This is a genomic window from Chengkuizengella marina (genome assembly GCF_009910845.1).
Taxonomy (GTDB): Bacteria; Bacillota; Bacilli; order Paenibacillales; family KCTC-33759; genus Chengkuizengella; species Chengkuizengella marina.
Window position 1 is genome coordinate 1 of the sequence record NZ_SIJB01000056.1, and the last position, 57,671, is coordinate 57,671.

51 protein-coding genes and 1 other RNA gene (1 of these 52 running past the window's edge) are annotated in these 57,671 nt (G+C 35.2%); 44 read left to right on the plus strand and 8 right to left on the minus strand.

Annotated elements, in window-relative coordinates; genetic code table 11:
• The first annotated feature begins 174 nt into the window (after nt 1–174).
• Entirely contained in the window at nt 175–987 is an 813-nt protein-coding gene (locus ERL59_RS19185; protein WP_160647862.1) for a lipoate--protein ligase family protein, read from the plus strand.
• Between the two features lie 203 nt (nt 988–1,190).
• Here ERL59_RS19185 and ERL59_RS19190 read toward each other — a convergent pair whose 3' ends face one another.
• The gene (locus ERL59_RS19190) at nt 1,191–1,922 is read right to left on the minus strand and encodes an alpha/beta hydrolase (protein ID WP_160647863.1); all 732 of its coding nucleotides are present in this window, start codon (nt 1,920–1,922) and stop codon (nt 1,191–1,193) included.
• A 347-nt stretch (nt 1,923–2,269) separates the two neighbouring features.
• On the opposite strand from ERL59_RS19190, the gene pdhA reads away from it, so the two are divergent.
• The 10 genes from pdhA to ERL59_RS19240 all read left to right on the plus strand — a co-directional run bounded on the left by pdhA (nt 2,270) and on the right by ERL59_RS19240 (nt 12,200).
• Entirely contained in the window at nt 2,270–3,370 is a 1,101-nt protein-coding gene (gene pdhA, locus ERL59_RS19195) for a pyruvate dehydrogenase (acetyl-transferring) E1 component subunit alpha (protein ID WP_160647864.1), read from the plus strand.
• A gap of 3 nt (nt 3,371–3,373) precedes the next feature.
• On the plus strand, nt 3,374–4,351 hold the full coding sequence (locus ERL59_RS19200; protein WP_160647865.1) for an alpha-ketoacid dehydrogenase subunit beta: 978 nt from the start codon (nt 3,374–3,376) through the stop codon (nt 4,349–4,351).
• A gap of 16 nt (nt 4,352–4,367) precedes the next feature.
• The gene (locus tag ERL59_RS19205) at nt 4,368–5,684 is read left to right on the plus strand and encodes a dihydrolipoamide acetyltransferase family protein (protein ID WP_160647866.1); all 1,317 of its coding nucleotides are present in this window, start codon (nt 4,368–4,370) and stop codon (nt 5,682–5,684) included.
• A 3-nt stretch (nt 5,685–5,687) separates the two neighbouring features.
• A complete protein-coding gene (gene lpdA / locus ERL59_RS19210; protein ID WP_160647867.1) occupies nt 5,688–7,100 on the plus strand; it encodes a dihydrolipoyl dehydrogenase in 1,413 nt (470 codons plus the stop codon).
• A 307-nt stretch (nt 7,101–7,407) separates the two neighbouring features.
• The gene (pdaA, locus tag ERL59_RS19215) at nt 7,408–8,151 is read left to right on the plus strand and encodes a delta-lactam-biosynthetic de-N-acetylase (protein WP_160647908.1); all 744 of its coding nucleotides are present in this window, start codon (nt 7,408–7,410) and stop codon (nt 8,149–8,151) included.
• A 102-nt stretch (nt 8,152–8,253) separates the two neighbouring features.
• Nucleotides 8,254–9,270 carry an FtsH protease activity modulator HflK gene (hflK, locus tag ERL59_RS19220; protein WP_160647868.1) on the plus strand — a complete coding sequence of 339 codons (1,017 nt, stop codon included), beginning with the start codon at nt 8,254–8,256 and terminating at the stop codon, nt 9,268–9,270.
• On the plus strand, nt 9,267–10,142 hold the full coding sequence (hflC, locus tag ERL59_RS19225; protein ID WP_160647869.1) for a protease modulator HflC: 876 nt from the start codon (nt 9,267–9,269) through the stop codon (nt 10,140–10,142). The genes hflK and hflC overlap by 4 nt, the downstream gene beginning before the upstream one ends.
• Before the next feature lie 197 nt (nt 10,143–10,339).
• Entirely contained in the window at nt 10,340–11,155 is an 816-nt protein-coding gene (gene motA, locus ERL59_RS19230; RefSeq protein ID WP_160647870.1) for a flagellar motor stator protein MotA, read from the plus strand.
• A complete protein-coding gene (locus ERL59_RS19235; RefSeq protein WP_160647871.1) occupies nt 11,130–11,882 on the plus strand; it encodes a flagellar motor protein MotB in 753 nt (250 codons plus the stop codon). The genes motA and ERL59_RS19235 overlap by 26 nt, the downstream gene beginning before the upstream one ends.
• A gap of 27 nt (nt 11,883–11,909) precedes the next feature.
• Nucleotides 11,910–12,200 carry a hypothetical protein gene (locus ERL59_RS19240; protein ID WP_160647872.1) on the plus strand — a complete coding sequence of 97 codons (291 nt, stop codon included), beginning with the start codon at nt 11,910–11,912 and terminating at the stop codon, nt 12,198–12,200.
• Nucleotides 12,201–12,286: 86 nt separating this feature from the next.
• On the opposite strand, the gene ERL59_RS19245 is transcribed toward ERL59_RS19240, so the two are convergent.
• Nucleotides 12,287–12,496, minus strand: a complete 210-nt coding sequence (locus tag ERL59_RS19245; protein ID WP_160647873.1) for a hypothetical protein — start codon at nt 12,494–12,496, stop codon at nt 12,287–12,289.
• Nucleotides 12,497–12,620: 124 nt separating this feature from the next.
• Nucleotides 12,621–12,983 (minus strand): hypothetical protein, encoded by a 363-nt coding sequence (locus ERL59_RS19250; protein WP_160647874.1) that lies wholly within the window; start codon nt 12,981–12,983, stop codon nt 12,621–12,623.
• Between the two features lie 245 nt (nt 12,984–13,228).
• Between ERL59_RS19250 and ERL59_RS19255 the strand changes: the two genes are divergently transcribed.
• Together ERL59_RS19255 and ERL59_RS19260 are read left to right on the plus strand one after the other, a co-directional pair.
• The gene (locus ERL59_RS19255; protein ID WP_160647875.1) at nt 13,229–14,011 is read left to right on the plus strand and encodes a LysM peptidoglycan-binding domain-containing protein; all 783 of its coding nucleotides are present in this window, start codon (nt 13,229–13,231) and stop codon (nt 14,009–14,011) included.
• Between the two features lie 173 nt (nt 14,012–14,184).
• The gene (locus tag ERL59_RS19260) at nt 14,185–15,186 is read left to right on the plus strand and encodes a muramidase family protein (protein WP_160647876.1); all 1,002 of its coding nucleotides are present in this window, start codon (nt 14,185–14,187) and stop codon (nt 15,184–15,186) included.
• 46 nt (nt 15,187–15,232) lie between these two features.
• Here ERL59_RS19260 and ERL59_RS19265 read toward each other — a convergent pair whose 3' ends face one another.
• A complete protein-coding gene (locus ERL59_RS19265; protein ID WP_160647877.1) occupies nt 15,233–16,057 on the minus strand; it encodes a hypothetical protein in 825 nt (274 codons plus the stop codon).
• Between the two features lie 9 nt (nt 16,058–16,066).
• Nucleotides 16,067–18,142 carry a M1 family metallopeptidase gene (locus ERL59_RS19270; RefSeq protein WP_160647878.1) on the minus strand — a complete coding sequence of 692 codons (2,076 nt, stop codon included), beginning with the start codon at nt 18,140–18,142 and terminating at the stop codon, nt 16,067–16,069.
• Between the two features lie 278 nt (nt 18,143–18,420).
• Here ERL59_RS19270 and ERL59_RS19275 point away from each other — a divergent pair, with 278 nt between their 5' ends.
• The 4 genes from ERL59_RS19275 to ERL59_RS19290 all read left to right on the plus strand — a co-directional run bounded on the left by ERL59_RS19275 (nt 18,421) and on the right by ERL59_RS19290 (nt 21,289).
• Nucleotides 18,421–18,921 (plus strand): YwhD family protein, encoded by a 501-nt coding sequence (locus ERL59_RS19275; RefSeq protein WP_160647879.1) that lies wholly within the window; start codon nt 18,421–18,423, stop codon nt 18,919–18,921.
• Nucleotides 18,922–18,938: 17 nt separating this feature from the next.
• Nucleotides 18,939–19,628, plus strand: coding sequence for a hypothetical protein (locus ERL59_RS19280; protein ID WP_160647880.1), 690 nt, complete (start codon nt 18,939–18,941; stop codon nt 19,626–19,628).
• A 135-nt stretch (nt 19,629–19,763) separates the two neighbouring features.
• Complete coding sequence (nagB, locus tag ERL59_RS19285; protein WP_160647881.1) at nt 19,764–20,513, plus strand: glucosamine-6-phosphate deaminase; 750 nt, start codon at nt 19,764–19,766, stop codon at nt 20,511–20,513.
• A gap of 41 nt (nt 20,514–20,554) precedes the next feature.
• Nucleotides 20,555–21,289, plus strand: coding sequence for a GntR family transcriptional regulator (locus tag ERL59_RS19290; RefSeq protein ID WP_160647882.1), 735 nt, complete (start codon nt 20,555–20,557; stop codon nt 21,287–21,289).
• Between the two features lie 239 nt (nt 21,290–21,528).
• Here the strand turns inward: ERL59_RS19290 and ERL59_RS19295 are convergent, their stop codons facing one another.
• Nucleotides 21,529–23,547: a transglycosylase domain-containing protein gene (locus ERL59_RS19295; protein WP_160647883.1), complete on the minus strand. Its 2,019-nt coding sequence runs from the start codon at nt 23,545–23,547 to the stop codon at nt 21,529–21,531.
• A gap of 221 nt (nt 23,548–23,768) precedes the next feature.
• On the opposite strand from ERL59_RS19295, the gene speE reads away from it, so the two are divergent.
• The 4 genes from speE to argS all read left to right on the plus strand — a co-directional run bounded on the left by speE (nt 23,769) and on the right by argS (nt 27,707).
• Nucleotides 23,769–24,602: a polyamine aminopropyltransferase gene (gene speE / locus ERL59_RS19300; protein ID WP_160647884.1), complete on the plus strand. Its 834-nt coding sequence runs from the start codon at nt 23,769–23,771 to the stop codon at nt 24,600–24,602.
• 53 nt (nt 24,603–24,655) lie between these two features.
• Nucleotides 24,656–25,525 (plus strand): agmatinase, encoded by an 870-nt coding sequence (gene speB / locus ERL59_RS19305; protein ID WP_160647885.1) that lies wholly within the window; start codon nt 24,656–24,658, stop codon nt 25,523–25,525.
• A gap of 89 nt (nt 25,526–25,614) precedes the next feature.
• Nucleotides 25,615–26,034: a DUF1934 domain-containing protein gene (locus ERL59_RS19310; RefSeq protein ID WP_160647886.1), complete on the plus strand. Its 420-nt coding sequence runs from the start codon at nt 25,615–25,617 to the stop codon at nt 26,032–26,034.
• Nucleotides 26,031–27,707 carry an arginine--tRNA ligase gene (argS, locus tag ERL59_RS19315; RefSeq protein ID WP_160647887.1) on the plus strand — a complete coding sequence of 559 codons (1,677 nt, stop codon included), beginning with the start codon at nt 26,031–26,033 and terminating at the stop codon, nt 27,705–27,707. Before ERL59_RS19310 ends, argS begins: the two co-directional genes overlap by 4 nt.
• Nucleotides 27,708–28,012: 305 nt before the next feature.
• Here argS and ERL59_RS19320 read toward each other — a convergent pair whose 3' ends face one another.
• Nucleotides 28,013–29,167, minus strand: a complete 1,155-nt coding sequence (locus ERL59_RS19320; protein ID WP_235929967.1) for a S8 family peptidase — start codon at nt 29,165–29,167, stop codon at nt 28,013–28,015.
• A 409-nt stretch (nt 29,168–29,576) separates the two neighbouring features.
• Here ERL59_RS19320 and rpoE point away from each other — a divergent pair, with 409 nt between their 5' ends.
• From rpoE to ERL59_RS19370, 10 genes are all read left to right on the plus strand, one after another.
• Nucleotides 29,577–30,101, plus strand: coding sequence for a DNA-directed RNA polymerase subunit delta (gene rpoE / locus ERL59_RS19325; protein ID WP_160647888.1), 525 nt, complete (start codon nt 29,577–29,579; stop codon nt 30,099–30,101).
• 249 nt (nt 30,102–30,350) lie between these two features.
• Nucleotides 30,351–31,949, plus strand: coding sequence for a CTP synthase (locus ERL59_RS19330; protein ID WP_160647889.1), 1,599 nt, complete (start codon nt 30,351–30,353; stop codon nt 31,947–31,949).
• A gap of 106 nt (nt 31,950–32,055) precedes the next feature.
• Complete coding sequence (locus ERL59_RS19335; RefSeq protein ID WP_160647890.1) at nt 32,056–32,442, plus strand: response regulator; 387 nt, start codon at nt 32,056–32,058, stop codon at nt 32,440–32,442.
• 162 nt (nt 32,443–32,604) lie between these two features.
• Entirely contained in the window at nt 32,605–33,462 is an 858-nt protein-coding gene (gene fba / locus ERL59_RS19340) for a class II fructose-1,6-bisphosphate aldolase (protein ID WP_160647891.1), read from the plus strand.
• A 173-nt stretch (nt 33,463–33,635) separates the two neighbouring features.
• On the plus strand, nt 33,636–34,886 hold the full coding sequence (locus ERL59_RS19345; RefSeq protein WP_160647892.1) for a UDP-N-acetylglucosamine 1-carboxyvinyltransferase: 1,251 nt from the start codon (nt 33,636–33,638) through the stop codon (nt 34,884–34,886).
• A gap of 109 nt (nt 34,887–34,995) precedes the next feature.
• The gene (gene rho, locus ERL59_RS19350) at nt 34,996–36,276 is read left to right on the plus strand and encodes a transcription termination factor Rho (protein WP_160647893.1); all 1,281 of its coding nucleotides are present in this window, start codon (nt 34,996–34,998) and stop codon (nt 36,274–36,276) included.
• A gap of 116 nt (nt 36,277–36,392) precedes the next feature.
• Nucleotides 36,393–36,590, plus strand: a complete 198-nt coding sequence (rpmE, locus tag ERL59_RS19355) for a 50S ribosomal protein L31 (RefSeq protein WP_160647894.1) — start codon at nt 36,393–36,395, stop codon at nt 36,588–36,590.
• A gap of 89 nt (nt 36,591–36,679) precedes the next feature.
• Nucleotides 36,680–37,072, plus strand: coding sequence for a hypothetical protein (locus ERL59_RS19360; RefSeq protein ID WP_160647895.1), 393 nt, complete (start codon nt 36,680–36,682; stop codon nt 37,070–37,072).
• Nucleotides 37,073–37,130: 58 nt separating this feature from the next.
• Nucleotides 37,131–37,397: signal recognition particle sRNA large type (gene ffs, locus ERL59_RS19365), an RNA gene on the plus strand.
• A gap of 553 nt (nt 37,398–37,950) precedes the next feature.
• Nucleotides 37,951–39,369: an ATP-binding protein gene (locus tag ERL59_RS19370; protein WP_328699984.1), complete on the plus strand. Its 1,419-nt coding sequence runs from the start codon at nt 37,951–37,953 to the stop codon at nt 39,367–39,369.
• 48 nt (nt 39,370–39,417) lie between these two features.
• Here ERL59_RS19370 and ERL59_RS19375 read toward each other — a convergent pair whose 3' ends face one another.
• Nucleotides 39,418–39,603 carry a hypothetical protein gene (locus tag ERL59_RS19375; protein ID WP_160647896.1) on the minus strand — a complete coding sequence of 62 codons (186 nt, stop codon included), beginning with the start codon at nt 39,601–39,603 and terminating at the stop codon, nt 39,418–39,420.
• Between the two features lie 200 nt (nt 39,604–39,803).
• Here ERL59_RS19375 and dnaX point away from each other — a divergent pair, with 200 nt between their 5' ends.
• From dnaX to ERL59_RS19440, 13 genes are all read left to right on the plus strand, one after another.
• Nucleotides 39,804–41,597 (plus strand): DNA polymerase III subunit gamma/tau, encoded by a 1,794-nt coding sequence (gene dnaX, locus ERL59_RS19380; RefSeq protein ID WP_160647897.1) that lies wholly within the window; start codon nt 39,804–39,806, stop codon nt 41,595–41,597.
• A 101-nt stretch (nt 41,598–41,698) separates the two neighbouring features.
• Entirely contained in the window at nt 41,699–42,010 is a 312-nt protein-coding gene (locus ERL59_RS19385; RefSeq protein ID WP_160647898.1) for a YbaB/EbfC family nucleoid-associated protein, read from the plus strand.
• Between the two features lie 67 nt (nt 42,011–42,077).
• On the plus strand, nt 42,078–42,677 hold the full coding sequence (recR, locus tag ERL59_RS19390; RefSeq protein WP_160647899.1) for a recombination mediator RecR: 600 nt from the start codon (nt 42,078–42,080) through the stop codon (nt 42,675–42,677).
• 455 nt (nt 42,678–43,132) lie between these two features.
• Entirely contained in the window at nt 43,133–44,104 is a 972-nt protein-coding gene (locus tag ERL59_RS19395; RefSeq protein ID WP_235929968.1) for an ABC transporter ATP-binding protein, read from the plus strand.
• A complete protein-coding gene (locus tag ERL59_RS19400; protein ID WP_160647900.1) occupies nt 44,097–44,900 on the plus strand; it encodes an ABC transporter permease in 804 nt (267 codons plus the stop codon). The genes ERL59_RS19395 and ERL59_RS19400 overlap by 8 nt, the downstream gene beginning before the upstream one ends.
• 7 nt (nt 44,901–44,907) lie before the next feature.
• Entirely contained in the window at nt 44,908–45,702 is a 795-nt protein-coding gene (locus ERL59_RS19405) for an ABC transporter permease (RefSeq protein ID WP_160647901.1), read from the plus strand.
• A gap of 69 nt (nt 45,703–45,771) precedes the next feature.
• Entirely contained in the window at nt 45,772–46,011 is a 240-nt protein-coding gene (locus ERL59_RS19410; RefSeq protein WP_160647902.1) for an acyl carrier protein, read from the plus strand.
• Between the two features lie 41 nt (nt 46,012–46,052).
• Entirely contained in the window at nt 46,053–47,102 is a 1,050-nt protein-coding gene (locus ERL59_RS19415; protein WP_201763644.1) for an HAD-IIIC family phosphatase, read from the plus strand.
• A 29-nt stretch (nt 47,103–47,131) separates the two neighbouring features.
• Nucleotides 47,132–48,070: an ACP S-malonyltransferase gene (locus ERL59_RS19420; protein ID WP_160647903.1), complete on the plus strand. Its 939-nt coding sequence runs from the start codon at nt 47,132–47,134 to the stop codon at nt 48,068–48,070.
• Nucleotides 48,071–48,106: 36 nt separating this feature from the next.
• Complete coding sequence (locus ERL59_RS19425) at nt 48,107–51,742, plus strand: type I polyketide synthase (RefSeq protein WP_160647904.1); 3,636 nt, start codon at nt 48,107–48,109, stop codon at nt 51,740–51,742.
• Nucleotides 51,743–51,791: 49 nt separating this feature from the next.
• Entirely contained in the window at nt 51,792–54,329 is a 2,538-nt protein-coding gene (locus ERL59_RS19430) for a non-ribosomal peptide synthetase (protein WP_160647905.1), read from the plus strand.
• Between the two features lie 76 nt (nt 54,330–54,405).
• Entirely contained in the window at nt 54,406–55,101 is a 696-nt protein-coding gene (locus tag ERL59_RS21190; RefSeq protein ID WP_160647906.1) for a DUF4037 domain-containing protein, read from the plus strand.
• Between the two features lie 48 nt (nt 55,102–55,149).
• Nucleotides 55,150–57,671, plus strand: partial view of a non-ribosomal peptide synthetase gene (locus tag ERL59_RS19440; protein WP_160647907.1) — the beginning only. The gene runs 4,012 nt beyond the window's last position; the window shows 2,522 of its 6,534 coding nt (coding positions 1–2,522); it begins with the start codon at nt 55,150–55,152; its stop codon lies beyond the right edge, outside the window.

Here is a 57,671-nt window from a genome sequence, read left to right on the forward strand (position 1 = left end):
ACTACAGGTACCATTTTAATGATCTGCCTCTTTTTTTATGAAAAAAATATACCTTCAAAACTCATTTTGTGATACATAACATCTCCATAGTTTTATACTTTTCACTTTTGTTTTTGTGTATAATAAGGTGAATATTTTAATTCATAACAAGTTCACTTTATAAAGGAGATTTTAATGAGTATTTCATTTCGTTATCCCAACAATATGTTTCTCGTTAATAATATGAACAACATTTTACAACAAAACATCTTATATCCCTTTGCCTTTGATGAAGTAGCTTGTAGAAAAGTTGGGTTAGGACAAACCCCTATGATTCATGTGTGGAGACATGAGAAAGCTTTTATATTAGGAATGCGTGATTGGAAGCTTCCTAATGCAAAAGAAGCGGTTGAGTGGTTGCAACAGCAAGGGTATGATGTAATGGTTCGACATTCTGGAGGAGCAGCTGTTCCTTTGGATAAAGGGGTTGTCAATATTTCCATTATATTACCTAAGCCAATCGGTAAAATAAATATTCATCATGATTTTGAAATTATGTATCAATTTATGAAAAATACGTTGAGTGATTTTTCCCGGGAAATAAATAAGGGAGAGGTTCCAGGTTCTTATTGCCCTGGAGAATACGATTTAAGTATCGATGGATTCAAGTTTTGTGGAATTGCACAAAGACGACAAACGAAATCTTTTATCATTCATGCATTTGTTATCGTAGAAGACAGTGGCTCTAATCGTGCTGCTCTTGTGCGTGATTTTTATAAAATAGCAGCTGGACAAACAGATAAATTTATAGAATATCCACATGTGAGACCAACCAGCACAGCTAGTTTATCTGAATTAACGAATCTAAATTCAGTTGAAACATTTGTGAATCATGTGAAGCAGTATGTCTCAACTGAGGCAAACATATTTGAACAGAACAATCTAGATGACAATGATGAGGTCCTAGAGATGATGAAACGGATTAAATCAAGGTATTCTGTATCTTAAATGTAAAATAAAATCATGTGATTATCCTACATATGGAAATTAAATACCTGTTAAGTTGAAGGCTGTCCCTTTATGACAAGTTCTTTGTCTGATTTGTTTCATAGCCAATTCTTCGTCGTGCCCTCGCATAATGAATCCCAAAACATTTCTTTCATATTCAGATTTTTTACATGAACTTACAGATCTTTCGCTTGGACAACTTATCAACTTTTCAAAAAATATTTCAAGATGTCATCAAGCTCATTTTGCCAAAAACCCCACAAATGTTCTCCGTCTTTTTCTACATATTTTAGCTTCGTTTTTCTCTTTAATAAAATTTCTTTCGTTACTCGATTGGCTTGAAGGAAATCAAAAGTATCTCTTTCTGTTTTTACCACATCCTCCCGCAAACCAATAAGCATATAAAGTTCTAACCAAGATAAATCACCTTCTAACTCTATACGTGCTTGGGTACGGTCTAAAAAAGCACCAGATAAAGAAATCACTTTTTGAAATAGATGAGGATGGTCTAAAGCAATATGTAGAGAAACCGTTCCTCCTAAAGAGTCACCTGCAATGATCCGTTCACTTACATGGTTTCTCACAGGATACTTTTCCTCTATGAAAGGAAGAAGCTCCTGAATGAAAAACGCTTTATAAATCTCAAATCGTTCTCCTTCAGGGGCGTATTCAGACGTTCTCTTAGATAATTTCACATCAACTCCAACAATAATAACTGGGTCTAAATCCTCCTCTAAAATAAGTCGAGTTGCATGTGTAGCAATTCTTCCAAAATTAAAAAACTGTTCGCCATCCTGGCAATATATCACAGGATATGAAGATAACTCATTATAACCTGAAGGAAGATAAACTCGTAAACTTCTTACATCATCTAATATTTTGGATTGGATTTTCTCTTTGTTTATTGTTCTTTTGTAATATTGGACATCGCTCATAACCATCAACCTTCCATTTATTCAGAGTAATTTTAGTAAATTCAGCACAAAATGATCATGATAAGGTAACAGCTAAATTATTTGTAACATAAAGATGGATTTTTTCATAACTGTATTATATAATACTATATACTGTTATATACAAAATATAATGATAATATTAATAAATTAGTCATTTTACCCCTTTATTTAATTAAAACAGTTTGTTAATATTAATGTAACAGATAGTCACAATGATTCATCAGCAGAATGTAGGTCATTTTTTAAAAACATCATATTATGTCTGATCTGAATAGCTGATGTTTGGATATATTAAAAAATTACTCAGGTAGAGGTGAAAATTCACTATGGAACACGTTTCAGTATTGGATAAAGCGAGTTATGAAGTTCACACAAACAAAGTAGAACTTTTATCCATCCTTTCATTGGATGGTACAGTAAATGAAGAGTTATTACCAAATCTTAGTGATGAGCAGTTAAGGGAATTAATGAGAAGAATGGTCTTCACTAGAACATGGGATCAAAGAGCAATTAGTTTACAGAGACAGGGGAGATTAGGTTTTTATGCTCCGGTTTCAGGGCAAGAAGCTTCAATGATTGGAAGTGAATTTGCTTTAAATAAAGAGGATTTTATATGTCCAGGTTATAGAGATATGCCTCAAATAGTATGGCATGGATTACCAATGTATCAAGCATTCCTATATTCCAAAGGTCATCAACATGGTGGGGAAGTTCCTGAAGATGTAAATGTACTGATGCCGCAAATCATCATCGGTGCTCAGATTGTTCAGAGTGCAGGTGTAGCAATGGGTCTTAAAAAGCGTGGCAAAAAAAATGTAGTCATTACATATACAGGGGACGGAGGAAGCTCTCAGGGTGATTTCTACGAAGGTATGAATTTTGCTGGAGCTTTTAATTTACCTGTTATATTTGTAGTGCAAAACAATGGTTACGCAATATCAACGCCATCTTCAAAACAGACAGCAGCAGAAACGATTGCCCAAAAAGGGTTAGCTGCGGGGATTAAGTCAGTTCAAGTAGATGGAATGGACGTTCTTGCTATGTATAAAGCAGTTCAAGATGCTGCAGAAAGAGGACGTAATGGAGAAGGTGCGACATTAATCGAAGCCATCACTTATCGTTTTGGACCCCATTCTATGTCTGGTGATGATCCAACGAAATACCGTACCAAGGATGAAGAATCTGAGTGGGCGCTTAAAGACCCAATCGTACGTTTCCGAAAATATTTAGAAACAAAAAATCTATGGACAGAAGAAGATGAAACAAAAACGATCGAAGATGCAAAACAAACCGTAGCTGATCAAATCAAAAAAGCAGAATCAACAGCTAAAATGACAATACCTGACCTAATAGATAGCATGTTTGAAATGACACCACCACATCTTGAAGAACAAAAAAAGGCTTACTTAGAGAAAGAGGGGAATTAAATTATGGCACAGATGACGATGATTGAAGCCATTAAAGATGCAATGAGAGTTGAACTTGAAAGAGATGAAAATGTACTTTTGTTCGGTGAAGATGTAGGTCATGTCGGCGGTGTATTTCGTGCTACTGAAGGCTTGCAGAAACAATTTGGAGAAGATAGAGTTTTTGATACACCCTTAGCAGAATCAGGTATTGGTGGGTTAGCACTTGGCTTAGGTGTGCAAGGTTTTCGTCCAATTGCAGAAATTCAATTTATCGGTTTTATTTTTGAAGCGATGGATTCTATTTGTGCGCAAGCATCTCGTATGCGTTATCGTTCAGGTGGAAAATACAATAGCCCCATTACGTTTAGAACGCCATTTGGAGGCGGGGTTCACGCACCAGAGCTTCATACCGATAGCCTGGAAGGTTTAATGATGCAGACACCTGGAATCAAAGTTGTAGTACCATCTAATCCATACGATGCAAAAGGATTATTAATTTCTGCCATCCGTGATAACGATCCAGTATTTTTTATGGAGCATTTGAAACTATACCGTTCTTTCAGAGGCGAAGTGCCTGAGGGTGAATACACGGTACCGATTGGAAAAGCAAATGTAGTACGTGAAGGCAGTGATGTGACCATTATTACTTATGGTAATATGGTTCATACTTCACAAAAAGCAGCAGAAGAATTAGAGAAGCAAGGGATTCAAGCAGAAGTGATAGATCTGCGTACTTTAATGCCTTTAGATATAGAGACGATTGTGGAGTCAGTGAAAAAAACCAACCGTGCCATTGTAGTGCAAGAAGCACAAAAAACTTCAGGTGCAGCAGCAGAAATTATGGCTCAAATTAATGAAAAAGCCATTTTACACCTAGAAGCTCCAGTCATTAGAGTAACGGCACCAGATACTGTTGTTGCTTTTGGGCAAATCGAAAAAGAATGGCTGCCAAATGAAAAGAAAGTAATCGCAGGTGTAAAAGAAGTAATTAATTTTTAAAAAGGAGGTTCATAAATTGGGACTTTTTCAATATAAAATGCCAGAACTAGGCGAAGGTTTACATGAGGGAGAAATCGTAAAGTGGAACGTGAAACAAGGTGATACCATTAATGAAGACGATATTCTAATGGAGGTTCAAAACGATAAAGCTGTTGTTGAGGTTCCTTCACCAGTGACGGGTAAAATTGCCGAATTAAAAGTAGAAGAAGGTACGGTAGCTGTAGTCGGTGATATTTTGGCAACAATTGAAGTTGAAGGGGAAGTAGAAGCAAGTGCTGATGAACCAGCTGCAGAAGCTCAAGCAGAAACAGAACAGCCTACTAAAGAAGAAGTGGTCGTTGAAGTAAAACAAGAAGATGTATCTGCTCAAGCACCTATACCAGTAGATCATCGAGAAGTTCTTGCAACACCAAGTGTTCGTAAACTTGCAAGAGATAAAGGGATACAAATTACCCAAGTTCAAGGAACTGGAAAAAATGGACGTATAACTAAAGAAGATGTTCTTTCCTTCTCTGGAGGAGCACCAGTACAAGCAGAAGGAGCACCAATTGAAGTTTTAGTTGAAGAGGAACAACCAAAACAAGCTGAAGCACCAACAAAGGGTGTAGCAGCTGTTTCCCCAGATGGAGAACAGTTAGAGGAAAGAGTTCCATTGAAAGGAATTCGTAAAGTCATTGCCAATGCAATGGTTAAATCCGTTTATACTGCACCACATGTTACGATCATGGACGAAGTAGACGTTATAAAACTTGTCGAATATAGAGAGCAAGTAAAACCGTTAATGGAGAAAAAAGGCATCAAAGTAACTTACTTGCCTTATATCGTAAAAGCATTAGTTGCTGCAATACGTGAATATCCAGTTTTAAATGCATCCATTGATGACGACAAACAAGAGATTGTATATAAAAAATACTTTAACATTGGAATTGCTACAGATACAGATAATGGTTTAATGGTTCCTGTAGTTAAAAATGCAAATGCAAAAAACATTTGGACGATTGCTCAAGAAATTAAAGATTTGTCAATGGGTGCTCGTGAAGGTAAATTAGCTCCTAATCAGTTAAAAGGAAGCACCATAAGTATTACAAACATTGGCTCAGCAGGTGGAATGTTCTTTACTCCAGTTATTAATCATCCTGAAGTTGCAATCTTAGGAACAGGACGTATTACGGAAAAACCGGTTGTAAAAGATGGAGAGCTTGTAGTCGGAAAAGTGATGGCATTGTCCTTAAGCTTTGATCACCGCATTATTGATGGAGCGACAGCTCAATACACAATGAATTACATTAAACAGCTGTTAGAAGATCCACAGTTGTTAGTTATGGAGGTGTAAAACATGGTAGTAGGAGATTTCGTTGAAGAGGTTGATGTTTTAGTTGTTGGTGCTGGACCAGGAGGGTATGTAGCAGCCATTCGTGCCGCACAACTTGGTAAAAAAGTTACGATTGTTGATAAAGATGCACTTGGTGGAGTATGTTTAAATCGGGGTTGTATTCCATCTAAAGCTTTAATTTCAGCTGCAGAAAAATTTGAAGCACTAGCACATGGAGCAGACATTGGCATTCAAGCAGATAATGTAAACTTAGATTATGCTAAAGTGCAAGCATGGAAAGACGGTATTGTCCAAAAACAAACTGGTGGTGTTGGGTTCCTATTAAAGGGAAACAATGTTGAAATTTTAAGTGGAGAAGTATTTTTCATTGAAGAAAATGTAGCAAGTGTAAGCAACGATGAAGAAGGTAAACGTTTAAAGTTTAACTCATGTATAATTGCAACAGGTACAAGACCGATTGAATTAAAGACGTTCCCATTCGGTGATCGTATTATCTCTTCAACTGAAGCGTTATCTTTACAAGAAATTCCGAAAAGTATGGTTGTGATTGGTGGAGGTTACATTGGAATCGAATTAGGGCAAACTTATGCTAAGTTTGGAACTAAGGTGACCATCTTAGAAGGAGCGGACACGATCTTACCTGGTTTTGAAAAAGAGATGACACGTTTTGTCAGCAAAACTTTAAAAAAATCAGGCGTTGAAGTGTATAACAATGCGATGGCAAAAAGCTCAGAAGTAACGGACAATGATGTGACTGTGACCTTTGAAGTGAAAGGTGAAGAAAAACAAGTGACAGCCGAATACGTACTTGTTACAGTAGGTCGCCGTCCAAACACAGATCAACTAGGTCTTGAAAATATTGGCGTGAAACTGACAGATCGTGGATTAGTGGAAATTGATCATCAGTGTAAAACAAGTGTACCTAACATTTATGCAATAGGAGATATCGTAGAAGGTTATGCATTAGCACATAAAGCAAGTTATGAAGGAAAAGTTGCAGCAGAAGTCATTGCTGGCAAACCTAGTATTATTGATTATAAAGCGATTCCAGAAGTTGTTTTTTCTGATCCAGAAATGGCGAGTGTTGGATTGAAGGAAAGAGATGCAAAAGAAAAAGGAATTGACATTGTAATGAATAAATTTAATTATGGTGGTAACGGACGTGCCATGTCCAAAAATGCTACAGATGGATTTGTAAAAGTCATTGCGGAAAAAGAAACAGGTATCGTGCTTGGTGGACAAATCGTAGGTCAAGAGGCTTCCAACTTAATTGCTGAACTCGGTTTAGCTGTGGAAATGGGCTCAACCTTAGAGGATATTTCTTTAACCATCCATGCCCATCCTTCATTGGGAGAAATCGTAATGGAAGCAGCAGAAGGTGCGTTAGGCCATGGAGTCCATCAAATAAAAAAATAAATAACTTCATTAGTTTTATTCGAATTGGCGGCGGCGAATCATCTGAGACTTAATTTGTATAAATTGAATTGATCTAAAGTGAACTGCAAACGTGCTAATGGAAAAATTTCATTAGCACGTTTTTTACTAATGTGCGTAGATATGATCTAGTTAACACACAAGGGATAAACGATAGCCATCTTTGGAATATTAACCATGTCAAAGGTTTTCTTTCGATGCAGAATGTAAAATTTAGGAGGAATAGACAGTGAAGAAAACAAAACTACCAAGATTATTGGTTTGTATATGTGTAATATTCGGTTTGGTGATGAGTGCAAACTTTGTTCATAGCGTGCATGGGTATGCCGGGGACGTTTATCATTTTGGATTGAAGAAGAGTCGAAATGGGGAGCCGGCATCAATAGAACAAGAGGGTTTTTTAGATCTTCTAAAAAAACATCGTGCTATTTTTCTTGGAGACACTTCTAAGAAAGTGTTGTATTTAACATTTGATAATGGATATGAAAATGGGAACACGATAAAAATTTTGGATGTATTAAATGAAAAAAGGGTACCCGCTGTTTTTTTTGTCACAGGTCAATATGTAAAAGAACAACCTGATTTATTAAAACGAATGGTAAATGAAGGGCATTTGATTGGGAATCATTCTTGGGGACACCCTGATATGTCTACCATTTCTGATGAAAGTATTGAAGAGGAGTTGGATAAGGTACGGGAAGCAGTTGCAGAGGTGACAGGGCAGTGGCAAATGGAATATATGAGACCTCCAAGAGGGATTTTTAATGATCGAGTGTTGGAAATAAGCAGTAAGTTAGGATATACGAATGTTTTCTGGTCAATAGCATACAAAGATTGGGATACAAAAGAGCAAAAGGGCTGGAAATACGCTTATGACCATGTGATGAGGCAGCTTCACCCTGGGGCTGTAATTCTTTTGCATTCCGTATCAGAGGACAATGCAGAAGCATTGGATATTATTATTGATGATGCGCGCAAACAAGGGTATACTTTTAAACGGATAGATGAGTTAAGTGTGAAAAATTATCAATAAGTTTGCTTTCCTATTTGAAACCAGACTGATACAATAACGTATAGAATGGTTGAAATAATCATACATAATATTGGGAAAGAAATAGAGAGGGGAAAAGAAAATATGGAAGTCATTAATGGGGAAGGAAAGTCGACTAACAACTCCCAGCTGCCTCCGTTGCCTCCAGGAACGGTCAAAAAAGTGGTAGTAGGAATTATAATCCTTTTAGTAGGATTAGCTGGAATAACGATGTTTTACACCGTAGAGGAGCAAGAGCATGCTGCAATCTTAACCTTTGGGAAATATACAGATACTGTGGTGGAATCAGGGTTGCATTTTAAAGCACCTTATCCAATTCAACAAGTTGTTAAATTACCAGCGAAAAGAACACAGCAAATTTATATCGGTTACGATGTAATTAATGGGCAAACCGTAGCAAAAGAGGAAGAAGCCCTAATGATTACAGGGGATGAAAACATTGTTTCCGCAGACGCAGTTGTGGAGTGGAGAATTAGTAATGTTAGAGATTATTTATACAACATTGAGAACCCAGAAGAATTTCTCAAAAATTCAGCTATTGCATCCATTCGTTCTGTAATGGGGTCTACGAATTTAGATTTTGCCATTACAGAAGGTAAAACGCAAATTCAAAGTGATGTGTATGAAAAATTAATTAAATTACAAGAAATTTACGCTACAGGTATACAAGTTATGGATATTAAATTTCAGGATATAGAGCCACCTGAAGGAGAAGTGCAAGCTGCCTTTAAAGCTGTTACAGATGCAAGAGAAGAAAAGAATACAAAAATTAATAATGCTCAGGAATATATGAATGATCGCTTGCCAAAAGCTAGAGGGGAAGCACAAGCATTAATTGAGAACGCAGAAGCAGAGAAGAAATCTCGTGTCTTAAACGCACAAGGTGACGTTGAAAAATTTAATGCTATTTATACTGAATATGCGAAAAGTCCTACGATTACAGAAAATCGCTTAGTGATAGAAACGTTGGAAAAAATTCTTCCAAATGCGAAAGTTGTAGTTACAGATGATTCAGGGGATACCGTAAAATACTTACCTTTAAATGAACTGATGAATCCTAAATCTACAAATAAATCATCACAAGGAGGAGAGGGACAATGAAGAATCAAAAAAAATTAATAACAGCAATCATTGTTGTAGCTTTAGTTATTCTATTGGGATTTACCTCTCTCTTTATTGTGAATGAAGGGGAATACAAAGTCGTATTACAGTTTGGGGAAGCTGTTCAAATTTATCAAGACCCAGGAATTAAATTTAAAATTCCGTTTATACAATCTGTGACTTCACTTCCAAAAAGACAAATGTTATATGATAGCAATCCAACACCGATTTTAACAAAGGACAAAAAACCGATTGAAGTCGATAATTACACAGTCTGGAGAATTGAGAATCCGAAACAATTTTTACAAACCGCACAGACGATAAGTAATGGTGAAAAAAGAATTGACAATGCTGTATATAACACTGTAAGACGTAAATTGTCTGAGATTGATTATGGAGATATAATTAGTGAAACTGGATCTGCACGTGGAGATTTAAACAAACAAATTTCCGATGAAGTAGCAAGTGTATTAGAACGTGATGAATATGGAATTAAAATTGTAGATGTGCGTATTAAAAGAACAGATTTACCGAATGAAAATAAAGAGAGTGTATTTAAGCGCATGATCTCAGATCGCCGTGCCATTGCTGCTAGATACCTTTCTGAGGGTGATGAGGAATATCGTAAAATTACTTCCAATGCTGATCGTTTAGCAAAGGAACTTATAGCAGAGGCTCAAGCAACTTCTAAGAAAATTATTGCTGAAGGAGAACAAGAAGCAGCAAGTATATACAATGCAGCTTATGGAAAAGACGCTGAGTTTTATAACTTGTATCGAACTTTAGAAAGTTATATAACGACCTTCCAAGGTGAACCGATCATTATGTTACCAATTACGTCACCATATGCACAGATTTTATTAGGAAGATAACGAAGTAATACCAGTATAGTAGATTTATAGATCTTATGAACTATATCAAAGCATAGGAGTCCTATTTTTAGGAAAAAACTCCTATGCTTTTATTAATATATTCAGCAGGATTTTTTTCCTATCTGTCGAAGATCAATTGTTAATGTATAAAAAGAACATAAATTGACGATTGTTATCACTTTGAAGGAGATCAGCATATGAACAAAAGTACAATTATTGGTTTAATTATTGGATTACTGTCATTAGGTTTTGGAATGGTATTAAAAGGAGCAAGTCTGTTATCTTTATTTAATTCTGCTGCAATTCTTATCATCATTGGAGGAACGATTGCATCTGTTATGATTGGTTTCCCAATGTATGAACTAAAAAAAATTCCTCAATTATTTAAAATTCTTTTTACGGAGCAAAAATTATTAACACAACAAGAAACCATTTCTGTATTTAAGGACTGGGCGATGATAACAAGAAGAGAAGGGCTGCTTGTTCTTGAAAATAAAATGAATGATATTGATGAACCTTTTCTGAAAAACGGGATGCGAATGATTATTGATGGTAATGATCCTGATTTTGTCAGAGAGGTTTTAATGGAAGATATAGCTGCAACTGAAAACAGACATGAGGCTGGAGCGCAAATCTTTACACAAGCGGGTACTTATGCCCCTACTTTAGGTGTGTTAGGAGCTGTTGTTGGTTTGATCGCAGCTTTAAGTACTTTAAATGATGTAGATATTTTAGGTCGTTCGATTGCCGCTGCATTTATTGCAACTTTATTAGGTATCTTTACGGGGTATGTGTTATGGCACCCATTTGCCAATAAATTAAGACGTTTATCTCAAAGGGAAATTGAGTTAAAATTAATGATGGTTGAAGGGTTGCTTTCTATTCAATCAGGTATTTCAAGTGCTGCGATTCAACATAAGTTATCCGTATTTCTTCCTCAAAATGAACGTGATCAGGATGGGAAAGGTAGTAAGGAGCGTGTAGCCAATGAAACGTACGCGGAAGTTAGATAAATCTACTCATATCGATGAATCTTGGCTCATCCCTTATGCAGATTTACTAGTTTTGCTTCTTGCTCTATTTATTGTCCTATTTAGCTCAAGTGAAATTGATGCTGAGAAGCTGAAAAGGATAGCAAGTTCATTAAATGCTTATTTAGATGGAGGCACAAGTATACTTGAAGGTGATACTAGATTAAAGTCAGCTGACGAGTATGATAACGGAGATTTAACTTCAATAGATGAATCTAATTTTACTCCACATTATAAATATGATCTAGAAAATTTGAAAAATCAGCTGCAAGCCTACATTGATGACAATGAATTAACCTCTCAATTAAAAATAGAAATGGATAAATATTTGCTAAAATTAACGATTAGTGACAATACTTTATTTGAACCGGGAAGTGCAGAAATAAAATTTGGATCTAGAAAACTAGCGATTACAATTTCAGAGTTATTAGAAAATTATCCTGACTATGAAGTATTAGTAGCAGGACATACTGACAACATTCCCCATCATTCAACACAATTTGAATCAAATTGGGAGCTTAGTGCAACAAGAGCATTGAATTATATGCGAATTTTATTGGATAATGAAAAATTAAATCCACGGAATTTTAGTGCCATTGGATATAGTGAGTATCATCCGGTAGCAACAAATGATACGCCAGCAGGACGAGAAGCAAATCGTCGAGTGGAGGTACTGATCACAAAAGTGTTAGAAACCACTCAATATTAGAGATTGTTTAAGAAGGACTGATGTAACATGGGTGTGAAATTTGCAAGAGAATACGATGAAATTGTTTTAGAGTTATCCGAAGCGATCGCAAACATTCCACAATTTTATGATTTTTTAGAGATGGAAGAAACCGATTGGGAAAGTTTAAATGATTCAGGGCAAAAAGAGTGTTTAAAAACGTTAACAGATGATGTGTTTTATGCCCTAGGTACTAGTAGTCAAATCAGCCTAGGACAAGGTACAATTACCTATGAGAAAAGGAAACATAGGATCAAAATCGAAGTCGATAACATGATTAATATAGTTAGTTTGATTTAACATAAATAAAACAGTCGTTACAAATGATTCACATGTGTAACGACTGTTTTTTATGAAATAGAACCAAATTGATCATTCAACTCTTCTCACCATACGCCCCCAATTTTCAAAATGCCAACAATGATGATAAGAAGTATAAAATAAGTAAATGTAGATTCAAAAAAAATGATGTACAGTGCCAAATAAAGAACTTTGAACCCATTTTTTTCATCAGAAAGTTCATCTTTTAATAAATAAATTATATTTAAAACCAAAGCTATTAATCCAGCTATGAGTATTAGTGTTCCAATAATCATTTGAATGTACTTCTCTCTATATAGATTTATATCTGTCTATGATCTTTTTTTGAAACATGATTATTCTCTTTAAGTAGCTATTTTTGCTAATTGTTTAATTGAATTAAATTTTATACTTTATAAATTATATTCTGTAGTGGTATTTATGTTTGTATAATTTTGCTGTAGTAGATGGAGAAAATATGAGTGTGTATTTAGTACCAAGTTCATTCTTTAACATTTTGTATATTTTTTGACCTTCTTCATTGTGTTTATTTTCAAGTTCAATTCCTCTAGTAACTAATGTATCTCTATCATAATCAATCCATTCCCCGTAGCGACTTGCCCATTTTTCTATATTTTCCAAAAGTTCAGGAGATACTGACAAATCCTCAAGATCAAGATTATAACCACATATTGTACACCAGATTGGATCTGTAAAAAATTCAGCTTCTAATTTTAGATCAGTTGTTGGATTTTGACACCCACACTTTAATACATGATTCATCTAATCTCACTCCAAAAATATTGAAAGAAATTTGATTGCAATTTTTTGTAAAACTTCTATTTTCAAACTACTCATATTATAGTTTTTTCATTCAGTAGCTTGTTTAATCATAGTTTTGCAAATGAAACTAATAAAACAAATAACGTAACATAGGCATTTGTCACTCAATTAGGCGAATGCCGGGGGTCAAAATGTCCTGGGTATACATATTTTAACTAAGAGAGATGTTATGGAGGTTAAAGTATATGATTACACATGTTATTAAAGAAGGAGAAAATTTGTGGGGTATATCTCAAAAGTACGGCGTACCAGTCCAAATGATTATGAAACAGAATAATCTTACTAGTAGAATTATTTATATAGGTCAAACATTGATAATACCAACAATGGAACAGATCCATATTGTGAAATCTGGGGACACATTATATGATATATCGCAAACTTATGGAATTTCGGTGAAAGAGCTTATGAAAACAAACAATTTAACTAACACTGTCATCTATGTAGGTCAAAAGTTAATCATCCCCAAAAAAGGTGAATGGTATATTGTCCAAAGCGGGGATACATTATTTGCAATCTCGAGAAGATATGGTGTATCTGTACAAGATATTGTAGATGCCAACAATTTGAGTGATGTCGGTTATATTTATGTAGGTCAAACGTTATATATCCCTCCAAGTTCAGAACCATCACAACCAACAGAGCCACCAGAAGTAAATGTGTATATTGTCAAACCAGGAGATTCCTTAAACTCAATATCAATTCAATATAATGTGCCTATAGATACCTTAATAATAATTAACAATATATCAGATCCAGACAATATTTATATCGGCCAAATGTTAATTGTTCCTATTGTACCAGAAACAGGGGAATATCACATTGTTGTACCAGGTGATACGCTTACTAAAATTGCCGAATATTATACTGTGAATCGAAGTGAATTAATGAGGATAAATGGATTAACCGATCCGAATAAAATTAGAGTAGGTCAAGTATTGATGCTTCCTCCACCTGTATCCGTCTAATGTGTTAAAACTTTCTAAGATAACCTTTTTGCAAATAAGCTCAAAAAATAGTCATTTGTCACAAAAAATAGGCATTTGACCGAGGCAATTTATCACGGTTATTCATACCTTATCAATGAGATAAATTTTAGTTGAGTTAAACATTTATCAACATTAGGAGGTTTTTTTACATTATGATTTATGTAGTACAACCAAATGACACATTGTATGGAATCGCAGCAAAATATGGTGTTACCGTTCAGGCGATCATGGAAGCAAATGGAATCACAAATCAAGATTATATTGTTGTAGGTCAAAAACTTTATATACCTACAATAGGTGTAGCAGATACCTATATTGTTCAACCGGGAGATACACTAAATGATATTGCAGCAGCATATAATGTTTCAATATCTGATCTTATTCGATTAAACAATCTTCAGGATCCCAATATGTTATATGTGGGTCAAATGCTGAAAATACCATTACCTATGCAACCAGACATGGAAACTTATGTAGTACAGCCAGGTGACTCATTATATATGATTTCTCAAAAAACTGGGGTACCTATTATTGATTTGATTGAGGCTAATAATATTACTGAAGAAAGTTATCTTTATGTAGGTCAAATACTGTACATTCCAAAGGCACCACCAGCACCAGAAGAACCTGTAACGGGAACTTATGTTGTAAAGTCTGGTGACACATTAAACGCGATTTCACAACGTTCAGGTGTTTCTGTGGAAGACTTAATGGCAATTAATAATATTTCAGATCCAAATATGATTTATGTGGGTCAAGTATTATTAGTTCCTGTTCTTCCTGAGCCAGGAGTAGCGTATCATATCGTTAAACCTAGAGAGACGATTTGGAGAATCGCACGAATGTATGGTGTTAGAGCAAGAAGATTGATGAGATATAATAATATTACGGCTCCTTGGGATTTATATGTAGGTCAAGTGCTCTTAATTCCAGAAGCTATGGGCGAACCAGAGCCTGAACCAGAACCAGAGCCTGAACCAGAACCAGAGCCGGAAGAAGTTTATCATACAGTGATGGAAGGAGAAACCTTTCGGACTATAGCGAAGCAATATGGTATAACAGGTAGAGAGTTGGCCGATTACAATGGCATGCAGTTAGGAAGAACACCTGAACCAGGCACTGTTCTTAAAATTCCACCTGCTTCAATGTCATAAATTCAATTTTTTCCCATTCTCAATAAATTCAAAAAGCTCCGATCACCTATTGGGGCTCTTTTTTTTGTACCCAAAAATGATACTGTGTGCTTATTTCCCAAATCTTCAAATAAACCCTAATAAAATATTGAATTTGATTTACTATGATGGCTAAAAACCCTACCCACATCATTGAGGTTGAGAAAAATAAAGCTGTAACAACTCCAATGATAATCATAATGATTAGACTTAAACCCATTGTAATGACTATATTTTTTAACATAAATACAATCGGAGACGTGATATTATTATTTGTCGTTTTCCCCCATTGAATATACATAAATAGGATGTGGATAATCCAAGTATATACGATATAAGTTATCAATATAGGGGCAGCATTCCAAAGTAAAGACATTGGGGTAGTATAAGATTCTAGTGTATTTTTTAAAAATGAGAATATCCAAAAAAGAGGGAAACTAGAGAGTAACAGATGGATGCAAGAGATGATGAAAAATGAACTTCCTAATTTTAGCACCCCTTGTAAAAACAAAGGTTTACTAGAATGTGAATCCTTATGATGTATTGCATAAAAAAGACCTGCATTCATTAGGGGGGATACAATCCAGCGTATACCTATGAAAATCAAAAGAGGGGAGAGGTACTTTAACATGAAATCTCCATCTGTGATTAAAAACTGACCTTCTATAATAAATAACTGCCTGGCATCCATTAGGTTAGAGTCTGGAAAACGTTGTGATATGGAAACAATGCCCACTTCAATCCATCGATATAAAAAGATTCCGCATACTAGCTGATACATCGAAAATAATAATATATAAACCATATTTTGATTTGTTGTTTTCCACCCTTGTTTTATTATATGAACTATCATCATATCACCTCACCACATCTTAGCATTTAATACTGCTTCAAGCCATTGGATCAAAACTAAATTCCATCTTGTTTTTGTTTCTGGATTTATAAGAGTGCTCTTAAAGTTGTTAATATGTTTATTTTCTAAAATCATCGTATGCTCAGGATCAATAACAACCCAATTTAATGTCGATGTATGTGTAAATGTAAACCATTTTTGTGCTTCACTTCCTTCCCAAGTTTTTTCTATGGAAGTTCCATCCTCAAAAGTGAATAAAATAGATAGAGGTTCATGGTATGCAGCATCATTTTTTTGTATCAATACTTGATGTTTATATAACGTTTGTTCTTGATTGGTAATTTTGTTGATGTTAATCGATTGTACTGCATAATCAACCATTTTATTGTCATAAATAAATGTGTTGAAATACTGATCCCATTCCTGAGCAGTGACGTCTTCTAATACAGCTTGAAAATCTTCGGTAGAGGGATGGTTAAATTTCCAACGTTGGAAGTATGTTTTTAATACTTTGTTCATTTGAGTTGTTCCTATGATTTGCTCAATATCACGTAATACTAACTTCCCTCTAACGTACACGTTTTGGGCGTATTCATTTTTATATCCGTATTCCCATGCATTTTGCTTAAGAGGTGCGGGTGAGGATACATAACTAGCTTCATAATAAGCTTTTGAACGTATTCCATATTCTTTTTCCATTACTTTATCTTCAGCATAAGATGTGAAAGCTTCATCTAACCAAGCCTCTTCAAATTCATTAGAAGCTACCATGCCATACCAGAATTGATGTCCAATTTCGTGTATAATCACTCTTTCTAACGAACTATCTTTTTGTTTCTCTGAAGCAGACCAAGAAGTTACTAGAGTAGGGTATTCCATACCGCCAGCCCCATTTGCTCCATTTGGAGGTACAACAATGGATAAAGTAGGATAAGGATACTCACCATACCAATCTGTGAAGTTGTTTAAAGCTGACTTAGCTGCATATAAATAACGTTCTGTTAAATCACTATGGAGAGGATCCAAATATAATTTGATGGTAACATCCCTATTATTTTCTGAGCGATAAGTATCCTCAATGACCTTAAATTGTGGAGATGCAGACCATGCAAAGTCATGGACATCTGCGGCTTTGAAGTGATAATTTTTACTATTGTTATCTTCTTGTAAATTTTGCCCTTTTGAATGATCAATAGTTCCTATCATGGATTGATTTTTTGTACGATCCATTGAAGTTTCAGTTTTATCAATCTCTACTCCTGTTGCAGCTACAATATAATTTGATGGGACCGTGATATTTACATCATAAGTACCAAAATTAGCATAAAACTCTGAATTACCATGGTATTGGTGCAAATCCCATCCCTCTGTTTTTCGTCCACGCATTCCAGTCACTTCATAAGCTGCAACTTTCGGAAACCACTGTCCAGCCATTATGAAGTCTCCCGCATAACCCATCCTTGCAAAAACATAAGGCAACTGGACGGTAAACGTCATATGAAGCGTGATTTTTTCACCAGGTAAAACAGATTTAGGCAGTTTCAAACCCATCAATGTATAATCATTTGGATTTTGGTCATCAGGTTGTATAAAGAAAGTTTGTTGTGACAATTCCGTTCCATTATTTAATCTTATCGTGTGTATAGACATACTGCCAAAGCTGTCTTCTTTCATATCATCGTTTCTTAAACTGCCTCCTGATTCAATTATGAAGCTGGTTTTTTTGGATTGAAAGGCATTTGGATATAAGTGAAAATACATTTCATTCACAGGCTGTTCCCCTGGGTTAATCCATGTTAATTTTTGAGAACCAAGCAGCTTTTTATCTTCCTCATCTAGTTCTACATTGATGTTGTAATGGACGATACGCGAGCTTAGTGGTTTTGAATCATCTTGATAATTTAACTGTTTAAAATCAGCTTGTTGTCCAAGGGACGCACTTTCTTCTAAAAGAGTTGGAGAGCTTCTTTCATTTTCATGATTAAAATGAAATGTATTCCAAATCGTGATGAATAAAAAAAAGATGATCATTAAACTAGTTATAAAAATAAATACATTTCCGAAAAATTTTATTTTTTGCAACATGTCATTCCACCTTTGTTCGTTTTTCTTCTTATAAAATAAATCCATAACAATGAATATAATTTAACTAGATAGGGGTTAGGAGTACATGCTTTAATGTATATGCTTGTTCCATCTTTTGTAGTAGAGTGAATCCTAGTTTGGTTTTTAATCATATTGAAATTTATATAGAGCTGTACTTGGGTGAGTGCATAATTTACAGAAAAAGTTTGTTTATCATCGATATTTTTTGTATGCTAAAAGTAGTTACATCTATTGAAGAATAGGACGGTGTTATACAAATGAATTTTGATAAAAAAGGAAAAAAGAATTTATCTTTGAATGTAGTTAGCAATAAAGAGCATAAAGGTTTTGGAGCAGGGATGATAAACCTTAGCCAAATGTCAAGTATGATCATAGATGGGGATAAAGCGTATATAGATATTGGAGCTTTGCATGCAAAAAGTAAGGTGGAAAAAGGAATTAAGTTTCTTACAGATAAAGAGGAAGTACCTAACGGTAGAAAGTGTTGGGTAGCATGGGTGGCCGTTGATCGCAATGAAGAAGGTTCTTATTACGCAGGTGTTACAGTATGTGAAATGCTGATTGATGAAGAAGCAAGAAGAGGGTGGAAGATTCTCGCAGATCATGTAAATAAGATGGATAAAGCGCTAAAGCGTAAATTTATATTAGATGGTTTAGATGACACAGAGAAAACAGCCTTGCGAACAGCTCTAATCGAACATAATCAAGAATGGTGGGAAAACTCTGGTGATGAGCTTAAGGAAGGTTTAAGTGCTTAGAGTTTGAGGATAAATGAATGAATATTAATCTTGTACCCCTACTTTTAATTATAACTTTATTTGGACTGATTGCTTATGCACTTCTTTATGTGTATATATCCAATAGAGCAGTGCAAATGTTTTTTCTAAACAAAAATGTGAAAAATGCCATCATTCTAATTTGTATATTTATAATCGTCATGATTTCAATCTTTAATTGGCAGTTGAATAAGGAAAATGAGGATTTGAAATACAGGTATGGCAATGAGATTCAATTTCAGCATATTATTTTAAGAAATGTGTATCATGATTCACATGCTTATCTTATAGAGTTGCTTAATACAAATGACAAACAACTTAGACAAGAATTGTTAGAAAAAATTTATATTGAATTAAGAACCAGTAACACTCATCTTTTATTTAATCTTGATCATGAATTTGGTTTTAGTTATGGTGTTGATTTCGAATCTTTTCACTGGAATTTTTCTGATTTTGTAAAACAATTAAAGGAAAAGAACCCCTCTGAATCATTTACAAATTTAGAATTAGAACAGATAGAGCTGGTGCTTCAATACTTGAAAGTTTTTGATGAAAAATTAATGCAATTGAAAGTTGAAATTATTGAAAGTAAAGAATGGGCAAACATTTATGAACAACCAATAGCTCAAAAGATATTAACGGAACTTGCTGAAGAATTATCTAGTTTACCAGAATTTAAAGTGAAGTGATTTATAAGGAGCATAGATTCATTCTGTGCTCTTATAAACTTATCTTAGTTAATTGGTATAGACAACTAGAATTCTATGTTATGATAATAAAAAGGGAGTAAAAACTCAATAATAAAAAGTAAGGAGCGGATGAGAGTGGAAGTCATTAAAGTAAAGAATTATAATGAAATGAGTAAAAAAGCAGCGGAATATATCATCTCAAAAGTAAGATCAAGTAACAGGATTCATTTAGGATTAGCAACAGGAGGGACACCATTAGGTTTATATAAATACATGGTTTTAGATTTTCACAAGAATAAAACAGACTACCGACATGTCACCAGTTTTAATCTAGATGAATATGTTGGTCTTTCAGAAGAGAACCCTAATAGTTATCACTATTACATGAAAGAAAATTTGTTTAGTCATATTAATATATTGGATTCAAATGTTCATCTTCCAGATGGAAATGGAGTTTCATTACAAAAAGAATGTGTTCAATATGATAAACTTATAAAAGAGTGTGGGGGGATTGATGTTCAGGTTTTGGGGATTGGACAAAATGGGCACATTGGTTTTAATGAACCTGGAACATCATTTGGTACGAAAACACATGTTGTAAAACTGACAGAATCAACACGACAAGCCAATAAACATTTTTTTAATCACATGGATGAAGTACCTACACATGCAATTACGATGGGGATACAATCTATCATGAACAGTAGAGAAATTCTTTTACTAGCCTCAGGTATTGAGAAAAGCGCAGCGATGCATAAATTGTTGCATGGTGATTTAAACGAGCAATTCCCAGCATCGATTTTACAATTACATCCGAATGTAACAGTCATTGCAGATTTGCAGTCACTTTCATCACAAATTTCCATACAGGATATAACAACATAAATTAATTTTCATTTTAGATAGATCTAGAAAGGAAACTTGAAATGATTAATAAAAATTCTCCATTACCTATTTATTATCAACTCGCTGAACTGATTAAAGGAAAGATAGTGAATGGGGACATACAAGCAGGGGATTTGATTCCTTCTGAGCGCCAATTTTCAGAACAGTTTGATATCAGTCGCATGACGGTAAGACAAGCCATTAACAATCTAGTTAATGAGGGCTATTTATATAGACATAAAGGAAAAGGTACATATGTTACAAGCAAAAAACTAGAACATAAATTTATTGGTGAATTAACGAGTTTTACAGAGGATATGAAACAAGAAGGTTACGAGCCAAGTAGTCAGTGGATTCATTTTGACAAAATTCCAGCTTCTAAAGAAATAGCCAACTATTTAAAAATTGAATCGAATGAACCAGTGTATGAAATGAAACGTGTGCGCTTAGCAGATCAAGTACCGATTGCCATTGAAACGGTTTATATGTCAGCACAGCTCATACCCAATTTAACTCCACAACAAATGGAACAACAATCATTATATCAGTATATTGAAAAACAATATGGAGTGAACATAGTGGATGGAGTGCAAACAATAGAATCAACCATTGCTTCAGAACAAGAAGCCATTTTATTGGAAATACCAGAGGGAGCACCTATATTACGCATGCAGCAACAAACTTTTTTAGAAGGTAAAACACCTTTGGAATTTGTTATTTCTTCCTATCGTGCCGATCGGTATAAGTTTACGATTGAAATAAGAAGGACGTTTTAAATTTTGAATGCGAAGGAAAATTGGCTCTGAAAGCCCAACATTATCTTTTCCTATCTGAATAACTGAATCATTAGAAATAAATGAGATCTTCAAGTTATCATATTCTGCTATTACGATTTTGGAAGTTGATCCAAGAACTGGGGAATAACAAAGAAGTAATATGGGGTGTTTAATATTCCGGGCCCCACAAAAGTACTAGGTATATACTGCAAAGATTAGCTTCACTTTTGTGGGTATACTTAGTTATTCCACCAGCGTTTCAAGTCGTTCCACCATGATGATTCTTCACTCTCTACACCTTCCTGCTGCGTTACTGAATCAAGATCAGAATCGTTTGAAGAATGGATGGAACAATATTCTGTAGGTTCCGTCCCTCTAACGAAAGTTTCTAATCGAGAATCAGGACAATCCTCTGAAGCTAATTTTCCTGATTTTACATCTACATATACACTCACTACTTCATCTGGTACTGGGAATAGTTTTGGCGGAATAGCTTCAAGAGTTCGCTCTGTAAATTCAGCAAATATGGGAGATGCCAACGTAGACTCCACTGGACTAATCGTTAAATCTTTATCATATCCGATCCAAACTGCTGTAGAAAGCTCGGGAGTAAAACCAACCATCCACGCATCTGTATTTGTCGTGCCTGTTTTTGCTGCAACAGGTCTTTTTAGTATGTTGGAAACGCGATTGCCTGTCCCACCTGAATCAAAAATACCTTTCATCAAATTCGTCATGATATAAGTGTACTCAGGTTCCATTACTTTTTCTATATGAGGTTCAGCTTCAAAAAGAATATTTCCAAAGGCATCCTCTATTCGTAGAATGGCAATAGGTTCTGCTTTTATTCCCTGGTTTGCAATCGTACCAAAAGCATACGCCATTTCAAATGGACTAACAGGATAAGTTCCTAAGGCTAAAGAAGGCAATGGTTCCATCGGACTAGTAATTCCTAATGTACGGGCAGTTGATATGACATTTTCTGCACCGATCTGCATAATTGCATTCACCGCAAATATGTTATCTGATTCCGCAATCGCTTGACGTAGATCTATATAATCATGTGGATATTTGTCTCCAAAATTACTAGGCATGTATGATTTTTTACCATTATCGTAAGAAAATGCTGTAGGTTCACTTTTGAATTGTGAAACAGCAGTCAGTTCATTTAACTGAAGCGCAGTTAAATATAAAACCGGCTTAAAGGCTGATCCTGGCTGACGGGTATTTGCAAAGACTCGATTATATTGATTTTTTTCATAATTTGAACCACCTACCATTGCTTTTACATACCCATTTCTTGGATCAATAGAAATTAAAGCGACTTGTAATTCGTTTTTATCTTCCATTTTTTCTTCAACGATTTCTTCAGCTATTTTTTGAGCGTTTATATCTAAAGTGGTGTAAATTTGATAGCCACCTTGATTAAAATCATCTTCATCTATATTTATTCTATCCATTGCCAGTTTACGAACATAGTCGACAAAATAAGGTGCAAAGGCTTTACTATTTTTCTCACTTGAACTGAAATTTAACTTCTCTTGATAAGCAGCATCTGCTTCTTGATCAGAAATTAAGCCGGAATTGACCATGGCTTGTAGTACTATATATTGTCTATTTTTTGAGTTTTCAAAATCTAAGAACGGTGAATAGTAGGCTGGTCCCTTGGGAATTCCAGCAATGAGTGTGCTTTCAGCTAAAGTTAAATCTTTGGCATCCTTATTGAAAAAGTGTTGTGAAGCGGCTTGAATTCCATATGTGGCATGCCCATAATAAATTTCATTTAAATATAATTCCAAAATCTCTTTTTTAGTATATTTCATCTCTAATTGAATCGTATATATGGCCTCTTTTATTTTTCTAGTCCAAGTTTTTTCATGTGTCAAATATAAATTTCTTGCAAGCTGCTGAGTAATCGTGCTAGCTCCCTGTCCTTTATCCATGTTTTGCAAATTAACAATGGCTGCGCGTGTAACTCCTTTTAAATCAAAACCAAAATGATCAAAGTAGCGATGGTCTTCAACAGCCAATGTAGCTTGGATGACATAAGTGGAGATCTCATCTAAGGATACAACTTCTCGATTCTCACCAACATAAAAACGATCAATGACTTGTCCTTGCAGATCATATACATAAGACGTTTGAGGTATACTCGTAACTGGAAGTGGTTGGGTTCTCAAATAGATCAAAAAAACAACAAAACTAATCGTGCAAATGATAAATAATGAAAAAAGAATCGACGCCATTTTTTTAAGCATATGAATCCCTCCTTTCTAAACAAACTCTATATTATCTAGTATGGAAAAACTTAACACTTACTATTCAACATTTTCACGAATAATAAACAGTAACCTCAAAACGTTTGCCTGAGAGAGGTATTCTAAAAAGAAAAAACGGATAATTTGTTGCATTTTAAAAAGGATAAACTATAATACAAGCTAGAATAAAAAATATTGAGTTAGGAAGAAGGAAGAAACAAATGGAATTATGGTATACGGAAAAACAAACAGACCATTTTGGAATTACAGCAAAAATTAAACAAACTTTAGTGGAGGAACAGACAGATTTCCAACACTTAGCCATTATAGATACAGTTGAATTTGGACGTATGTTAGTCTTAGACGGAATGGTTATGACTACAATCAAAGATGAATTTGTTTATCATGAAATGGTTGCCCATCCAGTGTTACATACACATCCAAACCCTAAACATGTACTTGTAGTTGGTGGTGGAGATGGAGGAGTCATTCGAGAGGTTCTAAAACATCCAGAAGTAGAAAAGGCTGTTTTGGTTGAAATTGACGGGAAAGTTATCGAATACTCTAAAAAATATTTACCTGAAATAGCGGGCGAGTTAAACAATCCTCGAGTAGAAGTCATTGTAAACGATGGTTACATGCATATTCATGAAAATAAAAATACGTACGATGTCATTATGGTAGATTCTACGGAGCCAGTAGGACCTGCAGTTCAATTGTTTGAAAAAGGATTTTATCAAGGTATTTATGATGCATTAAAAGAAGACGGGATTTTCGTCGCTCAAACAGATAATCCATGGTTTAAAGGGGATTTGATTCAGAAAGTCAATCAAGATGTAAAAGAGATTTTTCCGATTGTAAAAGTATATCAAGCTAATATTCCTACGTATCCAAGTGGATTGTGGACTTTTACGATGGGAAGCAAAACGGTTGATCCTTTAAATATAGATGAAAATAATATTCCTGAATTGCCAACAAAATATTATACGCCTAGATTACACAAGGCTGTGTTTGCTTTGCCTAGATTTGTAGAAGATTTAGTGAACCCTAAATAACAAGGATAATGGGATAACATACACAGAAGTAGATGAATGAAGGAAGTGGACTTATGCGATTAAATGAAGCTTATTCTGGAAAAGTATTTATCAATAGTTCTAATGATTATGAAAATTCACGGGCAATTATATATGGAATGCCTATGGATTTTACGGTAAGTTTTCGTCCAGGTTCCCGTTTTGGTCCTGCTAGAATACGTGAAGCCTCTATTGGTTTGGAGGAATACAGTCCTTATTTAGATCTTTCTATTGAAGACATTACTTATTTTGACGCGGGAGATTTAATGCTTCCATTTGGAAATGCATCACGTAGCTTGGACATGATAGGAGAGTATGTAGGAGGTTTGCTGCGAGATGGTAAATTCCCACTAGGTTTAGGTGGGGAGCATTTAGTCACTTGGCCAGTTATAAGAGAAATGTACAAAAAATACCCTGATCTAGCGCTTATTCATATTGATGCCCATGCAGATCTACGTGATCAGTATGAAGGAGAAGTGCTTTCTCATTCAACACCAGTAAAAAAAGCAGTGGAGCTAATGGGGGGGCGTAACATTTATCAGTATGGCATTCGCTCAGGAAGCCGTGAAGAATTTAAGTTTGGAAAAGAACATGTGAACTTCCACCCTTTTGAAGTATTAGTACCATTAAAGAAAAGTTTGCCTAGTTTAGCAGGACGACCCATTTACGTGACCATTGATATTGATGTTTTAGATCCTTCCGCAGCACCTGGAACCGGTACGGCTGAAGCTGGTGGCATTACTTCAAAAGAATTGATAGCGGCAATACATGAAATTTCTCAATCAGATGTAAAGGTTGTTGGGGCAGATGTAGTAGAAGTAGCTCCAATTTATGATCCAACAGAGCAAACACCGATAGTTGCTTCAAAATTAATTCGTGAAATGTTGTTAGGTTTTGTAAAATAAGAACCTCAATCTCAATTTTGTCTAGTAAGAGAAACCAGTTGTAACTTCATGATATAATGGACTAACAAGGTTAAATAGGAGTGTTAAATATGTCAGAAAATAAAAAAGTCTCTTTACGTATTGAAAGTATTAGTGATGAACAACAAATTGTTCAAAATGTAACGGGAGATTATTTTCAAAAGGGTGACTCTGTTTATTATCGCTATGAAGAACCTGATCATAACATGGGTAGAACCAATACAACGATAAAAATTAAAGCAAATGACATTAGAGTTGTCCGACATGGGGATACTCAATCCGAGCAATCATTTCAACTTGATAGTTTACAGCCAGGTTATTATCATACAGCTACAGGAAAAATGAACATATCAAATAGGGCGACTGAAATAAATATTGAATTGGATCAAGGTTATGGGCAAATCTCTTGGTCTTATGAATTATATTTAAACGATGAACATGCCGGAGATTTTAAATTAAAGATTGAAATACAGGAGGCGACTGAGTTGTGAGTATTTTAGAAAAAGTAAAGGTTAAACTTATACAATCTATTAATAAAGCGGTTATGTCCGCTGAGATAATTTCAGTTGATCAGTTGCCTGAAGTAGGTCTTGAAGTACCAAAAGATAAATCATTTGGGGACTTTTCAACAAATATTGCGATGCAGTTAACGCGAATTGCTAAAAGAAATCCTAGACAAATTGCAGAACAAATCAAAGAAAATCTTGATTATGTAGAAGCAGGCGTTGAGAATGTAGAAATTGCAGGGCCTGGTTTTATCAATTTTTATTTAGATAAAAGTTATTTACATAAAGTGATTTCAGATGTATTAGAGAAGGGAACTAGATACGGGGCTCTTCAAGTTGGAAATAATGAAAAGATTCAAGTTGAGTTTGTCAGTGCAAATCCAACAGGCAGCCTGCACTTAGGACATGCTCGTGGTGCAGCAGTAGGGGATGCATTAAGTAATTTGCTAGATTTTGCAGGTTATGATGTATCGAGAGAATATTATATAAATGATGCTGGAAATCAGATTGATAATTTAGCTAAATCTATTGAAGCAAGATATATGGAGCAGTTAGGCAAAGCTTTGAATATGCCTGAAGATGGGTATTTTGGTGAAGATATCATTCAATTTGCAAAAGAATTAGTCTCCGTAGAGAGTGACCGTCTTCTTTCACTTGATGATAACGAGAAGTTTGAATATTTTAAACGATTCGGATTAGAAAAAGAATTACAAAAGCTTAAAAATGATTTAACACGTTTTGGAGTAGAGTTTGATGTTTGGTTTAGTGAAACTTCTCTATATCAAGATAAAAAAACAGATGCCGTTTTAGAGGAGCTTGATAAGCAGGGCCATACATACGAACAAGATGGTGCAAAGTGGCTTCGAACAACGCCATTTGGTGACGATAAAGATCGTGTATTAATTAAAAAAGATGGTTCTTTTACGTATTTAACACCAGATATTGCTTATCATAAAGATAAATTTAATCGTGGATTTAATCAACTTATTAACATTTGGGGAGCAGATCACCATGGTTATATTCCTAGAATGAGAGCCGCAATAACTGCATTAGGATATGAACCTAATCAATTAACGGTGCTTATTTCTCAAATGGTAAGCTTGTTTCAAAACGGTGAAAAGGTAAAAATGTCGAAAAGAACAGGCAAAGCGGTCACAATGAAGGAGTTAATGGATGAAGTGGGGGTAGATGCGATTCGTTATTTCTTTACGATGCGTAGTATTGATTCTCATCTTGATTTTGATATGGATTTAGCGATCTCTACCTCAAATGAAAATCCAGTGTATTATGTACAATATGCTTATGCACGTATATGTAGCATTTTTCGTCAAGCAAATGAACAAGGAATTACAATTTTGCCATTGGAACAGATTGAACTTAGCTTATTAAATACAGCGTCAGAATTTAATTTATTGTTAAAAGTAGCTACATTGTATGATGAAGTTCAAGTTGCAACAGAACAATATGCACCACATCGTATTATTCGATATGTGTATGAGTTAGCCTCTCTTTTCCACAGTTATTATAAAGCAGAAAGAGTTATTTTAGAGGATGATGAGAAACTGACTCAAGCGAGATTAATTCTTCTATCTGCATTGAAAACTGTATTTGAAAATTGTTTTAAAATTATTGGAATATCTGCACCTGAGAAAATGTAAATGCACCCCAAAAAGTAATGTATCCCCAGTTCGTGGAAGAACTGGTGTCGAATTTGGCCACATGGATGTGGCAGTTCTTGTTCGACTATTACTTTTCGGGGACCCCATAACACAAAGGAACATTTACAAAAGTGAAGTACATCGTAGTTAGTACCCAGTTTAGGAAGGACTGGTGTCGATGTTAGCCACATGGACGTGGCTGTCCTTAATCGACCGAGTACTTTTGCGGGACCCAAGCAATTAGCACAGCAAAAAATAAGTGATCCCATGTGTTACTGAAGGGATCACTTATTTTTATAGTTTTTTTATTTGGTCTTCAATTTTTTAACAGCTCTTATTGCTCGAATAGCATTAATCTCTTTTGGTATATTTTTTTTACTAGTTGAATTGCTCAGTGGTGTTCCTGTTTTCTTTAATATCGTTTTTATTTTTACGGGACTTAGTTTTGGATTAATGGATAACATTAGTGCTACAATGCCTGAGACATGAGAAGTAGCCATTGATGTTCCGTTTAATTCAACATATTTTCTATTAGGCCAGGTAGAGAAAATCCTTTCTCCCGGTGCGTATATATCAATATTTTTTCCTTTATTACTGAAAGAGGCAAGACGTTTTTTTGTCGAGGTTGCCCCTACAGAAATCGTTGGTGTAAATCTAGCGGGATAATCTACGTTTTCTTTTTTTCCATCATTTCCTGAAGAAGCAACAGTGATGATCCCTAATTCATTTGCTTGTTTAATGGCATCTAATAAAGACTGGCTGCGATTACTCATTCCAAAGCTCATATTAATGATGTTCATTTGATTTCTAATGCTCCACTCAATCGCTTGAATAATATCAGATGAATAAGCTGTTCCTCTATGATCAAATGCTTTGATTGGATATAATTCTGCTTGTGGAGCTGTCCCTACGATGCCCATTTTTTCATTTGAAGCAGCAATGGTGCCAGCAATATGAGTTCCATGACCGTTATCATCCCATGGAGGCATGTGTGGAAATATAAAATTGAACCCTCTACGTAACCGTTCCTTTAGGTCAGGATGATTAAAATCCACTCCTGTATCAATAACAGAAATTTTAATTCCATCACCTTTAGTGTATTTCCATACTTGAGGTGCTTTGATTTCTTGCACACCCCAAGGGATAGATGATTTTAATTCAGTTTCTATAGGAGCGAAGTTTGTTGGTGAGTGCATTTTTATTTTTGTATCCTTTTCAATGAATCGAATAGCCGGGTGACTTATAAGATTATTACTTGAGTGTAAGGGACAAGAAATAGCATGAATGATCCCAATGGGTTGAATATGTGACAGTTTGGATAAAGAAGGTTTTAACTTTTTTATTTGACGTAAGCAACTTTGAAATTCTTTGCGATTATTGAATCGAATAATTTTACGTGTCACAGACTGCTTTGTAACAATATGATGATTTAAATATTTTAATAATTTGGAGAAATTCAATTTGTTATCCCCCCTATGATGAGCATTTTAACTTGGATATTGCATTATATTATGTCATTTTTGCTCCGTTGGCTTTGGGGGAATGCCTTTTTTTATAATAATTGGGCATTCGATTAGGTCATAAATGGATTATGGACATAGGATAAATAAAGAGAGGAAGCTCTCTCTTTATTATTCCGGGTTATGAATAGCTGATTCGTAACTATGCGGATACAGTCATAAGCGAAGAGTTAATTGCTCTTCGCTTATTGTCAATTTAAAAACTAAACTATTTTAGACAAGAGATTTAAGTGTTAGTTGAAGCATTCTTGCATTTTAATGTAAAATAGGTTTTACTTAATGATGACAAAGATAAAAGTTCAATATACATATCATTTTTATTTATGTTGTGTGAAAGGTTGTGTTAGGAATGAGCAGTCAATATACAATAAATCTTACCGCTGAGGAAATAAAAGAAATACCAATGGTTGATTTAGCATTTATGATTTTTAAATCAACAAATAAACAATTTTTCTATCGTGATTTGATGAACGAAATCGCTAAGATTAAAAGTTTATCTGCAGATGAAGTCGATGAGGTTATTGCACAGTTATATACTGAAATTAACATTGATGGACGTTTTGCTTGCATTGGAAATAATGTTTGGGGTTTAAAAAGATGGTACACTTTGGATAAAGCTGAAGAAATATCTAATAAACCAAAAGTGATCAATGATGATGACGATGACCTTGAAGATGAAAAAGAAATGTTTTCTGATGAGGATGAAAATAACGATGCATTTGTTAGTGAAGGAACCACTACGGATGATATCATCAGTGAAGGTGAAGAAGACCTAGATGATAATGAAGAAATAGAAGAAGCTGATGAAATTAGTTTAGACGAAGAAATGGAAAAAGAGATGGATGAAGACAACGATGAGGATAGTTCGTACTAGGAAGAAAACTTTCATTTCAAGTCTCTTGACATCCTCTAATGTACAGAGTAAACTATTGCAAGGGCTAAATATTTTTTGATGTATTTTTAGTAAAAATAAATAAGCTAAAGTGCCTCTTTGAACAAAGAGTCACTTTATTTTTTTGTACTTTTAACATTTATAAGTTTTGGTTATTTAAAACGACTTCGCCTTAAGAGGCTCGCCAATTAGCGAGTTTTCTTTATTAAATTATATAGGAGGTAAGGCACAGTGACTAAGTATATATTTGTAACTGGAGGAGTAGTGTCTTCCTTAGGGAAGGGAATTACTGCTGCTTCATTGGGTAGATTGTTAAAAAACAGAGGTTTACAAGTCATGATTCAAAAATTTGATCCTTATATTAATGTAGACCCTGGAACGATGAGTCCTTACCAACATGGGGAAGTATTTGTTACAGATGATGGTGCAGAAACAGATTTAGATTTAGGGCATTATGAGCGTTTTATTGATATTAATTTGACTCAGAACAGTAATGTAACTACAGGAAAAATTTATTCATCCGTTATTACAAAAGAGCGTAAAGGCGAATACTTAGGTGGAACCGTTCAGGTTATTCCACATATTACAAATGAGATTAAAGAGCGAGTTTTCCGTTCAGGGAAAGAATCTGGAGCGGATGTGGTCATTACCGAAATTGGCGGTACTGTCGGTGACATTGAAAGTTTACCGTTTCTAGAAGCGATTAGACAAATCAAAAGTGATATTGGTAGAGATAATGTGATGTATATTCATGTTACCTTAATTCCTTACTTAAAAGCGGCAGGCGAATTAAAAACCAAACCAACTCAACATAGTGTTAAAGAATTGAGAAGTTTAGGTATTCAACCAAATGTCATTGTATGTAGAACAGAACAAGAACTATCTGTAGATATGAAAAATAAACTAGCACTATTTTGTGATATTGATCCTAATGATGTGATTGAAGCAAGAGATGCGGATACGTTGTATGAAATTCCTTTAATGCTGCTTGAACAACACATGGATGAGATCGTGGTGAATCATTTAAAATTAAAAACCAAACCACCTGAAATGACAGAATGGAATCAACTTGTAAATAAAGTAAAGCAGCTAAAACATAAAACGGAAATCGCGATAGTTGGAAAGTATGTTGCATTACATGATGCCTACTTAAGCATTGTAGAATCTTTAAGTCATGCAGGGTTTGAACATCAAGCAGAAGTTTCTATTCGTTGGGTTGATGCAGAAGAGGTTAATGATGAAAATGTACATGAATTACTTCAAGGAGTAGGAGGCATACTTGTACCTGGAGGATTCGGAGATCGTGGAATTGAAGGAAAAGTAAGTGCCATTAAATATGCTAGAGAAAACAAAGTTCCTTTTTTGGGGATTTGTTTAGGAATGCAGGTTGCAGTAATAGAATTTGCCCGTTCAGTTGCTGGTTTGGAAAATGCAAACAGCTCTGAAATTAATGCAGAAACACCTCATCCAGTCATTGATTTGTTACCAGAGCAAAAGGATATTGAAGATTTAGGCGGAACAATGAGATTAGGGGCTTATCCTTGTAAATTAGAAAATGATACTTTAGCATATAAGAGTTATGAATCGGATTTGATCAATGAAAGACATCGTCATCGTTATGAATTTAATAATGATTATAGAGAATTATTAGAAAATGCAGGATTGAAAATTTCTGGAACTTCTCCTGATGGAAGACTCGTTGAAATGATCGAACTTCCAGATCATCCATGGTTTTTAGCATCACAATTTCATCCTGAGTTTACATCAAGACCGAATCGACCACAAAAAATGTTCACAGGATTTGTAAAAGCGGCTTTGAACAATAATTAATGCTTTTTTTCAACTTTTTGGTAAATTAAGCAGGAATGTAAGAGTTACTTATAGAAATGTTTATTTACCAAAAAAAGTGATTTGTGTTGTTCGGGAGGTTGGTAGTTTGGAAAAAGGAAAGCTTTTAATTGTTGATGATCAACACGGAATTAGAGTCTTGTTGGAAGAAGTGTTTAAGATGGATGGTTTTTATACACTTACAGCTGCAAATGGTCAGCAAGCATTAGACCATGTCAACAACGACCCCCCAGATCTTGTTCTATTAGATATGAAGATTCCAGGCATGGACGGATTAGAAATATTAAAGCATATAAAAGAGATCAACACTTCAATAAAGGTGATTATGATGACTGCTTACGGCGAGCTTAATATGATAAAGGAAGCAAAAGAAGCTGGAGCAATGAGACATTTTTCCAAACCATTTGATATTGATGAAATTCGTGCAGTTGTAAATGATGCGATCGGAGATGACCATGCTGCAACAGGATCCTGAAAAGGATCTTTTTTCTTTGAATGCAACAAAACATCCTGAATTTGGTATTGTTTAGTCTTTTTTTCATGTGCCAAACCTCACTTCATTTTTGAACTGTTCAGTGCTATAATAGTGCAGAATGACGATTGTTTATTAAAAATATAGAGTAGGAGGCTCGAAACCATGCCATTAGTATCAATGAATGAATTTTTACCTGCAGCTAAAGAGAAAAAATTTGCAGTAGGACAGTTTAACATGAACAACCTTGAATTTTCTCAGGCAATTGTTCAAGCAGCTATGGAAGAAAACTCTCCATTTATTTTCGGGGTAAGTGAAGGTGCTCTTAAATATATGGGCATTGAATTCACAGTTGCTATGGCTGAAGCAGCGGCTAAACAATCAGGATTACCTATCGCACTTCATTTAGATCACGGCAGCAGCTTTGAAGTAGCTATGAAGTGTATTCGTGCTGGTTTTTCTTCAGTTATGTTTGATGGATCACATCATTCTTATGAAGAGAATGTACGTCTGACGAAAGAAGTTGTAAAAACTGCTCATGCAATGGGCGTTTCTGTTGAAGGTGAATTAGGTACAATCGGTGGAGTTGAGGATGATATTAGTGTTGATGAATCCGATGCTAATTTAGCAAAACCAGAAGAAGCGATTCGTTTTTACGAAGAGACAGGTGTTGATTGCTTAGCCATTGCTGTGGGTACTGCTCACGGAATGTATAGTGGTGAACCTGATATTAAATTTGATATTATTGAAGAAGTAACAAAAAATATTCCAGTTCCAGTTGTATTACATGGTGGTTCAGGAGTTCCGGATGAAATGATTCGCAAATCCATTGAAGCTGGTGTAGGTAAAATAAATGTTAATACTGAAAATCAAGTTGCACTTACGAATGCAATTCGAAACGTATTAAACAGTAATGATAGTGTTTATGATCCTAGAAAATACCTAGGTCCAGGTAAAGAAGCAATGGTTGAAGTTGTAAAATCTAAAATTAAATTGTTTGGAAGTAGCAATCAAGCCCAATAATGAATAATAAGGAAAGGGGAATTCACTTAAAGTTTTTGTTCTAAAAGTTTAGTTTTAGCACCAATAAGATAATAAGAACATGTTCTTATAGTGACTTTCTCTTTCGCATATGTTAACATATCAAATGACTTTTACTACCGTTTTTTTAGATTGTTGGAGGGATATACATAAATATGGAAAAACTGATCGTTACAGGAGGCAAACCACTTCAAGGTACCATCCGTATCAGCGGAGCTAAGAATAGTGCGGTTGCTCTTATACCTGCTGCATTGATGGCTGATTCTACTGTTATTTTAGATAATATGCCTGTGTTAAGAGATGTTCAAACTTACAAACATATATTAGAAAACTTAGGTGCGCATGTAGAATTTTCACAGGATCATATGGTAATAGACCCTTCATCTTTACAATCTATTGAAATGATGGATGAAAACGTAAAACAATTGCGTGCATCTTATTATTTGATGGGTGCTTTACTAGGCAAATTTGGTGAAGCAGTGATTGGGTTGCCTGGTGGCTGTGATTTTGAACCTCGTCCCATTGATCAACATATTAAAGGATTTGAGGCATTAGGAGCAGAAGTAAGGAATGAGCATGGTTCCATTTATATTAAAGCGAAACAATTAATTGGAACTAAAATCTATCTTGATGTAGTCAGTGTAGGTGCTACGATTAATATTATGCTGGCAGCCTCACGTGCAAAAGGGATCACTTTAATAGAAAATGCTGCAAAAGAACCTGAAATTATCGATGTAGCCACTTTATTAAATTCAATGGGTGCTAAAATTAAAGGCGCAGGGACAGGGACGATACGTATTGAAGGGGTAGATGAATTAAAAGGATGTCGACACTCTATTATACCCGATCGTATTCAAGCTGGAACTTATATGATTGCAGCAGCAGCTACTAGAGGAGATGTTATCGTTGACAACATTATTCCAAAACATATGGAAGCTTTAACAGCCAAGTTAGTAGAAATGGGTGTTGAAATTCATGAATTAGATGAGGCTATTAGAGTAGTTGGTAAACCATCATACAACAGCATTGATGTCAAGGCGCTTGTTTATCCTGGTTTTGCTACTGATCTTCAATCCCCTATGACCACTTTACTTACGCAAGCTGATGGTGTTAGTGTTTTATCAGATTATGTTTATAATAATCGCTTTAAACATATACCTGAATTAATTCGTATGGGTGCTAAAATTAAACTTGAGGACCGTTCTGCCGTTATTGAAAAATCCAAATTGCAGTCGGCTAAAGTAACTGCGATGGATTTAAGAGCAGGGGCAGCCTTGATGATTGCGGGCCTTACAGTTGAATCAGGTGAAACAGAAATTACTGGTGTAGAATTTATTGATAGAGGTTATGACAATATTGTGGAAAACTTAAAGAATTTAGGTGCAGATGTGTGGCGTGAATCTTAATATAGTATGACTTTGTACAAAAAGGGAATACTATGTAGTTCAGTCATCATTTGTTTGTTTAAAAGATTTAAAAATTGTTTTAATAATTTTAGAATGTGGTGGTACTTTTATGGACATGAATTTAGCAGAGTTAGAAAAATTGAAGTTGAACGACCTGTATACCTTAGCTAAGAAGTTCCAAATTCAGTATTATAGTCAAATGAAAAAAAGAGAACTCATATTTTCGATCTTACGTGCGCAAGCAGAACAAGGCGGACTGATGTTCATGCAGGGAGTCTTGGAAGTCTTACCTGAGGGATACGGTTTTCTTCGACCTATCAATTACTTGCCTAGCAAAGAAGACATCTATATATCTGCATCACAGATTCGTAAGTTTGATTTACGAACAGGAGATCTAGTCTCTGGTAAGTGTAGGCCTCCAAAAGATAATGAAAGATATTTTGGTTTATTACAAGTTGAAGCTGTGAATGGTGAAGATCCAGACAAAGCCAGTGAAAGACTTCATTTCCCAGCACTTACTCCACTTTTTCCACAAGAAAAAATCATTCTTGAAACAACCCCTACACACCTTTCTACTAGGATTATAGATTTATTATCTCCAGTTGGATTAGGTCAGAGAGGACTCATTGTAGCTCCACCAAAAGCAGGGAAGACATTATTATTAAAGCAAATTGCTAATAGTATCTCTACTAACCGTCCTGATATGGAGTTATTTGTGCTGCTTGTTGATGAACGTCCAGAAGAAGTAACAGATATGCAGCGTTCAGTAAAAGGTGAGGTAGTGGCATCTACGTTTGATGAATTGCCAGAAAATCATATTAAAGTTGCAGAACTTGTTTTAGAACGAGCACTTAGATTAGTAGAGCACAAAAAAGACGTTGTTATTTTAATGGATAGTATCACTCGTTTAGCAAGAGCTTATAACTTAGTTATTCCTCCTTCCGGACGTACATTATCTGGAGGGATTGATCCTGCAGCATTCCATAGGCCCAAAAGGTTTTTTGGAGCCGCTAGGAACGTAGAGGAGGGTGGAAGCCTGACCATTTTGGCCACAGCACTGGTAGATACAGGATCTCGTATGGATGATGTTATTTATGAGGAATTTAAAGGAACAGGGAATATGGAGCTTCATTTGGATCGCAAGCTTGCTGAACGTCGCATTTTCCCAGCCATTGATATTCGGAGATCAGGCACAAGACGTGAAGAATTATTGGTACCAAAAGAAGAGCTGGATAAAATTTGGCTGCTTCGTAAAAATATGAATGATGCACCTGATTTCACTGACGCATTTTTGAAAAGATTATCGAATTCTAAAACCAATCAAGAATTTTTATCTACTTTGGTAAAACCGGTTTCAAAACCAATTTCTACAAATAAAAGAAAAGTGTAATATGATGGCTTGTTTGTGCAAAGCTTGCAACATTAGAGTGAACGTGTTAGAATCTTTTATGTGTCAATTTAACTCTGGATTGCAAAATATTCAGGGCGGAAAGAGGGGTAACTACAATGAAAGAAGCAATTCATCCTAAATACGAATTAACTACAGTAACTTGTGCTTGCGGAAATTCTTTTGAAGCAGGTTCTGTTAAGGAAAATCTTCGTGTTGAGATTTGTTCTAATTGTCATCCATTTTTCACTGGTAAGCAGAAGTTTGTTGATGCTGGTGGACGTGTTGATCGTTTCAAGAAAAAATACGGTCTATAAGAAAAACCAAATAGTAAAAATTAGAGTCTTATTTTTACAGCATATAGAAACCTTCTTTGGTTATGATAATGATCAAGGGAGGTTTTTTTATGAGGAAAAAATGCTTTCTTTTATTTATAATAGCCATTGCGGTCTGGATATTTACAGGATGTAACACAGAGGATAATAATGTTCAAATGAAAAAGTATGAAAATGATGGTTATTTAGGGCTTACAAAATCCCTACCTAATATGCCAACAAACCCCTCCTATCATAACTATAGGAAAGATACGGAACTTGTTAAACAATCTTTAAAAGGGATTGATGGTGTTATCGATTCAACAATTACCATTGCAAACGGAACCAACATGATAATAACAATTCAAGTATCAAACCATCTATCTAAACAGGAAGCAAAACAAATAGAGAAAACAGCATATAAGGAAATAAAGAAGCAATTGCCAAGATATGAAGTATCTGTTAGAAGTAATAAATCTGGATGATATGGTAATCGTTTCTGAAGCTTGATATTTTATGCTGAATCAGATATACTTAATCTTGCCGTGCTAGACGGGGAGGTAGCGGTGCCCTGTAACCCGCAATCCGCTATAGCGGGGTTGAATTCCAGTTAGAGGTATTGTTGATGTAACGTCAGCCTTTTACACGTAGTGTTGACGGTCAGGTCTCTCGCAATGGAAGCCTGTGAATCCGGTCAGGTTCGGAAGAAAGCAGCCGTAAGCAGGATGTTCCATGTGCCGAGGGGTCGCCTGACTTGAGCTAACGATAAAAGCAGCGGTTATGTCGCAACTATCAATAACTGGTGCATGGTGAAAAATTTATTAGTTAGTTTTTTAATCAAATCACCTAATGGTGGTTTTTTTGTTTTCACTTTAATATTTTTTAATTATTATAACCATTTCCAATAGAATAATTCTAGCACTACCTCAATGATGAGCCACTTAACACATGTCAATGAAACAATCCAGAACTATTAACTATCCCATTCATGAGCCATTACAACGAATGATTATAATACTAGTCCGTTTTCATCTTTCATCTTTCAACTTGATGCTTGATGGTACCCTCAATCTTATCTTAATAAATTTGCCATCGGATAATTTTCTTTACAGGTATCTTTTTATTTCATAAAAGTCATATTTTGTAAAATAGGTTATAATCTTTAAATTTCCATTTTTAAATATTTTAATAAGATATTTTCCTTGTAATAATTGAAATAAAAGTTTTCTTATAGAAAAATGATTCCCTTTTTTGGATTTACTTACCATGTGAGATTTTTTTGGAATAAGGAGGAATTTTCTATACAAAGGTAGAATTAACTATTGATATACGATGGAATTTGTTGGAATGGGAGGTTGAAGTATTGCATACTCCAGTTACGTTAAAGTTCCCATATACGATAGAAAATTTACTTAACTCCCTTGAAGTTAAAAGTACATCTATGTTAATCATAAATGAGAAAGATGAGGTTACTTTTAGTAATTCAGTATTTCTATCGGCTAGTGGTTATGTTGATATTGATGAACTTAACAATATTAAAATAAGAAACATTATTCACTTCCAAGAACCTCTAATGAATTTAGCTCAGACTTTGCAAAATAATAAAAAACTAAGCATCTACACTAAGAACAGAACCACTATTGAAACGACATATTCAGTGATATCATTACAAACTCATGATGATCAACACCAAGGATATTTAGTTATGTTATATGACTTACATAACTCAAACTTAATTCAACATTTTTCTGCAACCTTTATGAAAGATGTTAATCTAGGTGTTTTACTAATTAATAAAGAATTTCAATTGATCGATATTAGTGATATGGCTTGTACCATATTTGGGATGAAAAAAGAAGAAGTTATTGATAAATCATTAGATGAGATTTTTAAGCCCGTCCCAAGAGAGTATCAATTGGTACAACGTACTGTTCTAGAAGGATTAGTAACAAAAAACCATGCAGTATCGTGGATTAATGATTCACAAAGGTTTGAGTTGCTTATGGATTCAAATACTTTAAAGAACAGCAATGGTGATACTGTAGGAGCTTATATCATATTGAAGGATGTTTCCAATTTACGATCACTTGAAGAGCAGGTTCAAAGAAGTGATCGTTTGGCAATGATAGGACAAATTGCAGCAGGTACTGCACACGAAATTAGAAATCCACTTACTTCAATTAAGGGATTTTTACAGGTCATTAAGAAATCACTGAAAGAAAATGAAATGAATCAAGAATTTGAGTTTACGAATATTATGCTCACAGAAATCGATCGGATTAATGGATTAGTTAGTGAGTTTTTATTGTTAAGCAAGCCTAGAGATTTTGTATTTGAACAAGTAGATTTATCTAAAGTAATGCAAGAAATAAAACCTATTATACATAACGAAGCGATATTACATGATGTTGAAGTACAGTACCACTCTGCAAGTAATCTTCCATTTATATTAGCTAATACGGAGTTAATTAAACAAGTATGTCTGAATATTTGCAAAAATGGAATTGAAGCCATGGTTGATGGAGGAACTTTAAGCATTACAGAAAAAATTGATGAAGCCAATAAACAGGTAAGTATCGAAATACATGACACTGGTCCAGGGATTCCTTCATTTTTAGTGGATAAAATATTTGATCCTTTTTTTACAACTAAACAAGATGGAACGGGATTAGGGTTATCTGTTTGCCAAAGAATAATACATGACATTGGTGGTTCGATAAGAGTATCGTCTAAAGGTTTTGGAACCACTTTCATTATTAGTATGCCACTTCCGGGTAGGTAGCCAGTTCGTGGATGAGCTGGTGCCGGAATTGCCATAGGACGTGGCAGATTATGATCGACCCACAGTAAAATTTAATTTATTAAACCACTCATGTTTATCTGTTAAATGAGTGGTTTTCATTTTGAATATAAACATTAGCCCCTCCTGTGCTGACCGATTAAGATCACACCACGTCCATGTGGTGAACATCGGCATCAGCACATCTTGTGCTGACAACTGGCCTTCTGTCTTCACCTTAAAGGTTCGCCAATCAGCGAGTTTTCTTTACACTTTAAGGATTTATAGATATTTTAATGAATAAAGTATAAGTGCAACTACCCTTCTGTCTTCACCTTAGAGGTTCGCCAATCAGCGAGTTTTCTTTAATATACTTCTATAGTATAATAATATGAAGTGGTAAATTAGAAAAAATCTAAATAAACTCGGAGAAAATAATGAGTCATATTGCCTTGTATCGCAAATGGAGATCGCAAACTTTCCAAGAAGTAGTAGGACAAAAACATATCGTACAAACCCTACAAAACTCTTTAAAAGAAAATCGTTTTACACATGCATATTTGTTTAGTGGGCCTAGAGGGACAGGGAAAACAAGTACTGCAAAAATATTTGCTAAGGCATTAAACTGTGAATCTGGACCTGCAATGGAGCCTTGTAATCAATGTAATGCATGTAAAAGAATCACTGAAGGGGCAGTTATGGATGTGATGGAGATTGATGCAGCCTCTAATAGAGGTGTTGAGGAGATTCGTGATATTCGTGATAAAGTGAAATATGCTCCAACTGAAGTAAGTTATAAAATCTATATTATTGATGAAGTTCATATGCTTACAACCGAAGCTTTTAACGCTCTTTTAAAAACATTGGAGGAACCACCAGCCCATGTTATCTTTATTCTAGCAACCACGGAGCCTCATCGAATTCCAGCAACGATTATTTCAAGGTGTCAAAGGTTTGATTTTCGAAGAGTTGCCATAGAAGAACAAGAGAAAAGAATGAGATTTATTTGTGAACAAGAGAATATATCCATTGATGATGATGCACTTCAATATATTGCACTTTTATCTGATGGAGGTATGAGAGACGCTTTGAGCTTGTTGGATCAAATTGTATCCTTCTCAGGTCAACATATTTCGTATGAGCAAGTTATTGAAGCTACAGGGGGTATTGAGTCCAGTCAGTTTTTAAAAATAGCAGAAGCAGTAAAAGAACAAAATGCAGGTCAAATACTTGAGCTGATCAGCCATCTGATGCAAGAAGGAAAAGATGCTGATAAATGTTTAGAAAGTTTGATTTATTACTACAGAGATTTATTGGTCATAAAAATGGTGGATCAGGCTCAGGACGTAACAGACCGTGTGTTAGATGTATCTAGTTATTCTAATTTAGCCGAAGAATATGAGAATGAAGAGGTTTTTCAAATCATTGATACATTAAATCAGTATCAAGTAGAAATGAAATACGCTTCTAATCCACAAACTTTATTAGAAATCGCACTCATGAAAATTTGTACTTTGAATGTTCAAGAGCAGAACAACGTACATTTACAAGAACCCTTATCACAAGCAGAAACAAATATGCAATTGAATACCCGACCTAATTACAATGACCCTTCCCTTGCAACTTTAATTCAAAGGGTTGAGCAATTAGAAAAACAAATTTCCAAATGGGAGAAATCTGGTGGGGTTGAGTCTCGAGCAACACAAACTAGCGAAAAGAAGCAAGTTAACACTACTAAACAACCTATTACGAAATTGAATCTTCAATCCAAGGAAAAATTGCTTGTCTTTTTAAACCAAAAAGAACAGGATGCCTTTAAACGTATTCTGTTAAAATGGAGTCAAGTATTAAATATAGTTAAATCAAAAAAAATTACGGTACATGCTTGGTTAGTGGATGGTGAACCTGTTTCGATAAATAATAACGTTGTATTGGTTGCTTTCAAAAATACCATTCATAGAGAAACAACAGAAAAACAAACGAACAAACAAATGATTGAAGAAGTACTCCATGAAGTATATAATGAACCCATCCAGCTCAAAACAGTCATGTTAAAGGACTGGCATGATGTACAATCCATGGGTACTCAAGAAACTCAAAAAAATCAACAGTCTCAAAGCTTAGAATTAGTTTCAGAACATCAAAAAAATGAGGAAACAAAGCAGGATTGGGTTGATGAGGCCGTTCAATTGTTTGGCAGCGACTTAGTGCAAATAGAAGATGAAAAGTGAAGAACTAATATCATTTGTTTAAACATATGATAGGAGATAGCCCTCTAAGTTATGTCCATTTTGATAAAAAGATGATTTGAATATAGAAAGGAAGTTTTACCATGAGAAATAACATGAATCAAATGATGAAACAAGTGAAAAAAATGCAGGCACAAATGTTAAAAGCGCAAGAGGAACTTAAGGAAAAATCAGTAGAAGGAACAGCTGGCGGCGGTGTAGTTACAGTCACAGTTTCAGGAGATAAAAAAGTTACTGATGTAGCAATTAAGCCAGAAGCAGTTGACCCAGACGATATTGAAATGTTACAAGATTTAGTGGTTGCTGCAATGAATGATGCATTAAACAAAGCAGAAGAACTTGCAAATGAAGACTTAGGTAAATTCGCAGGAGGATTACCACCAGGGTTACTTTAAAATATAGTGTAAATATGAAATAATAATAAATGGGATACATTTTTTATTGTTAAAGGAGTTAAACGCCTTGCATTATCCGGAGCCAGTATCAAAACTTATTGATTCTTTCACTCGTCTGCCCGGAATTGGGACGAAAACTGCAGCCAGACTTGCTTTTCATGTGATTCGTATGAAAGAAGAAGATGTTGTTGAATTTGCAAAAGCATTGGTGAATGTAAAAAGGAACTTACACTATTGTTCGGTTTGTTGTAACATTACAGATGTTGATCCATGTAGAATCTGTACTGACAAAAGCAGAGATTCCTCCGTCATTTGTGTTATCCAGGAGCCAAAGGATTTAGTAGCAATGGAACGCACTAAGGAATTTCAAGGATATTATCATGTACTTCACGGAGCTATTTCACCGATGGAAGGAATTGGACCAGATGAAATTCGGGTAGCCGAGCTTTTAACCAGACTTAGTGATGAAAAAGTAAAAGAGCTAATTTTAGCTACAAATCCAAATATTGAAGGTGAAGCAACAGCAATGTACCTTTCTCGATTGGTGAAACCCTTTGGTATAAAAATGACTCGAATAGCGCATGGGTTACCGGTGGGTGGAGATTTAGAATATGCCGATGAAGTCACCTTGTCAAAAGCGCTTGAAGGCAGAAGAGAGCTGTTTTAATATATTGTGTTAAAGGAAATTAAACTCTTGTTTACGGATGTTCCGTATTCAGGAGTTTTTTTGCGTACAACTTGAATTATCAGCTTCCGGTTAAATCTATAAAATTAAGAGTTAAACCGAATTTAATGTGGGTAATGAATATGAATTCTTTTACATTTTTGTGATATAGTTCTTGACCAAATTATAACTCCATATTATTCTATTTAAAGATATATTTAAACTATTATGGTTACTTTTAACTATGTAAAATTATACAATTGCATTATTGAAAGAGAGATAATAGGAAAAGTATATTTTTGTTTTTGTAGTTATTACCACTGGTAGATAATGAACAGCAAGGAGTGTGTCATGATGAAGAAATAATTTAACTAGTTGGGTTAAGTGCCATATTTAATTTTAATTCAGAAAATTTTTAATAGAAAGGGAAATTCATTTTGATTATAAGGACTTCTAACTTGACTAAGGAATTTTCATTAAAGAAAAAAAAGAAGGGATTAAGAGGATCTATTCAATCAATATTGAAACCTAGTTACCAAACAATTAAAGCAGTGAAAGGTATAAATTTTCAGGTAAAGCAAGGTGAGATGCTAGGGTTTATTGGTCCTAATGGATCTGGGAAATCAACAACAATCAAAATGCTTTCAGGAATATTGACACCATCAGAAGGAGAGTTACAAGTTTTAGGTACTAATCCAGTTACTCAACGTCGTAAATTAACTAGGCATATTGGAACAGTGTACGGACAAAAATCACAATTATGGTATCATATTCCTCCTATTGATACATTTTATTTGTTTTCTAAAATCTATGAAATTGAGGAAAATGCATTTAAAAAACAATTAGATAAACTTGTAGAACTATTTCAACTTGAAAATATATTAAATGTTGCTGCTCGTAAACTAAGTCTAGGTCAAAGAATGAAATGTGAAATTGCTGCATCCTTGTTACATCAACCGAAATTAGTATTTTTAGATGAGCCAACTATAGGACTAGATATTATTGCTAAACAGCAAATTCGAGAAGCTTTACTAGAGATGAACCGCTCAGAGGGTACTACCGTGATGCTAACAAGTCACGATGTTGGAGACATAGAATCATTATGCGATAGGGTTATCGTGATAAATCAAGGGGAAATGGTTTTTGACGATCATATCGATCAGCTAAAAAGACGCTTTATCCATCATAAAGTGGTAGAAATTGGATTTACAAAACCGACAGTGGTGAATAGTTTACCTCCCGATGTTGACATTATTTATGCTGATCAAATGAATTTGAAATTAAAAGTTAAACATGGTATTTCACAGCTCATGGAACATTTAATGGTGCAATATTCTGTTGCAGATCTAAATATAAATGAGCCCTCTATGGAAGAAGTCATTAGATCTATTTATCAGGAGTCATCACAGGAGGAAGTGAAAAATGCCTAATGTATGGAAGAAAATAGATAAATATTTAGCAGTAACTAGGGTCAGTATTAAAAATGTTTTTGCCTATGTACGTGAGATGGCCTATCGATCAACATTTATGATCGTTATATTATTTGTTTTTATCAAATTATGGGGTGTTGCATTTGCTGATCATCAAAGTATAGCAGGCATTACATATGAGCAAACGTTATGGTATTTAGTCGTTACAGAAGCCATTATTATGAGTAAAATTTCTATTGGTAATGTGATTTCAAGAGAAGTGATTAGTGGTTCGTTAGCTTATACACTAGGGAGGCCTTATAATTATCTTCTTTATCATTTTTTTAATGGATTTGGTGAGTCGATTATTCGCCTCGCAATTAATGTAATAGCTGGCAGTACGCTGGTGTTCTTGTTTGTGGGTCCTCCCGCTGTAGAACTTTGGGTGGTATTCCCTGTGATGATTACCATTCTATTTGCTATCATTATTGATTTCTTAATTACTGCAATGATCAGCTTTTTAGCTTTTTTTACGGAAGAAGTAAGTGGTTTTTTCTTTGTCTATCAAAAGATTTTATTCATTTTAGGAGGATTACTTATTCCAATAGATTTTTTCCCAGAATGGCTTCAAGAATTTTCAGGCTTGCTTCCATTTCAACTAATTTTATATGCTCCAGCTAAATTGTTTATTAACTTTTCAGTGGAGACGTTCAATTATATTATTTTACAACAATTCCTTTGGATGTTTGCGTTAGGAGTTACTTTGGGAATTTTGTTTTTGTTAGGAAAAAGGAGATTAAGCGTGAATGGAGGCTAGTATGATTTTGAAACGAATTAAGGGAGAGTTAATATTCTTATTATCTGTTTGGAAATTGAATTTATCTTCAGCCATGGAATACAGAGCAAGTTTTCTGATACAGGTATTTATGATGGTGATTAATAATGCAATTTATTTTGTATTCTGGCTGTTATTTTTTGATCAGTTTGAACAAGTAGGTGGTTGGGCATTACATGATATGTTCTTACTATTTGCTATTGTGACCACTGGATTTGGGATTGCATTCATGCTTTTTGGTAATGGAACACGATTGTCTAGTTCTATTGAAGAAGGGCAGATGGATTACTATCTAGCTCTGCCAAGAAACGTTCAACTTTATGCACTCGCTTCTAGGAGTTCAGTAGGGGCTATTGGAGATATTATGTTTGGTGTTTCGATGTTTATACTTGCAGGGCATTATACGATACAAGCTATCTTACTATGGATGTTGTGTTCCTTATTCGTTGCATCCATTATCGTATCTTACGTATCCATACTGAGTAGCACAGCATTTTGGATAGGCAGGGCATCGATTTTAACAGAACAAGGAACAAATGCGTTACTTACTTTTTCGATGTATCCCACAAAAATATTTGAAGGACTAGGATATTTTCTTATTTTTACTATTATACCTGCTGGTTTTATTTCTGTTGTACCCGTGGAGATAATAAGCGAGATAAATGTATCTAAATTAGTAATGCTAGGTTTCGTTACCATTATTCTACTAGTGATTTCTATCATTATGTTTAACAGAGGTCTACGAAAATACGAGTCTGGAAACATGTTGAACATTAACTTGTAATTGCATATTATTCTTGCATAAATCTCCTATAACGAATACTGATATACACTAAAAAATAGAGGTGGAAAAATGAATACAAAAGAAATCATTAAAAGCTACGTTTTAGAAAAATTGGAAAAAGATAATATAAAAAATGATGATGATATTTTTGAATTAGGTTTTGTTAGCTCTATGTTTGCAATGGAGTTAGTGATGTTTCTCGAACAAACATTCAATATAAATATAGAGAGTGATGATTTAACGCTTGATAACTTTAAAAGTATTGACAATATGACAAAGTTGGCAGAGAAGAAAGTATCAATAATCTAAATCGTGATTTTTATTATATCTTACACAAACAGGTGATATTCATGAAGCAAATGACTGTAAAGCAACAGACAAAGAAAATAAAATGTGTTGTTTGGGATTTGGACAATACGGTTTGGCAAGGGGTTTTGTTAGAAGATAAGCAAGTTGTATTGCGTGAAAAGATAAAGGATATGATGAACAGCTTAGATGAAAGAGGAATACTTCAATCTATTGCTAGTAAAAATGATTGGGATAAGGCAATGACGAAGTTGGAACAGCTTGGTATTAAAGATTTATTTTTGTACCCCCAAATAGGATGGAATTCAAAATCTGAATCTATAAAAACGATTAGTGAATCATTAAATATTGGACTCGATACGATTGCTTTTATTGATGATGATCCGTATGAGCGAGATGAAGTTGTGTTTACGCATAAAGAGGTGCGTTGTATTGATGCAACGGAAACGGACAACTTACTAGATCGTAGTGATATGAATCCAGAGTTTATTACAGAGGAATCAAAGCGAAGAAGATCAATGTATTTGGCAGAGGTGGATCGAAAGTTAGCAGAGAGTGATTTTAAAGGTCCCAAAGACTCTTTTTTAAAGGAATTAGAAATGAAGCTCATCATTTCAGACGCAAAAGAAGAGGATTTAAAACGTGCAGAAGAACTAACAATGCGTACAAACCAGCTGAATACGACGGGGGTAACTTACTCGTATGATGAGCTGGATCAATTGAGAAAGTCTGACGATTTTATGCTGCTTGTAGTGGAATTAAATGATAAATATGGATCTTATGGGAAGATTGGATTGTCTCTTATTGAAATGAAGGGAGACAAATGGAACATTAAATTGCTTCTAATGTCTTGTAGGGTGATGAGCCGTGGTGTCGGAACGATCCTTATCAATCATATTATGATGTTAGCTAAACAAAACAAAAAACGACTGTTTGCACAATTTGTACCCAATGGTAGAAATCGTCAAATGTATATTACTTATAAATTTGCTGGTTTTAAAGACGTGAGTAAAAGTGGTGATTTGATTGCCATGGAAAGTGATCTCGCAAATATTCAACAATTTCCTGATTATGTTGAAGTTGACATTGTTTAATAAGTGAATCATCTAGGGAGGTGGATTATATGAATGCTGTCTTTATGTTTCCAGGGCAGGGGAGTCAAGTTTTAGGTATGGGAAAGGACCTATATGAGTCGGTTCCATTTATTAAAGATAAAATAGAAAAAGCTTCTAGTGTGAGCAAACTCGATTTACCTTATTACATGTTTGAAAGTAATAAAGAAGAAATGATACAGCCAGAGATTGCCCAGATCTCATTGTATACCTTAAGTACTGCGATTGCAATGTATCTTGTGGAAGAAGGGATACAACCTTGGGCTGTAGTAGGACACAGTTTAGGTGAGTATAGTTCACTTGTGATAGCGGGTAGTTTGCGTTGGGAACAAGGGTTGGAGCTCTTACTGCAAAGAAGTGAAGCCATGAGAAAGGTAAATGAACGGAACAAAGGACGAATGGCGGCCATCATGGGATTAGATGAGTCTGTTGTTGCAGAAATGTGCAGTGAAATATCTAGTCATTTGGGTGAGGTCTGTATCGCTAACTATAACTGTCCTAAGCAAACGGTGGTTTCTGGACAAGCTCGAGCCGTAGAGGAAGTGGTTCAGCGTGCTAGAGATGCACGGGCAATTGCGGATGTCATTCATGTACAGGGAGCTTGTCATTCGCCATTGATGGAAAATGCACAACATGAACTAACATATCGTATAGATAAGCTAACCATGTCGCCACCAACATGTACTTTTATCTCAAGTATTAACGGAGAGAAGATATTAGATATAAACACATACCAGGCACTTTTTAAACATCAAATTACTTTACCAGTTTATTGGGAGAAAGCAATAAAAAAGTGTGTGGAATTAGGTGCTGAGCAATTTGTTGAGGTTGGTCCAGGAAGAATTCTTACTAGTCTAGTAAAAGGTGTGGATCGGTATCTCAATGTTATTTCGATAGGAGATGTTCATTCTCTACATCAATATATGAACCAGTATACATTATCTTCATAGAAAGTTATATTTTTACTTCAGGAAGGAATGAACTTGATGTGCGCTAATGATATTGCCATTATAGGCATGGCGGGGAGATTTCCTCAGGCAGAAAATATAGATCAATTTTGGAATAATCTCATGAAAAATAAAGATTGTATTACACGTTGGGAGTCCAAGGAATCTAGTAATGATGAAAAAGAAGTGCACCAATATAAAGAGCTGAAATCCAGAGGAATATTAAATAATATTGACCAGTTCGATGCAGCATTTTTTGACGTTTCGTTTCATGAAGCAGAAATGTTAGATCCGCAGCATCGATTATTTTTAGAATGTGTTTGGCAGGCATTAGAAAATGCGGGCTATGACATAACCAGTTATGATGGGATCGCCTCCTTATATGCTGCATGTGGAAAGAATACTTATATTGATGCAGTAGAGGGCAAGGCCAGTACCCCTGCAGAAATTTTCCAACAGTATACGACGAATGGAGCAGATTTCTTACCTACAAGAGTGGCATATAAATTGAATCTTAAAGGTGAAAGCATTGCCATTCAAACGGCTTGCTCTTCCTCTTTAGTAGCTGTTCATATGGCCTGTCAAAGTTTACTGTCAGGTAACAGTGATTTAGCTATAGCAGGCGGCGTTCATATTGCGATTCCCGAAAAAAAAGGATACTTATATCAAGAGGGCATGATATTTTCACCTGATGGTTATTGTCGTCCATTCGATCATAGAAGTAAAGGGCAAGTGGATGGCAACGGTTTGGGTGTAGTGGTACTTAAAAAATTGGAAGAAGCATTGTCCGATGGGGACTTTATTTATGCTGTTATTAAAGGTTCTGCTGTAAATAATGATGGGAACGATAAAGCTGGATATTCAGCACCAAGTGTTTCTGGTCAAGCGGAAGTGATTGCAACAGCGTTAGGGATGGCAGATATTTCTGCTGAATCTATTAGTTATGTGGAAGCACATGCTTCAGCAACACCTTTGGGAGATCCGATTGAAGTGAAAGGACTCTCGCAGGCATTTAGCATGTTTACAGATAAAAAGCAATTTTGTGCAATTGGATCCGTGAAGAGCAGCATTGGACATTTAAACCATGCTTCTGGAATTGCAGGACTAATCAAGACGGTTTTATCTCTACATCATGGTAAGATTCCAGCAACGGTTCATTATGAAAAGCCTAATCCAGCTATTGATTTTGAACATAGCCCATTTTATGTCTGTGGGGAAAATACAAATTGGGAAAGTGATGGGCCTAGACGAGCGGGAGTAAGTTCTTTTGGTATCGGTGGTACCAACGCCCATGTTGTATTAGAGCAAGCACCAGAAAAAATGACATCTGTTAAGTTGAATAACAGCCTTGAATGGATCACTTTGTCAGCCAAGAGTCAAGAAGCACTAACAAATATGAAAAGGAACTTAAAAGAAGCAATGGAGCATCATCCAACGATGAGGCTTGAGGATATTGCTTATACTTTGAATACGGGTCGTGCAGTTTTCGCACATCGCTGGGCAGCTTTAGTCAGGAATAAAGATGAACTTATACAGGCGCTTTCAGATAGTGAACAACCAAGTAAGTGCTTTGTTGCGGATGATGCATATAAAGATGAAGCATACAGTAACATGATACAGCAGGTCGATCGTTGGCTGAATCATCACGAAGTGGACTGGAATGCATTTTATACTTTAGATCAAAGAAGTAGAGTGCCACTTCCTAGTTATCCGTTTGAAAGAGAATCTTATTGGTTGACTAGAGAAAAAAAATTAGAGCATAAGTTAGAATCTGAAATGGAGATAAATGATTGGTTCTATATCCCCACTTGGGAGAAAAGTTCTGCTACAAATAAAGAAGTAGAATCGCTTGAAGCATTTCGTAATTCTTGTTGGATCGTGTTTGCGAATGAAGATCAGTTTAGTAATGAATTGATAGATCGACTTACGCATGCAGGGATTAGCGTCATAAAAGTGCTCCATGGAAAAACATTTATGCAAATGGATCGTGAAACGTATTATATCAACCCAACTGCTTCGGATCATTATCAGAAGTTGATGACAGCATTAGGGGAAGACATAACTGATAACATTAATCATATGTTCTATCTTTGGAGTTATGCAGAACAAGTCGATTCTTCTTTTGAAGGTACAGTATCAAAAGATTATTTGAGTGTATTGTATTTAATCCAGTCGCTGGAACAGAAGACAAGTGAAGTAACCTTATGGGTGATTACTTCAGATGCTCAAGCAGTAGCAGGTGGAAATCAATGTTGGTCTATTGAAAAGTCTGTGTTGTTTGGACTTTGTAAAGTCATTCCACAAGAGTTGGATTACATGAGAACACGTGCTATAGATTTTACTAAAGCTGAACATGTTGATTTGCATATAGATCAATTGTGTAATGAACTGCTGTTTCACACATCAGACTCAGAAGTTGTATATCGAGGTGCAAATCGCCTTGTACCAGCATATAAACAAATAAGTTTATCCAAACCAAACCGGGAGAGTGTTCCTATAAGGCAAAAGGGAACTTATTTAATTACAGGTGGTTTAGGGAAAATGGGCCTGACTTTGGCTGAATTCCTGGCAAAGGAATATCAGGCAAATCTTATCCTTACTAGTCGTTCGGGATTTCCTTCTTTAGAAGGTGAGGATCACCCTACAGCCGTTCACAGGGTCAATCAGCTGGAAAAAATAAAGAACTATGGTTCAAAAGTTGTCGTAAAAAAAGCGGATGCGGCAAATAGGAATGAGATGGAAAGCTGTTTAAACGATATTCATCAGGAATTTGGCGCTCTCCATGGTGTAATTCATGCAGCTGGTGCTGCAGACAGTCGTTATTTTCGCTTTATCAATGAGACAACAGAAGATATTGTGGATGAGGTTTTAAGTTCAAAAGTGCAGGGAACTTTAATTCTAGCTGATCTTCTAAAAGGAGTATCCATAGATTTTGTCTTAAATTGCTCTAGTTTATCGCCATTATTAGGTGGCCTTACATTTGCTGCATATGCAGCTGCTAATCGCTTTCAAGATGAGTTTAGTGTATACCAACAACATCATCGGTTTCAGCCGTGGATCAGTGTCAATTGGGATACATGGAAATTTCCTGTGCAAAAATCTGATTTTGGCGCAGCAATTTTGGAGACTAGCATTAAACCTGAAGCAGGAGTTTTAGCATTTCAAAGAGTGCTGACGTTGAACACTAGTCGCGTCGTTGTGAGTACAATTCCATTAAATGAGCGAATTCGAAAAGTTGAAGAATCACTAACAGTCAGAAGAAAACAGGATAAAGAAGAAGTTGTTGCTTCTACAAATCTTGTGTTTGATAGAGATACGGTTCAGTCGATTATACTCAACATTTATAGTAGTTTCTTTGGTAATAGCAGTGTTGCCGTCGATGATGATTTTTTTACTTTAGGAGGAACTTCTTTGGAAGTATTGCATTTATTATCTGATGCTGAGCAACAGCTGGGTATTAAAATTCCATTAGATTTGGGCTTTAAAGCTTTAACTCCACAATTATTAACCGAATTATGTATTTCTATTCTTGAAGAAAAAGCGAAGCAAAATAGCGAGAAAAAATACGTGTATGAGGTAGATATTGATGGGGAGATTGCAATCTTTACCGTTACCGAGTCTGATTATCATAAATATGGACTTCCCGAAGGGGCAAAAAACTTAAGAGTAGTTTAACATAGATATTTTTACAAAGTCATTTTATATAGAAAGGAAAAAGGAACTAATGGTACGTTCATTGACCGAGCAAAGGATAGGGCAAAATAAGCTTGTGGAGAAAAAAACAAGCGACTGGATTGAATTACCAGAAGTTAAATTTTGGCGTGATGAAGTGAATCAACCCACAGAAATCTATATGGAATCCATAGATTTTCCATTGCATGTCTTTGCTCATGATCCATTACATCTGGAAACTATGTTACATGCATTGTGGGCATTGCTGCTTCATCGTTACAGTGGTTTTTATCAGGTGACGTATGGCTCATGTTTATATAACAAGGAATGTGATGAGCTTTTAGTATATCCAATAGAGGTTGCCGTAGATGAAAAGGAAACGATGGAAACGTATGTAAAGGTTGTTGAGAACACTTTATTTGATGCAAGAAAAACAAATCATATAGTTCCATTCAGCACAGCGTTTATTTGCGATTACAATATAATCACCTCCATAGAAGAGTGTTTCCGCCATGTCTATCTAAAAGATTGTGATCTGATTATAACTGTAGAGATTCAGGAAACGAAATCGCTAAAAATCAATGCGGCAAGCAGCAAATTAAATCAACATAGCGTTAGTCATATACTGCATCATTATAAAACTCTTGTTGAAGATGTTTTAACTAAAGCGGTAGATACCCCTCTTTGTGAGTTAACTATTTTAAATGATACGGAGAAATATAGGGTGATTGAGGAATTCAATCATACTGAGGGGAATTATCCCAAACATCTATGTATTCATGAATGCTTTGAAGAACAAGTAGCAGCCAACCCTGACAACCTTGCACTTAGTTCTGACAAGGAGAAATTGACGTATAAAAAGCTTAATGAACAAGCGAACCAACTAGCATATATTCTCCGTAAATACAATGTTGAACAGAATCATAAGGTAGCTTTAATGTTGGCTTCTTGTCCTGAGATGATTATTTGTATTCTTGCTATTTTAAAGGCAGGAGGAGTATACGCTCCTGTTGATCCTAGTTATCCTGAAGCTAGAATTCGCTATATGTTAGATGATATTAAGCCAACCGTTATTTTTACTAGAGGAAATATAAAGCAAGAAATGTTAAGGGATGGAGTACAAGTCATAGATATGGATCAAGTTTGGGCTAAGCTTGAAGAAGAAGACAGCAGCAATTTAAACAATAGGATTGAATCAACAGATGCTGCCTATGTTAACTACACATCCGGTTCAACAGGTCAACCCAAAGGTGTTATGGTACCACATCGTGGAGTGATACGACTTGTCAAAAATACGAATTATGTACATTTAAATGATCAAGATCGATTTATGCAAATTGCTCCTCTTTCTTTTGATGCTGCTACTTTTGAAATCTGGGGTGCCCTTTTAAATGGTGGTCAACTGGTTCTGGTTGATAAAAATACAGTACTGTCACCAACAAAGCTTGCAAAAGCGATTAATGAATATCAGATTACTTCTATGTTTTTAACGAGTCCTTTGTTTAATCAAATTATGGATATAAATCCTGCAAGTTTGAGTTCTGTTCACAATCTTCTAGTTGGAGGAGATAGTTTATCCGTTGTTCATATACGTAATGCACTTCAATATGTGCAAAAAGGTGCAATCGTGAATGGATATGGTCCTACAGAAAACACGACTTTTTCTTGTTGTTATAGGGTAGAAGACGTTCCACAATCAGCTAAATCTATTCCGTTAGGGCCACCGATTGCAAATTCAAAAGCTTATATATTGGATGAACAGATGCGACCCGTTCCAATCGGTGTTATCGGTGAGATTTATTTAGGCGGGGATGGACTGGCAAAAGAATATCTTAATAAACCAGATAAGACCAAAGCGTCTTTTGTACGCCATCCATTTTCTAAAAAATCAAGTGATAGGTTGTACAGAACAGGTGATTTAGGTAAATGGATGTTAGATGGCATGATTGAATTTCATGGTCGTTCTGATGATCAGGTGAAGATTAGAGGATATAGAATCGAAAAAGGCGAGATCGAAGAAGTTGTTTTAACGCATCCTGAAATTCTGGAATGTGCTGTGCTAACAGCAGAGGATATTCCTGGATATAAAAGATTGATATGTTTCTATGTTAGTAGAGATTCATTGCCTATCCATGTATTAAAATCTTGGATAGAACAAAAGCTGCCAGCGTATATGGTGCCTAGTCTATTTAAGCAGTTAGCTCATTTTCCGATGACTTCACATGGGAAAATAAATAGGCAAGCTATATTAGAACAATTTCATTCACAACAACATCATAGACAAACAGTAGTTGAGCAGGATTCGTCATATCAGTCTATATTAACCGCAATTTGGTGCGAGGTGTTGCATGTAGACCATGTTAATGTCGATGATAATTTTTTTGATTTGGGTGGAGATTCTTTATTAATTATGACCGTGCAAAAACAAATAGAAGATCGCCTACAGCGTCATTTGTCTCCAAGTATTTTATTAGAGTATCCTACCATTAAATCTATAACGGCGTATTTAAATCAAGGGGAGGAGAAAAAACAAACCTTGTTGCAGCAAAGAGTACAAAAGAGATTGCAAATGCGCAGAAACAAAAACTAAGGAGTGTATAAATATTACTGATATATTATATGAATCTTGTAAGCAATTTGAAACAAATCCAAATGTAATTGGTGTAGTGCTTGTAGGCTCAAGTTCACGTTCTTATCGTGATGTATTATCTGACTATGATGTTGAGGTAGTAGTGACAAATGAATACTATAGTATGCTGACAGATAAAGATACATTTTATGAAAATGAAGAACATCAAATTGAATTTTTATTTTTTTCTGAAGATGATTTCAAAGCCAAAATAAATTCATGCAAAGATGTTGAGCATTGGCCATATGAGGAATGTACGATTCTTTATGATCCACAGCAGCGTATGGATGAATTGTTAACTCCAATCATTATGATGGATCCAGAAGTTCGTGAACAAAGGTTAAAGCTTCATTATTTCGAATTTTTATTTGGGGCAAAAAGAATAGAGCGTACGATGATGCGAGGAAATAAATTAAATACCCACCTTGTAACTTCTCAAATGTTAATGAGTCTGATTAAGCTTTTATTTTTATTGAAATATAAGTGGCCTCCTTTATTGCATTGGACTTTTGAAAATTTGAATGAAATGAATGAGATACCAGTGGAATTAAAACAAATGATGACGGAAATCATCATTCATCCAGACGGAAAATTGGCAAATAGTTTAATCCAAGCAGTTGACAATTTGCTTACAGACGAAGGCGCGGACTTTCATTATATTAAAACCGATGTAACAAGGGAGATATCTGCAAAAGCATTTCGACCTATTCGCGAAAAATATAGTGTCTTATAGGTGTTAAGACGAAACATAAATAGAATGCTAGCAAACGAGGTGTTTTTTATGTCTATTAAAGTTGCTTATAAAGGAGTTGTATTAGAGTTTGACAAGGCACCAACTCCTATGCAAATTAAACAAAAATATGAAGAAGTGACAAGTCAAAAAAGTGTTAAGCGCTGGAGTGCGACAGAGACATCAGAGATTACTCCTGTGGGGGAAAAAGAGTTTTACCCTCTCACCTTTGCACAAGAATCATTATGGTTAGCAGAAAAAATGAGTGATGAAGATTTACAAAATTGTGTTGCTTTTGCTATTCATATGAAAGGAACGTTGGATCGTGAAGCTTTTCAGTCTTCTATGCAAATGTTAATGAAACGTCATGACATTTTGAACATGACCATAAACATCAATGAAAATAACCCTAGTCAAATAAAACACGAAGACTGGCATGTACCCATTTCCTATAATCAGTTGAATGATGTAAGTGAACAGCAATTGCATCTGCTTACTCAACAATTTGTAGGTGAACCATTTTCGTTGGAAAACGGTCCTCTTATTCGAATTCAATTAAATGAATGTGGCAAAGAAGAACATGTGGCTTTTATTTGTATTCATCATATTATTTTTGATGGTGCTTCTGTTCCTTTATTTATTAAGGAGTGGGGAAAGCTATATGAACAGCTTAAAAATAAGAACCTAAAGGGGTTAGAGCCACTTAAGATTCAGTATCAAGATTATGCAACTTGGGAAAGAGATAACTTAGATTTTGCTCAAAGCGAAAAATATTGGAGAAACAAATTAGGTAACAATATACCTATTCTGCAGCTGCCAACAGATGTTGACAGATCTGATTTTTCTACAGGCCGAGGTGCTTTACAGACAGTTCAATATAACGAGGAGATAACGCAACAGTTGCGAACACTTTGTAGAGAGAATGGTGTTTCACTATTCATGATGATGTTAACTGCTTACAAGGTATTTTTACATCGCATTACAAATCAAGATGACATGATTGTAGGAACACCAGTAATGACACGGGGCATGAAAGGAACTGATGAACTTTTGGGGTGTTTTATTAACACCATTCCCCTAAAAACAGAGCTGTGGGGTAATCCTGCATTTAGTGATGTATTAGGTCGTGTTCGGTTAACGGTACTTGAGTCATTTCAACATCAAAAGTATCCTTTTTCAAAATTAGTAGAGTTGCTTCAGCCAGAAAGAAATAGTGGACATCATCCTATTTTTCAAGTTTCGATGGGACTGCTAGAAAATCCTTTTGAGACCATAGAATTATCTGATTTGCACATTTCTAGTTATGAAATTGTTCCTGAATCACTTGATTTTGATCTTCATTTAGATGTTATTGATCAAAGTGAAACATTGGTGATGAAGTGGCAATATAGAGCTGACTTATTCGAGCAACATACCATCAAGAACATGATGAAATGGTTCGAAGTGTTATTAAAAGGTATTATAACAGATCCGTCTCAGCGTATTAGTGATCTTCCGTTACTAACCGCAGAGGAAAAAGAGAAAATACTCGTAAAATGGAACGATACGGATAAAGATTTTCCACAGGATCTATGTGTACATCAGTTGGTTGAAGCTCAAGCCATGCGGACACCAGAAAGATCGGCGGTCATGGTGGAGGGTACATCGTTAAGTTATCAAGCATTGAATGAGCAAGCAGAATCGTTAGCTAGTTATTTGCAGCGTTTAGGTGTGGGACCGGATGTATTAGTTGGTGTGTACATGGAACGCTCCATCGATTTGATTGTTAGTCTTCTGGCGATATGGAAAGCAGGAGGAGCTTATGTCCCGTTAGATCCATCTAATCCGAATCAGCGATTATTATACATGGTAGAAGACAGCCAAGTGAAAATCATCTTAACTCAGCTTGACCTACAAGAAAAATTAGCAGTAGCCGATGAAATTATGATGATTAATGTTAATGAGCAAGGTAGACAGGAGATATTTAAAGAGGAGCAAAATACTTCTTTGTTGGAGAGGGAAGTGAACGCTAATCATCTTGCTTATGTGATTTATACTTCCGGTTCAACAGGTCGTCCCAAAGGGGTCATGGTCGAACATCGTAATCTTTGTCATTTAATCTTTACACATCAAGCTGCTTATGATGTGACGGAAAAGGATAGGGCTTCCCATCTTGCTGGATTAGGGTTTGATGCCTCCGTTTGGGAAGTGTGGCCTTATTTAACCGTGGGAGCCTTGGTTGTATTAGCAGATGAAGAAACACGTCTATCTCCTACAAAATTGAGAGATTGGATCATAAAACATAAGATAACGATGTGTTTTGCCTCCACTCCACTAGCAAAATCAATGCAAAGGTTGGAGTGGCCTGCACAACCTTCGCTTCGTTATCTTTTAACAGGTGGGGAAAAGTTAACAAGTACTCCCGATTCGCTATTACCCTTTACATTAATAAACCATTACGGTCCGACAGAAACGACGGTAGTAGCTACTGCAGGCGAAGTTCATTCAGATGCATCTTCTTCTATTCCTACTATTGGTAGACCGATTGCAAATGTACATATTTATATATTGGATCAACATTTGCAACCTGTGCC

Excerpts from the sequence above, each read along its gene's own strand:
- ERL59_RS19400 (WP_160647900.1), top strand. The coding sequence starts at position 44,097 with ATGCCTAATGTATGGAAGAAAATAGATAAATATTTAGCAGTAACTAGG.
- ERL59_RS19410 (WP_160647902.1), top strand. The coding sequence starts at position 45,772 with ATGAATACAAAAGAAATCATTAAAAGCTACGTTTTAGAAAAATTGGAA.
- ERL59_RS19415 (WP_201763644.1), top strand. The coding sequence starts at position 46,053 with ATGAAGCAAATGACTGTAAAGCAACAGACAAAGAAAATAAAATGTGTT.
- ERL59_RS19280 (WP_160647880.1), top strand. The coding sequence starts at position 18,939 with ATGAATATTAATCTTGTACCCCTACTTTTAATTATAACTTTATTTGGA.
- ERL59_RS19265 (WP_160647877.1), bottom strand. The coding sequence starts at position 16,057 with ATGATAGTTCATATAATAAAACAAGGGTGGAAAACAACAAATCAAAAT.
- ERL59_RS19190 (WP_160647863.1), bottom strand. The coding sequence starts at position 1,922 with ATGAGCGATGTCCAATATTACAAAAGAACAATAAACAAAGAGAAAATC.
- ERL59_RS19270 (WP_160647878.1), bottom strand. The coding sequence starts at position 18,142 with ATGTTGCAAAAAATAAAATTTTTCGGAAATGTATTTATTTTTATAACT.
- ERL59_RS19290 (WP_160647882.1), top strand. The coding sequence starts at position 20,555 with ATGATTAATAAAAATTCTCCATTACCTATTTATTATCAACTCGCTGAA.
- ERL59_RS19240 (WP_160647872.1), top strand. The coding sequence starts at position 11,910 with ATGGGTGTGAAATTTGCAAGAGAATACGATGAAATTGTTTTAGAGTTA.
- ERL59_RS19430 (WP_160647905.1), top strand. The coding sequence starts at position 51,792 with ATGGTACGTTCATTGACCGAGCAAAGGATAGGGCAAAATAAGCTTGTG.
- ERL59_RS19385 (WP_160647898.1), top strand. The coding sequence starts at position 41,699 with ATGAGAAATAACATGAATCAAATGATGAAACAAGTGAAAAAAATGCAG.
- ERL59_RS19275 (WP_160647879.1), top strand. The coding sequence starts at position 18,421 with ATGAATTTTGATAAAAAAGGAAAAAAGAATTTATCTTTGAATGTAGTT.
- speB (WP_160647885.1), top strand. The coding sequence starts at position 24,656 with ATGCGATTAAATGAAGCTTATTCTGGAAAAGTATTTATCAATAGTTCT.
- ERL59_RS19425 (WP_160647904.1), top strand. The coding sequence starts at position 48,107 with ATGTGCGCTAATGATATTGCCATTATAGGCATGGCGGGGAGATTTCCT.
- hflC (WP_160647869.1), top strand. The coding sequence starts at position 9,267 with ATGAAGAATCAAAAAAAATTAATAACAGCAATCATTGTTGTAGCTTTA.
- rpoE (WP_160647888.1), top strand. The coding sequence starts at position 29,577 with ATGAGCAGTCAATATACAATAAATCTTACCGCTGAGGAAATAAAAGAA.
- speE (WP_160647884.1), top strand. The coding sequence starts at position 23,769 with ATGGAATTATGGTATACGGAAAAACAAACAGACCATTTTGGAATTACA.
- ERL59_RS19235 (WP_160647871.1), top strand. The coding sequence starts at position 11,130 with ATGAAACGTACGCGGAAGTTAGATAAATCTACTCATATCGATGAATCT.
- ERL59_RS19250 (WP_160647874.1), bottom strand. The coding sequence starts at position 12,983 with ATGAATCATGTATTAAAGTGTGGGTGTCAAAATCCAACAACTGATCTA.
- ERL59_RS19345 (WP_160647892.1), top strand. The coding sequence starts at position 33,636 with ATGGAAAAACTGATCGTTACAGGAGGCAAACCACTTCAAGGTACCATC.
- ERL59_RS19200 (WP_160647865.1), top strand. The coding sequence starts at position 3,374 with ATGGCACAGATGACGATGATTGAAGCCATTAAAGATGCAATGAGAGTT.
- ERL59_RS19255 (WP_160647875.1), top strand. The coding sequence starts at position 13,229 with ATGATTACACATGTTATTAAAGAAGGAGAAAATTTGTGGGGTATATCT.
- pdaA (WP_160647908.1), top strand. The coding sequence starts at position 7,408 with ATGAGTGCAAACTTTGTTCATAGCGTGCATGGGTATGCCGGGGACGTT.
- fba (WP_160647891.1), top strand. The coding sequence starts at position 32,605 with ATGCCATTAGTATCAATGAATGAATTTTTACCTGCAGCTAAAGAGAAA.
- ERL59_RS19185 (WP_160647862.1), top strand. The coding sequence starts at position 175 with ATGAGTATTTCATTTCGTTATCCCAACAATATGTTTCTCGTTAATAAT.
- motA (WP_160647870.1), top strand. The coding sequence starts at position 10,340 with ATGAACAAAAGTACAATTATTGGTTTAATTATTGGATTACTGTCATTA.
- lpdA (WP_160647867.1), top strand. The coding sequence starts at position 5,688 with ATGGTAGTAGGAGATTTCGTTGAAGAGGTTGATGTTTTAGTTGTTGGT.
- ERL59_RS19295 (WP_160647883.1), bottom strand. The coding sequence starts at position 23,547 with ATGCTTAAAAAAATGGCGTCGATTCTTTTTTCATTATTTATCATTTGC.
- ERL59_RS19310 (WP_160647886.1), top strand. The coding sequence starts at position 25,615 with ATGTCAGAAAATAAAAAAGTCTCTTTACGTATTGAAAGTATTAGTGAT.
- ERL59_RS19360 (WP_160647895.1), top strand. The coding sequence starts at position 36,680 with ATGAGGAAAAAATGCTTTCTTTTATTTATAATAGCCATTGCGGTCTGG.
- ERL59_RS19245 (WP_160647873.1), bottom strand. The coding sequence starts at position 12,496 with ATGATTATTGGAACACTAATACTCATAGCTGGATTAATAGCTTTGGTT.
- pdhA (WP_160647864.1), top strand. The coding sequence starts at position 2,270 with ATGGAACACGTTTCAGTATTGGATAAAGCGAGTTATGAAGTTCACACA.
- ERL59_RS19420 (WP_160647903.1), top strand. The coding sequence starts at position 47,132 with ATGAATGCTGTCTTTATGTTTCCAGGGCAGGGGAGTCAAGTTTTAGGT.
- rho (WP_160647893.1), top strand. The coding sequence starts at position 34,996 with ATGGACATGAATTTAGCAGAGTTAGAAAAATTGAAGTTGAACGACCTG.
- rpmE (WP_160647894.1), top strand. The coding sequence starts at position 36,393 with ATGAAAGAAGCAATTCATCCTAAATACGAATTAACTACAGTAACTTGT.
- ERL59_RS19260 (WP_160647876.1), top strand. The coding sequence starts at position 14,185 with ATGATTTATGTAGTACAACCAAATGACACATTGTATGGAATCGCAGCA.
- hflK (WP_160647868.1), top strand. The coding sequence starts at position 8,254 with ATGGAAGTCATTAATGGGGAAGGAAAGTCGACTAACAACTCCCAGCTG.
- dnaX (WP_160647897.1), top strand. The coding sequence starts at position 39,804 with ATGAGTCATATTGCCTTGTATCGCAAATGGAGATCGCAAACTTTCCAA.